Raw genomic sequence first — 54,995 nt, 5'->3', positions numbered from 1 at the left:
AAGAGCAGCGGCACGGAGAGGACGACGAGCCCGGCGGTGGCGGCGCGCCAGCGGGTGGCGAGCCCGATGCGGGCGGGCAGGGCGGCGAGGGAGAGGCCGACGGCGGCGCTCATCACGCCCATCGCCGCGTAGACGAGCCCCGCCTGGGCGGGCGCGCCGAGCTCCTCGGTGAGCGCGGTGATGCCGGCCTGGGAGGCGCCGAACATCGCGCCCTGGAGGACCATCGTGCCGCGCAGCGCGTACGCGGACCGGGGCAGCCGCGCCCGCTCGGCCGCGTCCGTACGGGTGGCCGTGCCGAGGGCCGTACGTGCTGTGGGGTGCAGGGCGAAGGCGGAGCCGCAGACGACGAGCAGGAGCGCGGCCACGAGGAGCGCGGCGGCGGGGTGGGCGAGGGCGGCGGCGAGGCCGACGAAGGCCGGGCCGAGGACGAAGGACACCTCGTCGAGGGTGCCCTCGAAGGAGAGCACCGCTCCGACGAGCCGGTCATCGGCGCCGGAGCGGCGGGCGAGGGCCACCGAGCGGGTCCGGGCGAGCGGCCCGATCTGGGGGACGGTGGCCCCGGCGAGCGCGCCGAGCAGCATCAGCCAGCCGGTGGCCGCGTGGGCGAGCGCGGCGAGGACGAGGGCGGTGACGGCGACCGCGTTGGCGAAGGAGGCGGCGAGGACGACGCCGCGCTGGCCGTGCCGGTCGGCGAGGCGGCCGATGACGGGTCCGGCGACGGTCTGTCCGGCCGCGAGCGCGCCGCCCGCGAGGCCGGCCGTGGCGAGCGAACCGCTGGTCTCGGCGACCAGGAGCAGGCTGCCGAGCTGACACATGGCGGTGGGCAGCCGGCCGAGGAAGGAGACGACCGGCAGGACCGGCCCGAGCAGCGAGAACGTGTCGCGATACATCCGGAGCATCACTGGAACGTAACGCGATGCACTCGAACGGGTGCATGGGGCGATGACACAGAAGCCCTCGCGCGGGGTACGTACGTTCGCATGACCTCCCTCCCGCCCTTTTCCTCCCGCACGGGCCCCTCCTCCTCGCCGACCGGTTCCGCCCTCCCGACCGCCACCTACCGGCTCCAGCTCCAGCCGGATTTCCCGTTCGCCGCAGCCGAGAGGGCCGTGCCGTACCTCGCCGGGCTCGGGGTCTCGCACCTCCACCTCTCCCCCGTCCTGGAGGCGGTGCCCGGCTCGACCCACGGCTACGACGTCACCGACCACCGGTCCGTACGGGCCGAGCTGGGCGGCGAGGAGGGGCTGCGGGCCCTCGCGGCGACCGCGCGGACCCACGGTCTCGGCCTCGTCGTGGATCTGGTCCCCAACCACATGGCGGCCTCCCCCCGGCACAACCACGCGCTGCGGTCGGTGCTCCGCGAGGGCCCGGACTCGCCGTACGCCCGCTGGTTCGACGTCGACCGGCACGCCGGGGACGGCCGGCTGCTGCTGCCGGTGCTGCCCGCGCGGCTTCCCGAGGTACGGGACCGGCTGCGGGTCTCGGGCGGGGCGCTGCACCTCGACGACCAGGAGTTCCCGCTCCGGGCCGGTACGGAGGGGCTGCCGCTCGACGAGCTGCTCGACGCCCAGTGGTACCGGCTCGGCTGGTGGAGGCTGGCCCGCACCGAGCTCAACTACCGTCGCTTCTTCACCATTTCGGAGCTCATCGGGGTGCGGGTGGAGGACCCCGAGGTGTTCGCGGCGACCCACGCGAAGATCGTGGAGCTGGTGGCGGACGGCGTGGTCGAGGGACTGCGCATCGACCACCCGGACGGGCTCGCGGACCCGCAGGGGTACCTGGAGGACCTGGCGGCGGCGACCGGCGGGCGCTGCTGGACGGTGGTGGAGAAGATCCTCACGGGGGCGGAGACCCTGCCCGCCGCCTGGCCCGTCGCGGGCACCACCGGCTACGACGCGCTGCGGCAGATCGAAGGGGTCCTCACCGATCCGATCGGATCCGACGAACTGGCCGACGTGTACCGGGAGTTCACCCGGTGCGCCGGGGACCGGGGCGGCGATTGGGAGGCGACCGCGCGGCGCGCCGCGTACGAGGTGGTGACGCACGACCTGGCCGCCGAGACGGCCGCGCTGACCCGGATCGCGGAGCGGATCTGCGCGGCCGACCCGGCGCTGCGGGACCACGCGCCCTGGGCACTGCGGACCGCGGTCCGTGAGCTGCTCGTCCGGGTGCCGGTCTACCGGACCTACCGGACGGGCGGCGAGGAGGTGCTGACCCCGGCGGCGGCGCGGGGCGCGAAGGCCGCGTTCGCCGTGCCGGAGGAGGCCTCGGCCGTCGATCTCGTACGGGAGTTGGCGCTCGGCTCGCGGGGCGACGGCCCGGAACACCGGGCGTTCCGGGCCCGGTTCGCGCAGACCTCCTCGGCGCTGCGGGCCAAGTCCGTGGAGGACACGGCGTTCTACCGGTACACGCCGCTGCTCTCGGCGAACGAGGTGGGCGGCGACGCGGGGCGTCCGGCGGTGCCGGCCGAGGAGTTCCACGCGTACTGCCTGCGGATCGCCCGGGACTGGCCGGCCACCGGGACCGTGCTGTCCACGCACGACACCAAGCGCAGTGCGGACGTGCGGGCCGCGATCGCGGTGCTCGCGCAGTGCCCGGACGTGTGGGCGGCGCTCCTGACCGAGGTCGCGGGGGTGCCCGCACCCGATCCGCACCTCGCGTGGACGGCCTGGCAGACGGCCTTCGGTTTCGGCGCGCCGGACGCGGACCGGATCGGGCCCGCGGTCCTCAAGTCCGTACGGGAGGCGGGCCTTCGGACCAGCTGGACCGAGCCGGACCCGGCGTACGAGCGGGCGGTGACCGAGTTCACGACGGCGGGACCCGGCCGGATCCCGCTGCGGTCGGCCTCGGAGGCCGCCTTCGCGCTGGAGCCGCACATCCGGGCCCACGCGCTCGGCGCGGCGCTCGTCCAGCTGACGATGCCGGGGGTGCCGGAGCTGTACCAGAACACGGAGCGGGAGTACCGGGCGCTCGTCGACCCGGACAACCGGGCCCCGTTCGCGATCGGCCCGGACGACGACCGGACGGCCCTGGTCCGGGCGGCGCTGCGGCTGCGACGGGAGCGACCGGAGGCCTTCGGTGCCGCGGGCACGTACCTCCCGCTGACCGCCGAAGGCCCGGCCGCCGCGCACTGCCTGGCCTTCGCCCGCTCCGGTGAGGTGATCACCGCCGTGACCCGGCTCTCGCTGCGCCTCGCGGAGGCGGGCGGCTGGCAGGACACCGAGCTGGTACTTCCGGACGGCCACTGGGCCGATGTCCTGGACGGCGTACGGGAGTTCACCGGCGGCCCGGCGACAGAGCTGAAGCTCGCGGAGCTCTTCGCGGACCGCCCGGTGGCACTGCTCGCACGGCTGGACGGCTAGGGCCTGTCCGGCCGGACCCGTCGTGAGCGCTCCCGCGGACCCGGGAGCGCTCGGTCGATCAGAAGCGGGAGGCGCGCGTGACCTCGCACTCGGTGTACTCGGAGCCGTCGCCGGTTCCGATGTACGGGGTGGACACCTCGGCGCTGGCGGAGGCGCCCGCCGCGACCGCGATGCCGGCCTTGATCGCGGTCGCCGGGAGGACACTGCCGCCCGCGGCGCCCTTGAACTTCATGGTGACGTTGTAGTCGTAGTCCATCGAGCCGTCGTTCTTGACGGTGATCCGGGCGACGAGCTTCTTGGTCGCCTGGTCGTACTTGCACTCGTCGATCGTCACGTCGCGGATCGCCTTGTCGGCGCTGGAGCCGCCGGGCAGGGAGCCGCCGGAGCTGCTGCCGTTGTCGTTGTGGTCGCTGCCGCCGGAGCTGCTGGAGCCGCCGCTGCTGCCGCTGCTGCTGTTGTCACAGCCGCCGCCGCCGGAACCGCGGGCTCCGGTCAGGGCGACGACCGCGACGGCGGCGACAGCGATGGCGCGGACATGACGCATCTTCATGTTTCAATCCCCGTTGAAAGTGGCAAGATAGAGGGGCTCTTTGACGAGCGCACGACACCCTAGCAGCGGTGGCGGGCCACTCGTCCAAGCCCCGGATCAGCCGCCCGGGCGGACGATCAGGCTGCGCGGGGCACGGGTGATGAGGCCGGTGGCGGCGGGACGGAAGCCGTCGGCGAGGCGCAGCCGGGGCATCGCCGTGAAGAGCGCGCGCAGGGCGTACTCGGCCTCCAGGCCCGCGAGCAGGACGGCGGGGCAGAAGCCGCTGCCGTACGTGAGCTGGCCCGGGTCGTCACGGAACGGGTCGAACCGCTCGGGCTCGCGGAAGCGCTCCGGGTCCCGGCCGGCGGAGCCGACGAGCAGGGCGACGGACGCGCCCGCCGGGATCAGGCCGCCGCTGACCCGGACCTCGGAGCGGGTACGGCGTACGGCGATCTGCACGGGCGGGTCGCGGCGCAGCGACTCGGCCCAGGCGCGGGCGGTGAGCCCGGCGGGGGCGTCGCGGAGGGCGGCGACCTGGTCGGGGTCGGCGAGGACGTTGCCGAGGAAGGAGGCGAGGGCCTTCTCCCGTACAGCGATCTGGCCGCCGCACTCACCGGCGAGCGCCCCGGCCGCCCGGCCGCGCACGAGCCGCATCATGTCGCGGTAGGGCACGCCGACGGCGGCGGCGACGGTCCCGGCGGGCAGCCAGTGGCAGAAGTCGGCGACGAGGTCGGCCTGCGGGCGTTCGGCGATGCGACGGGCGAGGACGTACGCCGTGCGTTCGGTGACGTCCCTCAACTCGGCCATGTCGACGTCGACATGAGCCTGGGCGCAGGGTGGGTCGCCCGGTCGGTGCCCGTGGGTGAAGCGGGTGTCGGTGAGGGCGGCGGCGACGTCCGCGTACCGGCTGAGGACCCAGGCGCGCAGCAGCGGGTCGTACGTGAGCGGGAACTGATCGCGCAGGGTCCGGTGGATCGCGTGCGGATCGTGGGTGGCGCCGGGGTCCAGGGGGCTCGGTGCGACGGTCCGGCCGGTGGGTGCGAAGGGTTCGGCGAGTCCGGCGGGACCCATGGGACCTGCGGCCGTCGGGTCGGCGACGGTCCGTACCCGGCCCGCGGTGCCGCCCCGCGCGGGGGTCGTGCCGGTCGTCACCGTCGGGATCGCGGCGGAGACCGCGCCCGCGGCCATGGACGGCAGCCTCGTCCAGGCGTCCTCGGACTCCTCGGGCCGGTCGTTCCGTGTGCCGCGGTTCGGTACGCCGCTGTTCGGTACGCCGCTGTTCGGTATGCCGCTGTTCGGCTCGTCGCTCATCGCGCCCCCTGTCGATCGGCGGTGGGTGCCGCGGCCGGAGAAACGTGGCGCGACGCGTCTCCCCACCCCATCACCGGGCGGCCCGCACGGCGCGTCACATACCGCCGAACGGGTGACGCCGAGCCGTGGGCGATTCAGCCGTGGGAGAGCCGGAACGTCATCTGGCCGAAGCCGACCACGTCCCCGGGCCGTACGACCACCGCGCCGGTGACCCGGCGCCCGTTGACGGTCGTCCCGTTCGTCGAGCCGAGGTCGCGCAGCACCCACATCCCGCTCTGCAGCGAGAGCTCGGCGTGCAGCCGGGACGCGGTCTCGTGGCTGAGCCGCAGGCCGTTGACCGGGTCGCGCCCGATCCGCAGCGGGTGCGGGCCGGGCAGCGGAAGCAGCAGCTTCGGCAGCCGCTCCGCGCGCCAGGCGCGCCCGAGCCGCACCGTGAACGCCGACATCCGCTCGACCGCGCCGACGACCCGCCGGGTCCAGGTGCCCTCGGTCCGCAGGTCGGCGACGAGCAGGTCGAGCTCGTCCGACCGGCGGGCCTGGAGCGCGCGCTCCATCCGGTAGACGAAGGTGTCGTGCGAGAGGCGTCCCTGAGCGGCGCCCTCACGGAGCAGCCCCAGCGCACGGTCCCGCTCGGCGTCGGTCAGCCGAGGGGTGTTCGCCGGAAGCTCGAAGGGGGTCGTCACACCTGTGATTGTCGGCCCGGCGGGCCCGAAGTGTCCAGAAGGGCCCCCGACCTGGGAACTCCGTACCGGCCTGACAAGATCGCTGCTACGGTCTGCGGTCTCCACACCAGAGATCCCCAGGGGGAAACACGACGTGACCGCGTCTTCTTCTCGCACCGCTTCCACCACTGCCGTTTCGCAGACCGCCGGCGTGGCGAACCTCGTCATACGTCCGCTCGCCGGGCCCGAGGAACTGGACCTGTTCCTCCGTCTCGCGTACTCGCTCGACCACGAGCTCGCCGACGACCTCGCCACCCGCCGCCGCGTCCCCGAGTGGATGTGGGTGGCGCTGGACGGCGACCGGCTCCTCGGCCGGATCGCCTGGTGGACGAACAAGGAGGGCGGCGAGCCGCTCGCGCTCGACTTCTTCGACCTCGCCCCGGAGCTGACGGAGGAGGAGCGCGCGGACGTCGGCCTGCGGCTCCTGGAGACCGCGATGGCCTCGGTCGTCCCGGCGGGCACGCAGCGCCCCGAGTTCGGCCGGTTCATGCCGGCGGACTGGCGCGAGGTCCCGGAGACCCGGTCCGTCCTGGAGTCCCTGTTCGCGGTACTGGAGCGGACGGGCGCCCGTCCGCTGGTCGAGCGCTTCCGGCTGGAGTGGCAGCCCGGCACGCCCGTACCGGAGCCGAAGGGCCGTCTGGAGTTCCGGCCGGTGCGGGACCGCGAGGACCTGATCGCGCTGATGACGCCCGTCATGGAGGGCACGCTCGACGCGCACGGCCAGGCCGACCTGGCGACCGGGCTCTCGGCCCGGGAGGCGGCGGAGCTGCACTACGACGAAGAGCTCGCGCACTACACCTCGCCTCAGGAGTGGTGGCAGGTCGCGCAGCTGCCGGAGAGCGGCGAGCCGGTCGGCTTCGTGATCCCCGCGCGGAACAACTACCACCACACCATCGCCTACATCGGCGTGCTGCCCGCCCACCGCGGGCACGGCTACATCGACGACATCCTGGCGGAGGGCACCCGGATCCTGGCCGCCCAGGACGTGCCCCGGATCAGGGCCGCGACGGACCTGGGGAACGTCCCGATGGCGGCGTCCTTCGCCCGGGCGGGCTACGTCAACTTCGAGCGCGCGATCAACTACGTGTGGGACGCGCCGGGCGCGTCGGGGTCCTGACTGCCAGGATGGACGGGGTAGTCAGTGGTTGAGTGGCTGGTCCGTCGACGAGGGGATTCCCGTGCTCTTCGAGGTGTGGGCGCCGAGCGCCCGTAACCGGGTGATGCTGGCGCTGAACGGCACCAACCACCCCTTGGAGAGGGACGCCGAACGGGACGGCTGGTGGACCGGTGTCGTACCCGCCGAGGACGGCGACCGGTACGGCTTCGCCCTCGACCACCGGCCCGTCCTGCCGGACCCGCGCTCCCGCCGGCTGCCCGACGGCCCCGAGGGCCTCAGCGCGGTCGTCGACCACTCCTCGTACGCCTGGCGGCACGAGTCCCCGCGGCTGCGGCTGCGCAGCGCGGTCCTGTACGAGCTGCACGTCGGCACCTTCACGCCCGAGGGCACGCTCGACGCGGCGACCGCCCGCCTCGGGGAGCTCGCGGGCCTCGGCATCACCCATGTGGAGCTGATGCCGCTGTGCTCGTTCCCCGGGGTGCGGGGCTGGGGGTACGACGGGGTGGCGCCGTGGGCGGTCCACGAGCCGTACGGGGGCCCGGAGGCCCTCAAGCGGTTCGTGGACGCCGCGCATGGTCTCGGCATGGGCGTGGTCCTGGACGTCGTCCACAACCACCTCGGCCCGTCCGGCAACCATCTCCCGTCCTTCGGCCCGTACTTCACGGACACGCACCACACACCGTGGGGTGCGGCGGTGAACCTGGACGCGCCGGGTTCGGACGAGGTCCGGGCGTACTTCCTGGGGAGCGCGCTGGCGTGGCTGCGGGACTACCGGATCGACGGGTTGCGGCTCGACGCGGTGCACGCGCTCGCCGACACCCGGGCGCTGACCTTCCTCGAAGAACTCTCGTCCGCTGTCGACGAGTTGGCGAAGGAGCAGGGCCGCCAGCACTTCCTGATCGCCGAGTCCGACCTCGCCGACCCGCGCACCACGACCCCGCGCACGCTCGGCGGCCTCGGCGTCCACGCCCAGTGGAACGACGACTTCCACCACTCCCTGCACACGGCGCTGACCGGTGAATCCCAGGGCTACTACGGCGACTTCGCGCGGGCCCCGATGGCGGCGCTCACCAAGACGCTCACGCACGTTTTCTTCCACGACGGGACGTACTCGACGTTCCGGGGCTGCCGCCACGGCCGCCCGGTGGACCGGGAGCGCACCCCCGCGCACCGCTTCCTGGGGTACGCCCAGAACCACGATCAGATCGGCAACAGGGCCCTGGGCGACCGCCTTTCGTCCTCCCTCTCCCCCGGCCTGCTCGCCTGCGCGGCGACCCTCGTCCTGACCGGCCCCTCCGTCCCCATGCTCTTCATGGGCGAGGAGTGGGGGGCGCTCACGCCCTGGCAGTACTTCACCGACCACACCGACCCGGAGCTCGCGGAGGCCGTACGGCGGGGCAGGCGGCGGGAGTTCGCGGAGCACGGCTGGTCCGAGCACGAGGTCCCCGACCCGCAGGACCCGGCCACGCGCGACCGCTCGGTGCTCGACCGCACCGAGCGCGAACGGGACCCCCACAAGCGTCTCCTCGCCTGGCACCGCCAGCTCATCGCCCTCCGCCGCACCCTGCCGGACCTGACGGACCCGGACCTGGCGGGCGTGAAGGTCGCCTTCGACGAGGAGTCCCGCTGGCTGGTCTTCCGCCGGGGCGACCTGCGGGTCGCGGTCAACATGGGCAAGGAGCCGGCGGTGATCCCCCTCGGCTCGAACGGCCGCGACCGGGTCCTCGCGGCCTGGGACCCGGCCGAGGCCCCGGGCGCGGACGGCGTCCTGCGTCTGCCGGGCGAGTCGGCGATCGTCCTGACGGACGGCTGACGACACCGACTCCGAGCGGCGGGCTCCTACTCGACGATCGCCATCTCGTGCGGGGTGCTGTTGAAGCGGTGGCCCGCGCCGTCCTCCGTCGCCGTCACGATGTCCTCGATGCGGACGCCGAAGCGGCCCGGGAGGTAGACGCCCGGTTCGATCGAGAAGCACATGCCGGGGACGATCGGGAGCTCCTCGCCCTCGATCATGTACGGGGGTTCGTGCGTCGTGACGCCGATGCCGTGGCCCGTGCGGTGGATGAAGTACTCGCCGTAGCCGGCGTCCGTGATGACCTTGCGGGCCGCGCGGTCGACCTCCTGGCAGGCCGCTCCCGGGCGGACCGCCTCGAAGCCGGCCTGCTGGGCCTCGCGGACGAGGTCGTGGACGCGCTGCTCCTCGTCGGTCGGTTCCCCGACGTGGACGGTACGGGTGGTGTCGGAGCCGTAGCCGTGCTTGAGGCCGCCGAAGTCGAGGACGACCATGTCGCCGCGTTCGATGGTCCGGTCGCCCGCCTCGTGGTGCGGGTTGGCGCCGTTGGGGCCGGAGCCGACGACGGTGAAGTCGACCTGGGAGTGGCCGAAGCGCATGAGGAGCGCGGCGAGGTCGGCGGCGACGTCGGTCTCCTTGCGGCCGGCGAAGCGGACCTTGAGGATCTCGCCGTACGCCTGGTCGGCGGCGGCTCCCGCTGCCGCGATCCGCGCGAGCTCGTGCGCGTCCTTGACGCCGCGGAGCATCGGCAGGGCCTCGGTGAGGGAGACGTACGACGTGCCGGGCAGGGCCTGCTGGAGGCCGAGCAGGTGCATGGCCCAGGCGTTGTCGCTGACGCCGAACCTGCCGTCGACGTCCAAGAGCGGCGCGGTGACCGCGTACGGGTCCTTGCCGTCCGTCCAGTCGCGCAGCGTGAGCGCCGCCGCCCCCGTCGCCTTCTCGGCGTCGGGCGCCTCCAGGGTCGGGACGACGAGGACCGGCTCCTGGCCGGCGGCGAGGACGAGGACGGTGAGCCGCTCGGTGATCGCGGTCGGCTGGTAGCCGGTGAGGTAGACGAGGTCGGGGCCGGGCGCGACGAGCACGCCCGCGAGCCCGGCGTCCGCCGCGGACTCGGCCGCCCGGGTCATCCGGGCCCGGTAGTCGTCCGCGGTGAAGGGCACGACCTCTTCGACGGATGCGGGGGGAGTGCTCGGCATGGGGTGCTCCTTCTCGGCGACGGTGGCGAGCGCGGCGGTGGAGGGCGCGGCGGCAGCGGCGGGCGCCCCTCGGCGCCGGCGCCGTACAGCATCCTGCCCCCGGGCGGGCCCCGACGCGACCGCTCAGCGGCGGTCCGGGCCCTGCGCGATGAGTCGCTCAAGGAGATCCTGGAAGTCGTCGCCGACGACGATCCGCAGGTCGCCGCGCTCCTCGTCGTGCTCGCTGAGCTGGGTGAGCGTGCCGCCGCGCCACCAGAAGACGTACGGGCTGATGGCGCCCGGCGTGTCCTCGTACCCGGAGGCGGCGAAGGAGGCCATCGCGCCGAGCGCCGGGATGATCGAGGTGTCCCGGATGGGATGGAAGGCGAGCTGGTGGCGGAAGGGCAGGGCGACGAGCGCGCCGTGCTCGCCGAGCGGAAGGCCGGTGACGCGCTGGGCGACGCCGTCCAGGTCGAGGACGCGGCTCGCGGTGTAGAAGGAGTCGCCGAGGATGATCTCGAAGCACATGCCGTCGGCGTCGCGGACGGTCTCGTGCTCCTCGACGGGCAGTCCGCGCAGATTGCGGAGCGCCCGGTCGCGGAGCTGCGCGTGGTCGCCGAGCCGTTCGAGCGCCTCGTCGGTGAGCATCATGACGCTCTCCGGCAGGTCGAGGGCGAGGACCTCGTAGAGCCCGGGGGCGACGGTCCTCGCGTAGCCGAAGGCACCGGCGTCGATGCCGTCGCCGCTGACGACGCGGGGGTAGAGCTGGGCGCGGATCTGCTCCGGCCGGAGGGTCTCCAGGGCGGACGGACCTTCCATCGCCCGCACGACCAGCTCGACATGACGGTAGATCAGCTGAGCCCAGACGCGGGTGCCGCGGCGGTCCTGGTGGCAGACGGCGGCGAGGTTGCCGAGGCCGAACCTGCGCCCCTTGTCGTCGACGACGTGGTCCGCGAAGACCGACACCTCCAGGCCCAGCTCGGCGAAGGTGGCGCGGACCCGGCCGCGGAAGAGCGCGGCCTCCCGCTCCGAGAAGTACGCGAACTCGGGATCCCTCGGCTCGTCCTCGCCGTCCCGCTTCGGTCCTCGCCGCAGCCAGCCCACGTCAGCCCGCCTTCCGTCGCCCCGTCGCCGTTGCGCACAGGGTAGCGAGTGCGTGTGTCAGCTCTTGAGACGTCGTGCGAACTCGGCCGCCGGACCGGCGGGTTCACCGGATTCGTCCCCGCCGGGACCCGGGAGGAGGAGTTCGGTGCGGTGGACGAGCCGGGGTGCGACCAGCGGGACGGCGGTGGCCCCCGGGACGCCGGCCGCCACGGGGAGCGGCAGGAGCGCGAGGCCGTGCCCGGCGGCGGCGAGGGCGGCGAGGGTACGGGTGTCGGTGCCCTCGTAGCGCAGGGCCGTACGGAAGCCCCGCCCGGCGGGACCGGCGTGGACGGCCCGCAGCTGCCCGAGAGGGACGCCGGCGGCGGGCGCGTCGAGCCAGCGGGCGTCCACGAGGTCGTCGAGCCGGAGCCCGGTGCGCCCGGCGAGGGGATGGCTCGCGGGCAGGACGACGGCGAGCGGCTCCTCGGCGACGCCGGTCGCGGAGAGCGGGGCGACGTCGGGCAGCCGCAGCGGGTCGCTGGGGGCGGCGATCCCGTCGACGAGTCCCGCGTCGGCCTCGCCGGTGGCGACGGCCTCGGGCACCCGCTCGCGGGGCAGGCCGCGCAGGGTGACCCCGGTGGCGGGAAGGGCGGCGAGGGTACGGGGGTGCAGGGCGAGCGGGGAGGCGGCGACGCTCAGGGTCGTGCGGGGCGCGGCGGCGAACCGGCCGAGGTCGGCGCGGGCGGCGTCGAGGCGGAGGAGCAGCGCCCCCGCGTGTTCGAGGAGCCGCTGCCCGGCGGGGGTGGGTGCGACGGGCCGCCGGGTGAGGAGGGGCAGCCCGAGGTCGGTCTCCAGGGCGGCGATGTGCTGGGAGACGGCGGACTGGGTGTAGCCCAGCTCGCGCGCGGCCTCCGAGAAGGAGGCGAGGCGGGCGACGGTGACGTACGTACGGAGGAGGTGCGGGTCCACGCGGGCCGCTCAGGAACCGTCGCGCGCGGTGAGCAGAGCACGGGCGTAGTGGGCGAGCGAGCGGTTGTAGCGGGGCAGCAGCGGCGCGAGGGCGCCGAGGGCGAGGGAGGCGGCCTCGCGGTCCCGGCCGGTGTCGGCGAGGGCGAGGGCGAGGAAGGCGTCGACGGCGCCGGAGAGAGCGAGCTCGTCGGCGTCGAGCCGGTCGGCGGGGATGTCGCGCTCGGCGGTGAGGAGTTCGACGCTGCGGTCGGGCCGGCCGAGGTTGCGGAGGCTGCTGGCGAGCTGGACGACGGCCCGGCGGCGGCGCAGCCCGGTGAGTCCGTGGTCGAGGGCGCGCTCGTAGAGGCGGACGGCTTCCACGGGCAGGCCGGTGGAGTCGTGGGCGGCGCCCAGCTCGAACAGGGCCGCGGCGTCGTCGTCGGGCCGCTCGGCGGCGAGTTCGGCGACGAGGGCGCGGAACGCGGCGGGCTCGTGGTCGTCGAGCCGCTCCCAGAGGGCGGCGACGCGGTGCTCCCAGTCCTGATCGGTGGAGGTCATACGGCCACCCTATCGACGGCTCCCCAGGCATCCATAAGCATGCGTGATGGAGAGTGCAGGAATCATCGTTGGACGTGAAGAGAGGCGGCCGACCAGCATGGTCGCCATGACCACGAACACCCCTCACCCCGCTCACCCCACGCCCCGCATCGCCCTGGTCGGCGACCGTTCCCCGCACGTCAGGTCCCATGTCCGCGTCCCCGTCCTCCTCGACGCGCTCGCCGAACGGGACGGGCTCGCGCTCGACGCGTACTGGATCCCGACGGGCGACGCGGAGGCGCCGGGCGCGGTGAAGGGCTTCGACGCGGTGTGGGTGCTGCCGGGCAGCCCGTACGCGAGCGAGGCGGGGGCGCTGGCCGCGATCCGTACGGCCCGCGAGGACGGCATCCCCTTCCTCGGCACCTGCGGCGGCTTCCAGCACGCCCTCCTCGAGTACGCGCGGAACGTCTGCGGCCTGACCCGCGCCGCGCACGCCGAGAACGACCCGGCGGCCGACTCCGGCGACCTGCTGATCGCGCCGCTCGCCTGCTCGCTCGTCGGCCACGAGGGCGTCGTCCGGGTCACCCCCGGCTCGCTCGCCGAGCGCGCACTCGGCGCGGAGCGGACCACCGAGCGCTACCACTGCGAGTACGGTCCGGACAGCCGTCACCTCGACACCCTGCGGGCCCACGGTCTGCGCTTCACGGGCGCGGACGAGGAGGGCGGGATCCGCGTCGCGGAACTCCCCGCGCACCCCTTCTTCCTGGCGACCCTCTTCCAGCCGGAGCTCGCGGGCGACGGCGCCCACCCGCACCCCCTGATCCGCGCCCTGGCGACGGCGGCGACACGGCACGCGGGGAAGCGGGACGTTTCGGCGGGGGCGGTGTCTTAGGTCCTCAGACGCGCGGCATGTGGCGGCTCACCACGTCGAGCAGCCGCTCCGCTTCTTCCGGCGAGCTGAGCCCACGCTTGGGCAGCACCTCGGCGAGCAGGATGTTCGGGTCGCGGCTGAGGAACACCACGTGGTCGCGGGTCTCGCGGTAGCCACGGAAGACCGACCAGCGCTGGAGGAGCGTCACGTGCTCGGATTCGGTCGTGATCCCCGTCCCGCTCACGGAGGCCCGGTACTCGCCCTGCCATTCGACCGTGCGCAGCGCGTGGTTCGCCTGGATGTGGGGCGTCGCCCAGATCAGGGCGGCGCAGAAGGCGGCCAGTGCGATCGGCACCGTGAAGCTTCGCTGTGCGGCCACGAGCAGCAGGGCGCTGCCGCCGAACAACAGCGTGAAGCCCCATCGGACGATGTGGAGGCGCCGAAGCCGCTCGCGCACGAGGACGGCCGTGAGGATGTCGGCGCGTGTCGGCCGGTACACCAGCTCGACCGCGTCCTGGACGCCGCTCTGCCCTGATTCCATGACCATGACACGCGATCGTACTGTCCCGCTAACTCATCCTCACGACCAGGTGGGCGCGGTTCCGACCCCGGGCCACCAGGCGGGCGTTGACCTCGTCCGAGTCGTGCACCCAGCGCTCGGCCCGGGCCCGTTCCTTGCCGAAGCGGACGTGTCGCTCGACGAGCCGGGGAACGCGGCGCCGGTCGTCCAGGTCCAGGTACCAGACCTCGTCGAGGAGGGGCAGGGTCGCGGCCCAGGGGCCCTCGTCGTGGAGGAGGTAATTGCCCTCGGTGACGACGAGCGGGACGTCGGGCGGTACGGGTATCGCCCCGGCGATCGGCTGCTCCAGCGAGCGGTCGAAGGCCGGGGCGTAGACGGTGGTGCCGGGCTCGGGGGCGCGGAGCCGGGCGAGGAGAGCCGTGTACCCGGCGGCGTCGAAGGTGTCGGGCGCGCCCTTCCTGCCGGCCCGGCCGAGGCGCTCCAGCTCGGCCTGCGCGAGATGGAAGCCGTCCATCGGGACGAGGACGGCGAGCCCGTCGAGGCGCGCGACGAGCCGCGCGGCCAGCGTGGACTTCCCGGCCCCGGGCGCGCCCGCGATGCCGAGTATCCGCCGGCGGCGCGGAGCGGACACCTGTTCCCGTTCTCGCCCCTGCTCCTGTTCCGCGAGGGCGCGCGCCCGGGCGGCGAGCCGGTCGAACTGCTGCGCGTCCATGCGCGGCATTCTCGCACCGGGCGAGCCGGTTGACGCGGGTAGATTCCTCCGTATTACTTTTGACCCCATGCCGTCCATCGCACTCGTCACCCTCGTCGTCCGTGAGTACGACGAGGCCATCGCCTTCTACACCGACGCCCTCGGCTTCGACCTCGTCGAGGACACCGACCGGGGCGACGGCAGTCGCTGGGTCGTCGTCCGCCCGCGCGGCGCGGCCGGGGTCGGCGGCCTCGGCAACGCGGGCCTGCTCCTGGCCCGTGCCAAGAACGAGGCCGAGGCGGCCTCGGTCGGCAACCAGACGGGCGGCCGGGTCGCGTTCTTCCTCCACACCGAGGACTTCGCGCGCGACCACGCCCGGATGACGGCGGCGGGGGTCACGTTCAAGGAGGAGCCGCGTCACGAGCCGTACGGCTCGGTCGCCGTCTTCGAGGACCTCTACGGCAACCGCTGGGACCTCCTCCAGCCGGCGGACGACGCCCCCTCCGCGTAACGACGCCTACGCCTGCCCGGGCAGCGGGTCGAGCCTGTCGAGCCGGTCTCGCTGGGCCGGTGTCAGACGAAGATCCGCCGCCGCGACGTTCTCCTCCAGGTGTCCCACGTGTCCGGTGCCCGGGATCGGGAGGACGACCGGCGAGCGGTCGAGGAGCCACGCGAGAGAGACCTGCGCGGGAGTGGCGTCGAGTTCGGAGGCGACGGCGCCGATCTCGGCCGACGCGCCGCCCGGCGCCCCTCCGGCGACGGGCCGCCACGGCAGGAACGCGATGCCCGCCGCCTCGCAGGCCGCGAGCACCGGCTCGTGTTCGCGGTCGACCAGGCTGTAGCGGTTCTGCACGCTCGCGATGTCGACGATCTCCCGCGCCCTGTCGAGTTCGGTGACGGTGACCTCGGACAGGCCGATCCGTCCGACCTTGCCCTCCGCCTGAAGCTCCCGCAGGGCCCCGAGCTGGTCCGCGAGGGGCGTCCCCGGATCGATGCGGTGCAGCTGGAGCAGCTCGATCCGCTCGACGCGCAGCCGCCGGAGAGCCTGTTCGACCTGGTCGCGCAGGGCGTCCGGCCGTGCGTCGTGCTTCCAGCCCTCCGCCGAGTCCGCTCGCACGATGCCGACCTTGGTGGCGATGAGCAGCCCGTCGGCGTACGGATGGAGGGCTTCGGCGAGGAGCTCCTCGTTGGCCCCCCAGCCGTACATGTGAGCCGTGTCGATCAGCGTGACGCCGAGCTCGACGGCTCGGCGGGCCACCTGGAGGGAGGCCTCGCGAGCGGGGCCCGCCGCGGCCGGCAGGCGCATGGCCCCGAATCCGAGCCTCCGCACGCTCAGGTCCCCGCCGATGCGAAACGTGGTCGCTGTCATCTCTCGTCTCCACCCCTAGGCCAAAGGGCAAGGCTAACAACGCGGTTGATCTCACCGGAGGACGAAAACCGCTGTCGCGCGGCCCGTCGCTCTCCCTACACTCACGTCTCGGCGCACCGGTCGGTGCGCCGCGAGCCGTCCGACCGAGGGGAGAAGACCGTGCGCAGCCACAGTGCCGTCGCCGTGTCCTCCTCCCGTGCCCGGTACGACGTGATCCTCGCCTCCTCGGCAGAGCGGTGGCGGCTGCGCGCCCGCCATCGCCGCCCGTGACGACGTCACACGCCTGACCTTCGTCCGGGAATCGCGCTGCCCTGTTCTCCACGCAGCAGCGAAAGGCACGACACCGTGCGTACGAACCTCACGCCCGTCATCCGCAACCTCGGCATCCTCGCCCACGTCGACGCGGGCAAGACCACCGTCACCGAGCGGATCCTCTTCCTCACCGGCGCCACCCACAAGCGCGGCGAGGTCCACGACGGCACGACCGTCACCGACTTCGACCCGCAGGAGCGGGACCGGGGCATCACGATCTTCGCCGCGGCCGTCAGCTGCGACTGGGCCGGCCACCGGATCAACCTGATCGACACACCGGGTCACGTCGACTTCTCCGACGAGGTCGAGCGCTCGCTGCGCGTCCTCGACGGCGCCGTCGCCGTCTTCGACGCCGTCGCGGGCGTCGAACCGCAGAGCGAGACGGTGTGGCGGCAGGCGGACCGGCACGGCGTCCCGCGCATCGCGTTCGTCAACAAGCTGGACCGCGCGGGCGCGGACCTCGACAGCGCGGTGGAGTCGATCCGTACGCGCCTCGGCACCGTCCCGCTCCCCGTCCAGCTGCCGATCGGGCGCGAGGACGGCTTCACCGGCGTCGTGGACCTGGTCCGGATGCGGGCGTACGTGTGGGCCGACGGCGCCGACACGTACACCGTCCTGCCGGTCCCGGACGGGCTCCGGGACGAGGCCCGGCACCGCAGGCGACGCCTGGAGGAGCAGGTGGCGGAGCTGCACCCGGCGGCCCTGGAGGAGTTCTGCGCGACGGACGCGCTCTCCGAGGGGACGCTGACGGGCGCGCTCCGCGACCTCACCCTCACCGGCGAGGCCGTGGTCGTCCTCTGCGGCTCGGCCTACCGCAACCGCGGCACCGAGCCGCTCCTCGACGCCGTCGTCGCGTACCTCCCGGCACCGTCCGACATGCCTCCGGTACGCGGCGAGACGCCGGCGGACCCGGCGGCGCCGTTCACGGCGCTCGCGTTCAAGGTGACCGCGACGGCCACCGGCCGCATGACCTACGTCCGCGTCTACGCGGGCACGCTCACGAAGGGAGACACCGTGCTCGACACCACCACCGGCCGCACCGAGCGGATCTCCCGCATCCTGCGCGTCCAGGCGGACCGCGCGACGGAGATGGACGCGGCGCGCGCCGGGGACATCGTCGCCGTCGTCGGCCCGAAGGCCGCCCGCCCGGGCGCGACGCTCTGCGCTCCGGACGCGCCGGTCGTCCTCGAACCGCCGACGACCGCCGACCCGGTGGTCTCGGTCGCCGTGGAGGCCCGCCGGAGCACGGACACGGGCCGTCTGGCGACGGCTCTCGCCCGGCTCTCCGAGGAGGACCCGTCGCTCGTCGTACGGTCCGACCCGGAGACGGGCCAGACGGTCCTGTCGGGCCTCGGCGAACTGCACCTGGAGGTCGCGGTGGAGAAGCTCCGGCGCGACCGGGGCCTTGAGGTGACGGTCGGCCGTCCGCAGGTGGCGTACCGGGAGACGGTGGCGAAGGGTGTCACCGGTCTGCTCTATCGTCACGTCAAACAGGACGGCGGCGCGGGCCAGTTCGCCCACGTGGTCGTCGACGTCGAACCGACGGGCTCGGACTCGGACGCGGAATTCACCTTCCGCTCCACGGTCACGGGCGGCCGCGTACCGCAGGAGTACGTCCGCGCGGTCGAGGCCGGCTGCCGGGACGCGCTCGTCGAGGGCCCCCTCGGCGGCCACCCGGTGACGGGTGTCCGGGTCACGCTCACGGACGGTGCCACGCATCCGAAGGACTCCTCGGAGATGGCGTTCCGCACGGCGGGCCGCTTCGCCCTGCGCGAGGCGCTCCGCGCCAGCGCGATGACGCTCCTGGAACCGGTGGCCGAGGTGACGGTCACGGTCCCGGCGGAGTCGGTCGGCGCGGTCCTCGGCGACCTCGCGGCCCGCCGGGGCCGGGTGACGGACCAGACGACCCGCTCCGGTACGGCGGTGGTGTCGGCGACGGTCCCGCTGGCCGAGCTCTTCGGCTACGCGTCCCGCCTCCGCGGCCGCACCCAGGGCCGGGGCACCTTCACCACCCGCCCCGCGGGGTACGCCCCGGCTCCGACCCCGTAGGACCGCCTGAACGTCGCCGTTCGGCCCGCACGAGCAGTGCGGGCCGAACGGGGACGGCGGCGCCGGCTCTACGGCGCGAGGGTGCGCAGGACGCAGAACTCGTTGCCCTCGGGGTCGGCCATGACCACCCGACTCCGGTCCGGCCCCTGGCCCACGTCCACCGGATCCGAGTTCTTCTCCAGGCGGTCGGCGACGTCCGTGCCGAGGCCGATGTGCTCTGCCACCACCCGCCGGAAATGGGCGCACCGGGTGGCGTCCTCGTGGTCGCAGCCGAGAGCGCATTCGATGAGTGCGAGGGACGCCTGAGCCGCCGCGATCCGCGAACGGAGCGCCTCGGCCTCCTCGCGCAGGATGCCCCTGCGCCGGGCGGGATCGGCGGTGGCGACCAGGGAGCGGATGGCGTCGAGGGAGAGCCCCGCCTCCTTGGCGCGCAGGATGACGGCGACGCGAGTGAGGTCGGCGGTCCCGTAGCGACGGCGGCCGGCGGCGTCGCGCGCGGGCGTGAGCAGCCCCATCGTCTCCCAGTGACGCAGGACGTGCGTGGCCAGGCCGAAACGTTCGGCGATTGCCCCGATGCTCATGGATTCGCACGCGCTTGACTTCATGCCGACATTAAGTCGCAGCCTGGCACTCATGACCAAGGAAACGGAGCATGACGGCCGTTCGACGGACGGTCTCATCGCGCGCCTGGACGCCGCTGACCGACTGCCCGGCGCCCACGAACTGCGTTCCCTCACCTACGACGTGCTCGGAGCCGGTCCAGGAAAATCCGTGGTGGACGTGGGCTGCGGCGCCGGACGAGCGGTGAGGGAGCTGGCCGAACGGGGCGTGCGAGCCGTCGGCGTGGATCCGAGCGAGCAGATGATCGCCGTCGCCCGAGGCCGGTGGCCCGAGGAGGATTTCCGGCTCGGGAGCGCGTACGAACTGCCGCTGACGGATGGCTCGGCGGACGGCTACCGGGCAGACAAGGTGTTCCACGAACTGGCGGAGCCGGAGCGGGCGTTGACGGAAGCCCGCCGAGTGCTCGCGCCCGGAGGGCGGATCGCCCTGATCGGCCAGGACTGGGACACCGTAGTCATCGACTCCGACGAGCCGGCCCTCACCCGCACCCTCATCCATGCCCGCGCCGACCGGACCACCGCCCCACGCGCTGCCCGCCGGTACCGCAACCTGCTGCTGGACGCCGGCTTCGACGACGTGGCGGTCGAGGTGCACACCGGCGTGTTCACCGGCCCGGCGATGCTGCCCTTGCTGATCGGGCTGACCGAAGGAGCCCGCTCGACCGGAGTCGTCACAGACGACCAGGCGGACACCTGGATCGCCGAACAGCGCGAGCGGGCCGAGACCGACCGGCTCTTCCTGGCCCTGCCGATGTTCATGGCCACGGCGACGGCACCACGGTGAGCAGGTGCCATTGAACGGAACCGTGCTTCAGCCCGTGGCGGGTGGTCCCGGGATGGTCTCCGACAAGAACGTGTGTTGCTCGACCGACGCCCACTCCGGAACCCCTGTCGACTCGGATCCGTCCGTTCAGTCTCCACTCACTCGGATCCGCTGCCACGTAGCGAACGCTTGCACCGCGGACGCGAGTTGGGGAGTGGTGCCGAGTGGGCTGAGTCTGCGCGTACGGATGCGGATGACGCCGCCACGGCCACTGCGGGCCCAGGTCGGGTGGTGGGAACCCGTGGGTAGCTGCCGCACCACGTCGAGGTGGACGGTCAGGTCCGTCCATCCGGTGCACCGCTTCAGTTCCAGGGCCTTGATCTCGTGCCAGGGCGTGACCACGAGGTTGTTCGGCGGGCCCACCCCGATACCGCGGCTGTTGAGGGTGAGGCCCTCCTTGGCGGTGCCGAGCAGCCCCAGGAGCCGTATGGCCAGCAAGAAGGCGGCGATCCCGGACGTCGCCGGCACCACGACGGGGAAGGCCTCCGTGCCGCTCAGCACCGCTCCGGCGACGAGTGCGGCCACACCGAGCACGTTGCGCAGGATCTGCAGGAACCAGACGCGCCTGCGAACGAGATACACGGCAAGGGGAGGTGAGGGGTTCTCCGCTGTCATTGTCGGTGGCTGCGACGGGGCGGTGTGAGGGGTCGGCGCGTCGTCGATCACCGTGTCGTCGTGCTTCGGCTCGGCCCCCGCGCTCGCCGTGCACAGGTCGAGCAGTTCGAGCGGGGTGGGGCGGCGGGAAGGCTCCTTGCGGAGGCAGGCGAGGACCAGGGGACGCAGGGATGGCGGCACCGTGGAGCCGTCCGGGTCCTCGTGCACCACCCGGTACATCAGTCCCGCGGGCGAGCCGTGGCCGAACGCGCTACCCCCGGACGCCGAGACGAGGACCGCACCAAGAGCGAACACGTCGCTCGCTCCCGTTACCGGACGTCCGAGAGCCTGTTCCGGCGAGTGGTACCCCGCGGTGCCGACCACCACGCCGTCGGTCGTCAGCCGGGACTCCTCCACGGCCCGGGCGATCCCGAAGTCCAGGACGCGGGGGCCGTCGGAGGCCAGCACGATGTTGGCGGGTTTCAGATCGCGGTGCACGAGACCATGGCTGTGGATCGCCCCGAGTGCCTCGGCCAGCACGGCGGCGAGCCGCCAGAGCTCCTGTTCGGAGAGCCGTCCGCGCCGGGCGACCTCCGCCTGCAGGGTCGGTCCTTCGATGTACGCACTGGCCATCCACGGCTGCGGGGCGTCCGGATCGGCGTCGACCACCGCCGCCGTATGGAAGCCCCCGACCTTGCGGGCAGCCTCGACCTCCTGGCGGAAGCGTTCCCTGAACCGGGGGTCGGCGGCGTACTCGGGCCGGATGACCTTGATCGCCACGAGCCTTCCGGACCGCGAGCGCGCCAGATGGACGGAGCCCATGCCTCCGCTGCCCAGCAGTCGAAGGACGGTGTAGTCGCCGATCCGTTTCACGGACGCCTAACCCCTACCCCATATCGCGCCGCACGAGCTCCGGCGGAACCACACCCGGCACGAGGACGCACCCGAGGGATCCCCCGTAGCGTCTCTACGTCCTGCGCCATGTTCGGGAGCCCCGCGCCATCTGTCGAGCCCTAATCCGGTCGAAGTCGTCGCAGCCGGCAAGAGCGTGCCGGAAGTGTGGGCGGTCGAATCCAGATGCACTGATCTCCGTAGCAGCCGCATACTCGCCGCATGTCTTCGTTCTCCGGTCGGTTCCGGGACCCGCGCAGCACCGAGTACGACTTCATCAGCTCGATCCTTGTGCGATGCCCCGGCTGCGCGAAGGCCGCCCGCGTCATTCCCGCGCCCGAAGCCTCCGATCCCGGAGGTCGGATTCTGTTCACGCCGCGACGCCTGGTCTGCCGTGGTTGCGGACTGTCACGGATGTGGAGCGGCCGTCGGGTCATGATCTCCCACGGCACAACCGAACCCGCGATGGATCCGTACTTCGGTATGCCGCTGTGGCTTCAGGTTGAGACCCGGCATGGCTGGTTGTGGGCGTACAACCTCGAACATCTCGACTTGATCCGCCGTTTCGTCCAAGCGTCGCTGCGGGAACGAGCGCCCTGGTACGACACAGGACGGAAGATGACGTTGGTGGCCAACCTTCCGGCATGGATCAAGCGAGCGAAGAACCGAGACGAGATCCTGCGTGCCGTCAGTCGGATCCACGGTTCATTGACCGCCGCCTGATCCCGCGATCCTGGACGCGACCCGTCTCGGTCCTGCCGGCTTCGTGGGCCGGGTCCGCTCCGACCACTTCATGCCGCCGGCCGCTCCAGGCCGGGGCAGATCGAGCTCCGCCCGTACGGTCTTCCCGACCGGTACGCGGTCGAGCACCGTCCACCGCGAGGCCAGCGCCTCGACGAGGAGCAGACCGCGCCCGCCTTCACCGTCGAGGGGCCGGGCGCGGTCCGGCGCCCCGCCGGGCGGCCGGCGCTCGCCCCTGGTGTCGGAGACAAGGACCCCACCGGTCCCCAACTCGCCCTCTCCCCCGCCACCTGGACGGAGTTCCTCTCCCGGGTCGGCTGAGACGGCGTTCGGCCGGAAGCATCACTTCCATGTCCTCCGTTCGTCACAAGCGAGACGGGAACGGATGACGGCCACGGCTCCGGTGCAGAATCGGATCGTCAGCCACATCGTTCAAGCCATGTGATGCACACGGGGGTTCACCATGGGCTCTGCCCGGAAGAGTTGGAAGACGTACGCCCTGGGAGCCGCGGCCGTCGCCGCGCTCCTCTCGTCCACGGCCTGTCAGCCGGGCGGCGGCTCGGACGACGGGGCGTCGGGCGCGACGCCCTCGGGTAGCGCGAGCGCGACGACCGGTTCCGAGCAGCCCACCACTCCGAGTGCGACCGAGACCACCGCGCCCAGCGAGTCGACCGCCCCACCCGTCGCGACCGACTCCGCCACGCCCGGCGACGGCGGCGGCGGGGACGGGGGCAGCACGGCGGCCGCCGAGGCCTGCGTCGACGACGACCTCTCGTACGACACGTCGTACTGGCCGAGGGACTCGGGCCAGCACCTCCTCCTCACGGCCACCAACAACTCCGACAAGCCCTGCACGCTCTACCACTACCCGTTCGTGTACTTCGGCCAGGAGACCGAGAACCCCCTCGGCCCGATGGAGTCGAAGCCGGCGGCCATCGCCACGATCGGGCCGAAGGAGAAGGCGTACGCGGGCATGAAGCTCTTCCTCGGGGGCGAGAAGACAGTCACCTACGAGTCGTTCGGCCTCGCTCTCGCGAACCCGAAGCAGGCCGAGCAGGGAGCGCCGCTCGACATCGCGGTGTCCGACGAGGTCAAGTTCGTCACGGTCGGCCCCAACCCTTCGGTCACGTTCTGGAACCGCGACCGCCGCGAGGTCGAGAAGTACGTCTTCAAGGCCAGGTGACCGTGCCGTCCGCCTGCCCCGCTCCTCGTCCCCCGGCTGCCGGGCAGCTGATGGGAAGGATCGTCGCCCTGCCGGCCGGTGGGTACCGGGTGGTGTTCACCCCCGAGCAGGGGCTCGCGGTCTACTCGGCCCTGGGCGCCCTCGCCCGCAGTTCCTTCACGGACACCGCGACCAGGGTGCGGACAGGCCTGGGCAAGCAGGAGCTGGACGAGTTGGCGGGCCGGATGCCGACCGATCCCGCTGATCCCGGGGCCGACGGGCTGGAGCTGAGCGAGGAGGAACTGCACGCGATTTCCACGCGGCCCTCATGGCCGTCGCCACCCTCTACCTGGTCAACTCGGCCTAATTCGCCAAGGAACCGTTCCAGATCGAGGTGGGCTACCTCCGCGAGCACATGGACGCCTTCGCGCTGGGCCTGACGAACGCGGTCTCCGAGGCGGACGAAGCACCCTACCCTCGGGCTTGCTCGGCTGCGGCGATGTCGGCCACTGTCGCCGTGGCCCTCCGGCCTGCCTGGACCTGCTGGAGTCGCTTGATCGTGGCAGCCAGCACGTCATGGGCGTCGGTGGGATCTCCGCCCGCCTCCTTGACGCGGACTCGGACGACGACGGTGCCGGACCGGCTGTAGCCGTAGACCGTGCCGCTCGATCCGGTGTACGCGAGGAAGACCGATTCCTCTCCGACCACCCGAGAGGGCACCTTGGCGGGAGCCGTCTCGTCCCGGTCCGACCACCGGTCGTACGCCGTCTTCGCGTGCGCGGCGTTGTCGAACTGGCAGACGTCCAGATCGATCTCCAGCGAGCGGCTGTCGTATTCGCCGCTGCCTGCCCGCTGCCAACCGGTCGGGGCGGGGGCATCCGAGGGAGCGCAGTCGTCGGGCTCCCCCGGCAGGCTCTTGTGCAGGTAGCCGGGGGCCACGTCCTCGGCGTCGGGGATTGCCTGGGTGAGCTCGCCCCGGCTGAGCTGCCTGGTCAGCGGTACGTCGGTGTCGTCCCTGAAGGGCTGCACCTCGCCGGTCCTGCCCGCGGACGGCTTTCCCGCGCCTGCCGGCGGCGCCCCTTCGGGAACCTCGTCCGCCGAGCAGGCGGAAAGCGTGAGACAGGTCAGAAGGGTTGTCGCTATGGCGAGGTGACTACGTGTCATGTGATCAAGATAGTCACGCCTCGGTCGCCCGGATCGGACGCGGTGCCCGGCCTGCCGGCCGCCTGACCGGGGCGCCCGACCCGCCGCCCGACCCGCCGCCCGACCCGCCGCCCGACCCGCCGCCCGACCCGCCGCCCGACCCGCCGCCCGACCCGCCGGCTGGCCGGCCGGCTGGCCGGCCACGATACTGGCCGCCATGACCAGCACACCCGACACCGCGACGGCCCCGTTCTCCCGGATCAAGATCCGAACCGCGGCCCTGGTGTTCTGCGGCGACGACGTCGCCCTCATCCGCCGCGACCGCGCCGACTCCACCCACTACACCCCGCCCGGCGGCAACGTCGAGCACGGCGAAGACCTCGGCCATGCCCTCGCCCGCGAACTCTCCGAAGAGCTCGACCTCGACATCGCCCTGGCCGAAGGCGGCGACCTGATGTGGGTCGTCGACCAGCGCGTCTCCCGCCCCGGACCCACCCCGCCCCCGCGCAAACTCCACCTGATCTACCGCCTCCACATCACCCCCGAACTCCGCGCCACCCTCGCCGAGGTCGAGCAGGACGAACTGCCCGACGGCAGCCACGAGACCGGCGTCGTCGAATGGATCGACTACCGCAAGACCGCCGAACTGCCCCTCTTCCCGCCCATCGGCCCCGCCCTCGCCGCCCTGCCCGACCCCCGCGCCACCGTCACCGATGCCGCCCTCCCCGCCGTCACCGACGCGAACTACACCTGGGTGTGACCGCCGGCCTGCCCAGCGTGGGGTGCCGCGCGGGGCGGCCCGGTCCGGCCGTCGATCGTGATGCGGGTCCGCTGCCCCCGAGGGCCCTGTGCCAGGATGCGGGGACCGGCCATCCACCGCACAAGGACGGGCCGGCGCCGTACGACGCGAGGAGCGCCACGATGGACACGAACCCCGCCCTCTACCTCTCCGGGCTGTTCTCGCTCGACGGGCGCACCGCGCTCGTCACCGGCGGCAGTTCGGGTATCGGCCGGGCCATCGCCGGGGCGCTGGCCCGGGCCGGGGCGCGTGTGGTCGTCCTGGCGCGCAAGGAGGGCGAGCTCGTCGCGACCGTGGACGAGCTGACGGCCGCCGGCTGCCGGGCCGGCTGGGTGAGTGCCGACCTGAGCACCCGCGAGGGCATCAGGGCCGGGGCGGAGGCGGCGGCGGCCGTCTTCGGCGAGCCGGACATCCTGGTGAACTCGGCCGGGATCAACCTCCGGCCGCCGCTGGGCGAGTTGGGTGACGAGGTCTGGGACACGACGATGACCGTGAACCTGGAGGCGCCGTTCCTCCTCGGTCAGCGCTTCGGTCCCGGGATGGCCGAGCGGGGCTTCGGCCGGATCGTCCACGTCACGTCCCAGCAGGCGCACCGCGCGTTCGTCCAGAGCGGGGCGTACGGGGTGTCCAAGGGCGCGCTGGAGTCGCTGGCCCGCTCGCAGGCGGAGGCCTGGTCCCCGTACGGCGTCACGGCCAACACCCTGGTGCCCGGCTTCGTGATGACCCCGCTCAACCGGCGGCTCTCCTCCGACCCGGAGAAGGTGAACGCGCTCGCCGCCCGGACCATGGTCGGCCGCAACGGCCTCGCCGAGGACTTCGCGGGCGCGGCCGTCTTCCTGGCGAGCGCCTCCTCCGCGTACGTCACGGGCCAGTCGCTCTTCGTGGACGGCGGCTTCTCCGTCCACTGAGCCGTCAGGGGCGGACCGGAACTCCCGACCAGGCGGCGAAGGCCTTGGCGCAGGTGCGCAGGATCTCTGCCGTGGGGGCGAGGGACGCGGCCGGAGCCGCCGAGAGGGTCAGTACGGGTCCCTCGGCCGGGTTTCCCACCGTCACGGCGCACTCCACCGTGGCCGACGGGCCGTCCGTGCCCGGCGGGGCGGTGACCGTCAGGGTCAGTTCGCAGCCGGCCGCGCGCACGCCCGAGGCGTCGAGGCGGCCGGTCATCGCCGCGATCAGCGGTTCGGTGCTGCTGTCGAGGGAGCCCGGGCCCAGCGGGAAGACCTCGTCCACGGCCACGACGCCGATGCCCCGCAGGGTCGTCGCCCGCAGACGCAGTGCCCGGGCGCCGTACACGCCGCTGCTGTGCAGGACGTAGACGGCGACGAGCGCGGCTCGTACGGCGGCGGCGAGGTCGGCGGAGTCGCCGCCCTCGCCGGGCAGCGGGAAACTCCGGCGGGGCGCGCGGATTCGTGCCGGTGCGATCCCCTCCGCGAGCGCGGTCAGGCCCTCGCGCACGGTCGATCCGAGGAGCCAGGCGCCGCCGGGGCCGAGGAGGACGAGGCGGCCTTCCTCGTCGACGGCGAGCGGCGCGTCCGTGTCCGTACGGCCCAGGGGGAAGAGCCGGACCCCCAGGTCGGCCGCGAGCCGGTCGAGCTGCGGGGCCGCGAAGCGGGCCTCGCGGGGGTCGACGACGCAGCCGGTGGCGGCGACCTCGCGCCCGCCGTCCGGGGCGGGCGGGACGCGCAGGCCGTGGAACTCGCGGACGGCCCGCTCGGCGGCGGGGAAGACGCTCCCCCCGCCGACCGTCACCGTCGTGAGGATCGCCAGCATGGCGGCGTCCCCCGCGTCCCGCCCCTGCCGCCAGCCGGCCTTCGTCAGTACGTCGTCCACGGGCAGGTCAGCCCTCGCCGTGGAGGACGTCGATGCCGAGCCGGTCGAGGAGCGCCGTGCACGAGCGGCAGACCTCGGCCTCCGTACCGTGCTCGGGGTCGCCGTGCGGGCGGATCTTCCGGGCGACGAGCGCGGCGCCCTCGAAGTGCGGGGCAGCCTCGTCCAGGGTGATCGTCCGGCCGTCGGCCCGCTGCCGGTCGAGACCGAAGAGCTCGTCGGAGACGAGCGCGGACTCGGCGCAGTAGCCGATGAACGGCTCGCGCAGGGACGGCGGGAGCCCGTCGAAGAACTCCCGGACGGCGGGGTGAAGGTGAGGCTCGCCGTCGCCGGCGAGGTTGGTGTGGCTGGTGATCGTGCCGTGCATGAGCAACGACGCGGCCGTGCCGGGAATCAGGTCAGACATGGAAATCCTCCGCGTCCTGCAGGGGCCACCGGAAGAGGCCGATCATGGCCTCGTGCTTGCCGGTGCCCAGGTAGTAGTTGCCGAAGCTGTTGATGGTGAAGAACCGGCTCTGCTCGTCCATGACGAACACTTCCCCTTCGCCGGATTCCCACCGGAAAACCAGCCGTACGCGGCGAACCAGGCGTCGACGTCCTCGGGGACACGGAGATGGGGCACAGGGCGCTCCTAACCCGCCGCCGTGTCGGGCGTCGGGTCAGACAAAGTAGTCCTCCGCGTCCTGCATCGGGGCGTGGGCGAGGCCGATCATCGCCTCGTGCTTGTCGGCACCCATGTAGTAGGCGCCGGTGTGGTGCAGGTAGAAGAACCTGCCCCGCTCGTCGACGAGCACCGGGGACGAGTCCGAGCTGTCGAGGCCGACCGGGAAGAGCCGGACGCCGAGGTCGCGGCTCAGCTCGGCGACGTCGGCCGGAGCCGACCGGTAGCCCAGGTACGGAGTGAAGTAGAGGTACTCCTCGCGGGGGGCGTCGATCGTCAGGCGCAGCCCCCCGTGTTCGGTGAGGAAGGCGGTCGCGGCCTCGAAGGGCTCCACGGGAGAGCCTGCTTCACGGTACTGCTCGGCGACCTCCCTCATCATCGCCGTCGCCTGGTCGGTCACGTCGCGGCCGGGGAACCATCCGTGTTCCCCGAACCAGGCGTCGACGTCCTCCCGGGTCTCCATTCGTGGCACGGGAACTCCTATCCGGTGTAGGCGGAGACACCCGCCATGTCCATTGCGATCTCGCACGACCGGCACGGCGCTTTGTACTCGCCGTGGCCGAGGGGGTGCGGTTTGACCTGCTCGCCGATCTGCACGCTGTAGACCTGCGATCCCTTCATGGCCTCGCGTACGTCGTCGGCCGACGTGATCGAGGTGCCGTCGGGGTCGAGACTCCGCAGCCGGTCCGAGACCAGGTTGGCCTCCGCGCATTTGCCGTGTCCCGCCCCCGGGTTCCTGCCTTCGCCTTCGATCTGCGCCTTGACGTCGTCGTAGATCGACTGCATGGCGGGGTGCAGGTCGGGCAGCTTCTGGCCGGCTCCCTTGGTGGAGCTGGAGTGGCTCGTGACGGTTCCGTCGTGCAGGAGGCTGCCGGAGCACGATCCGTCGAGGAGGTTCGTGCCGGGCGGGAAGTGGGTCTTGGCAAGGTCGATCTGGTGCTTGGGGTCGTTCGGGTTGTCGGGGTCGGCCTTGCGCGCCTGGTTCGCGAGGTCGCGGGCCTCCTGGACGAGCGCCGCTCGCTGCTGTTCGGGCGTCAGGTGCCTGACGTCGAGCGGGTCCGTCCGGTGGTGCCTCATGTTACCGGCGGAGCTGCCGTGCCACGGCGGGGCCGGTGAGATGCGGTTTCCGCCGGGGTTGTTGCCGCTGCCGCCGCCCGGGCCGTTGCCGCCACCGCCGCCGCCCCCACCGCCGCCGTTACCGCCGCCGCCCCCGCCGCCGTTGTTGTCGTGGTCGCCCTTGCGCTGGCGGGCGAAGCGGTCGCGGAGGTTGTCGTCGGTGGTCTTGTGGTCGACGGAGATCTGCTTGACGGCCTTGGGCAGCGTCTGGCCGACGTGGTCGCCCATGTTCTTCGCGGCCTTGGTGAGCGCTTCGAGGGCCTTGTCGGCGATCGGGTCGATCGCGTCGGCGATCGAGTCGCGGCCCCGCGTCCGGCCGTGCGCGGTCTTCGCCTTCGTAAGTTTGCCCGCGGTCTTGCCGTGGATGCCCGCGCTGACGGTGTTGAGCTGGGTGGAGGCGTGGGTGTGCTCGGCATGCTCGATGTGCAGGTTCTTCAGCCCCCCGCCCTTCGAGCCACCGCCACCACCTCCGCCGCCACCGCCGCCGGCCGAGGCCAGGCTCAGGGCCTCCTTGCCGGACTGGACGCCCTCCTTGAAGCCGTCCTGCCCGGCGTCCTTGGTCTGGTCGAGGTCGACCCCGTCCTGCAGACCGATCGCCACCGCGCCCAGCTGGACGACGAGATCGGCGGCCATGCCTTCGAGGGCCGCCACCGCCGGCTCGGTCATCGCGGCCACGACGTAACCGACGGCCTCCTCCACGCACTCCTTGATCAGCCGCTTGATGACCTCCTGCGTGGCCCGCATCGACGCCGCGCCGATCAGCGCCGACAGTCCGCCCGTCACCGGGATCAGCGAGATCGCGATACCGGCCTCGGCCGCGAGATAGCCGAGCTGGACGAGTGCGGCGAGCTTCATGCCCTCGATCGCGCCGGCCGCCGTGTCCAGACCACCCGCGACCGTCCGCGCCGCACCCGAGATGTCCTTCAGGTGCTTGGTCTTGATCTTCGCCCAGTGCTCGTTGAGCGCGTCGAGCGCCTCGCCCTCACCGGACGACAGCAGCCGCTCGAAGTGGTTGTTCGCGAGCTGACCGTCGTCCTCCAGGTCCTCCGCGAACTCCCTGAGCGCGTCCGCCATCTCGCGGTACGCGTCCTCGTCGACGTTCGGCCACGCCACCCCGATCAGGTCGAGAAGTGTGTCCGCCCAGTCCGGAACCGTGACTGCCACGTTCCCCCGCCCCCCGTTGAAGACTGTTTGCAATCCGCAATAGTCCTACCACAGGGGGCTGGTGACGAGGCGTCCGGGCGTCAGCCCTCGTCCGGCTCCAGGCGCAGCGAGATCGAGTTGATGCAGTACCGCTGGTCCGTCGGGGTGGGGTAGCCCTCGCCCTCGAAGACGTGGCCCAGGTGCGAGCCGCAGCGCGCGCAGCGGACCTCGGTGCGGACCATGCCGTGGGAGGCGTCGTCGATCAGCTCGACCGCCGCGGAGTCCTTGGGGTCGAAGAAGGAGGGCCAGCCGCAGTGCGACTCGAACTTCTCGTTCGACGTGAAGAGCTCCGCGCCGCAGGCCCGGCAGGAGTACACGCCCTTCGTCTTCGTGTCCGTGTACTCCCCGCGGAAGGCCGGCTCGGTGCCCGCCTGGCGGAGCACCTGGTACTCCGCAGGAGTGAGCTCCGCGCGCCACTGCTCGTCCGGCTTCTCGACCTCGTACGCGGTCATCGGATGCTCCTCAGTTCGACAGGTGGTCCAGGATGCGCGGTCCGAGGTCCGTGACATCGCCCGCGCCCATCGTCAGAACGAGATCGCCGGGCTTGGCCATTCCCGCGATGACGTCCGGGACGGTCGCCTTGTCGCCGACGGCCGTGACGTCGGCGCCGGCCCGCTGCGCGGCGGCGATGATCAGCTCGCTGGTGATGCCGGGGATCGGGTCCTCGCGGGCCGGGTAGATGTCGAGGACGACCGAGGCGTCGGCGAGGGCCAGCGCGTCGCCCATCTCCTTGCCGAGCTCCTGGGTGCGGGAGAACAGGTGGGGCTGGAAGACGACGAGCAGGCGCGAGCCACCGGCGGCGCCGCGCATGGCCTCCAGGTCGGCGGTCATCTCGGTGGGGTGGTGCGCGTACGAGTCGATGACCTGGACGCCCGCGGCCTCGCCCTTGAGCTGGAGGCGGCGGCCGACGCCGGTGTAGGCCGTGAGGGCCTGGGCCAGCTCGGCCGGGTCGATGCCGACGCGGGCGCCGGCGGCGAGGGCCGCGGCGGCGTTGTGGGCGTAGTGGCGACCGGGGACCGAGACGGTGAAGGTGTGCTCGACGCCGTCGAGGAGGACGACGACCTCGCTCTTCATGCCGTTCGGGGCGATCTTCAGGATCCGGGCGTCGGAGTCCTCGGACTCGCCGACCGTGACGATGTCCAGGCCGTCGCGGTCCGCGACCCGGCGGGCCAGCTCGCGGGCGCCGGCGTGTTCGCCGACGACCAGGGTGCCGCCCGGGCGGATCTTGGCGGTGAAGGCCTCGAAGGACTCGTAGATCTCGTCCATGGAGGCGTAGTTCGCGTGGTGGTCCAGCTCGACGTTGAGGACGATCGCGACCTCGGGGTCGTACTTCTGGAAGCTGCGGTCGCTCTCGTCGGCCTCGGCGACGAAGACGTCCCCGGAGCCGTGGCGGGCGTTGGTGCCGGGGCCGGCGAGGTCGCCGCCGATGGCGTACGAGGGGTCGAGGCCCAGCTCGGTCAGGGCGACGGCCAGCATCGACGTGGTCGTCGTCTTGCCGTGCGTACCGGCGACCGCGATCGCGCGCAGGTCGTCCATGAGGGAGGCGAGCGCGTCGGAGCGGTGCACGACGGGGATGCCGAGCTCGGCGGCGCGGGCCAGCTCGGGGTTGTCGGCGCGGATGGCGCTGGAGACGACGACGGCGGAGGCGTCGCCGGCGAGGTGCTCGGCGGCGTGGCCGATGTGCACGGTGGCGCCGAGGGCGCGCAGCGCCTCGGCGGTCGGGGACTCCTTGGCGTCGCTGCCGGCGACCTTGGCGCCGCGCTGGGCGAGGATCTTCGCGATGCCCGACATTCCGGCACCGCCGATGCCGATGAAGTGCGGCCGTTCCATGGCGGCAGGGATGGCGGGTGCCATGTGGATCTCTCCCCGGGTGCGTCTGGCTGTGTCGTACTGGAAGGACCAGCCTAGTGGCTCGCGCCGGGCGGCCCGGGGCACGGGGCTCGGCGGTCCGCAGTGTCCCCGGCCGGTGCGGGGCCGCCGTGTCCGCGCTCCGTGACAGGCCGCCGTGTCCCCGGCCCCGTGAGGGCCGCCGTGTCCGCGCCCCCTGCACGGGGCGCGGACACGGACCCTCGGTGTTCCTACTCCTCGCTGTGGGCGAAGAGCTTCAGTACGGGTACGCCCACCTTGTGGCGGGCCCGGGAGGCCCAGTCCCGGTGGAAGAACTCCTCCACGTAGTGCGGAGCGGTGAGAACGATCACCTCGTCCGCCTCCGACTCCTCGACCACCGCCTTCATCTTGGTGAGCGGGTGGTCCTCGACGACCTGGCCGACCGCTTCGCAGCCGGCGTCTCTCAGGGCCTGGAGCGAGTGCTCCAGGGCCAGCTCGGCGGGGACCCGGGCGGCCTTGCCCTCCGGTTCCCCGCCCTCGTGGGCGGCTTCCTTCAGTTCGCCCATGGCGACGTCGTCGATGGCACGCAACAGCACGTCGGCCTGGTCACCACGCGGCTGCATAAGGACGATGAAGGACACGCCCTCGTCGCCGTGCAGCGTGGTGACGAATTCCACGTCGACGGAGGTCAGGGGCTTCTCGATCATCAGAACGCTTGTGAACACCTCAGGAGCCCTTCTGCGGAAACCATCCTTCCCCGTGCCCGCACGGGGTCTGCGACATAAGTGTGCCCAGCGGACGGAAAGCGGAACGACAAATTCCGCCGATTGTCAGATCCGACGGTAGCGGGTGAAGAGGAAGCCGTCCTGCTCCAGCACGGAAGCCACGGCGAAGCGTGTCGGGACGGCCACCGAAGGGCCTCCGGCGATCCGCTGGGCGCCGCCCGCGGTCATCGTCGGCGAGATCGTCAGGCACAGCTCGTCGAGGACCTCCGCCGCCACGAACTGGCCCAGCAGCCGGGGCCCGCCCTCGGTCAGCTGGCGCCGCAGCCCGCGCTCCGCGAGGACCGCGACCGCGCGGGCCGGGTCCACCCCGGCCCCCTCGCCCGCGAAGAGCACCTCGGCACCCGCCTTCCGGGCGGCCTGTACGCGCTCGGCGGGCGCGGCGGCCCCCGTGAGGATCAGGGTCGGCACCAGCGGCTCCGTGAAGAGCGGCAGCGAGAAGTCAAGGTCGAGCGAGGCGGTGACCACGGCGATCACGGGTGCGGGACCCTGCCCGGCGGCGGCCCGGCGGGCGGCGAAGGCCTCCCGCGCCCTGGCCGGGCGGTACCCCTCCAGACGTACCGTTTCCGCGCCCACGACGATCACGTCGGCGAGCCCGCGCAGGGTGCCGAAGATCCGCATGTCCGTCTCGGAGGAGAGCGGCTGGGAGCGGCCGTCGTGCTGGCCCGCCCCGTCGAGGGACGAGACCATGTTGGCCCGCAGCCACACACGGTCACCCTGCGGGTACGCGTAGGCGTCGGCCAGCTCGTCGAGGGACCATTCCCGGCCACCGGCCGGGGCCTCCGCGGTGGTCCCCGCACCGGTCTCCGGGGCCTCCCCCGCGGCGGTGTCGTGGGCTGTCATGTCCGTCACAGGGAGCAGGCGTCGCATCCTCGCAGTCTGACATGGCGCTTACAGTGGGGAACTGTGTCGACCCACGCCCTCACCGAAGCGGCTTCCACCGAAGCGGCCCCGCTCTCGCTCTGCTCCCGAGAGCCCCACGTCCCCGCCGACCGTCTCGTCGCGGAGATGGTGCCGCCGCCGCGCTTCGACTCCGTACGTTTCGACACGTACCTGCCGGACCCGAACCAGCCGAGCCAGACGGACGCCGTCAAGGCGCTGAGCGGCTTCGCCGAGGGCCTCGGCGGGGCGCACGCCACCGGCGCGGGGAAGCGCCGCTGGTTCGCCAAGAAGCCGGCTGCCCCGAGCGGGCCGCGCGGGGTCTACCTGGACGGCGGGTACGGCGTCGGCAAGACCCACCTGCTGGCCTCCCTCTGGCACGCGACCCCCGCCGATCCGGCGCTGAAAGCTTTCGGCACCTTCGTCGAGCTGACCAACCTGGTCGGCGCGCTCGGCTTCCAGCAGACGGTGAAGACCCTCAGCGGGCACCGTCTCCTCTGCATCGACGAATTCGAACTGGACGACCCGGGCGACACCGTCCTCGTCTCCAGCCTCCTCGGCAAGCTCGTCGAGGCGGGCGTGGCCCTCGCCGCCACCTCCAACACGCTCCCCGGCAAGCTCGGCGAGGGCCGCTTCGCCGCCGCCGACTTCCTCCGCGAGATCCAGGGCCTCTCCGCGCACTTCATGCCGCTGCGGATCGACGGCGAGGACTTCCGCCACCGCGGCCTGCCCGAGGCCCCCGCCCCGTACTCCGACCAGGTCGTGACGGAGACCGCGTACGCGACGCCGGGCGCGTCCCTCGACGACTTCCCGCACCTGCTCGACCACCTGGCCAAGGTGCACCCGAGCCGGTACGGCGCGCTCACCGACGACCTCGCCGCGGTCTGCCTCACCGACGTCCAGCCGGTCCCCGACCAGTCGACGGCCCTCCGGCTCGTCGTCCTCGCGGACCGCCTCTACGACCGCGAGATACCCGTCCTCGCCTCCGGACTGCCCTTCGACCGGCTCTTCAGCGACGAGATGCTGAACGGCGGATACCGCAAGAAGTACTTCCGGGCCATCTCCCGGCTCACCGCGCTCGCGCGCGACGCGAAGGGGCTTGTGGCGCAGTAGCTTGGGGGCCGTACCCGATCGAAAGGGATCCACCATGGCCACCGTGCGTCACGCCCACACCGTCTGGCAGGGCGACCTCCTCAAGGGTTCCGGCGTCGTCACCCTCGACTCGTCCGGCCTCGGCTCGTACGACGTCTCCTGGCCGGCCCGGAAGGACGAACCGAACGGCAAGACGAGCCCCGAGGAGCTCATCGCCGCCGCGCACTCCTCCTGCTTCTCGATGGCCTTCTCCGGCGGTCTGGCCAAGGCCGGCAATCCGCCGACTCGCCTGGAGACCAAGGCGGACGTCACCTTCCAGCCGGGCGAGGGCATCACGGGCATCCACCTGACCGTGCGCGGCGAGGTCCCGGGTCTGGACGCCGACCAGTTCCAGGCGCTCGCCGAGGACGCGAAGAAGAACTGCCCCGTGAGCCAGGCGCTCACGGGCACGACGATCACGCTCACCGCCGAACTGATCTGACCCCAGGTCAGTTCCCGCGCCACATGAGGCTGTTGTGGCCCGCATGGTTCACGTGTCACCACAGTGCGTGATACACACATGCGGGTCACACGTCACAGCACACTCCACAGCGCACGTCACCGTGCACAGCACACGCCTGTCCGCCAACAGGAAAAGTGGGTTGCCTCATGTCCGCGACACGACGTCAGATCCTCTCCCGCACCGGCGCGTCCGTCGCCGGGATCGCCTTCACCGGCGCGCTCTCCGAACTCTTCGCCGGCAGCGCGGTCGCCGCGGGAGGAGCGGGGTACGGCCCTCTCCTCCCCGACCCCGCCGGACTCCTCGACCTCCCGGCCGGCTTCCGCTACAAGGTCCTCTCCCGGCAGGGCGATCCGCTCCGCTCCGGCGAGGGGCCCGTCCCCAGCAACCACGACGGCATGGGCGCCTTCGCCGGCCGGCGCGGACGCGTGCACCTCGTCCGCAACCACGAGAACCGGGTCACCGGACGCATCGGCGTCCCCACCGTCCCCGGCCTGACGTACGACCCGGCCGCGAAGGGCGGGTGCACGGCCCTCGAACTCGACGGCCGGAACAACGTCCTCGGCGAGCGCGTCGCCATCGCCGGGACCGCCGTCAACTGCGCGGGCGGGCACACTCCTTGGAACACCTGGCTGACCTGTGAGGAGACCGAGGACAAGGCCGGCACGAACGGCTACACCAAGGACCACGGCTTCATCTTCGAGGTCGACGGAGCCGACCCGCGCCGCACCGGAGCCGTCCCCCTCACCGCGATGGGCCGCTTCCAGCACGAGGCGATCGCCGTCGACCCGTCGAGCGGCATCGTGTACGAGACGGAGGACGCCTTCCAGCAGCCCTTCGGCCTCTTCTACCGCTTCCTCCCGCGCAAGCCGCTCGGCGGCACCGGCTCGCTGCGCGCGGGCGGCGCGCTGGAGGCGATGCGGGTGCCCGGCGTACCCGACCTGTCCGTGATCCAGGAGACCGGCGCGCGCTTCGAGGGCGTCGAGTGGGTCCCCGTACCGGATCCGCAGGCGGCCGAGACCCCCATCAGGCTCCAGGACTTCGGCCCGAAGGGCATCACGCACGCCCAGAAGCTGGAGGGCTGTTACTGGGGCGGGCGGGCCGTGTACTTCGTGTCCTCCTTCGCCCGCCTCACGGACGGCTCGGGCGCGACCCACTTCGGGCAGGTGTGGAAGTACGAGCCGCACCGGCGCCGCCTCACGCTCGTCGTCGTCTTCGGCCCGAGCACGGACATCCAGCTCCCCGGCGAGTCGCCGGACAACATCTGTCTGACGCCGAGCGGCGGCCTGATGGTCAGCGAGGACGGCGACGGGGCGCAGCACGTCTACGGGGTGAGCAGGAAGGGCGAGGTGTACCCGGTCGCCCGGGGCGCGCAGAACATCGGGACGCCCGAGGCCCCGGAGTGGGGCGAGTTCGCGGGCGTCACCTTCTCCCCGGACGGCTCCACGATGTACGTGAACTGCTACACGCCGGGGACGACGTTCGCGGTGACGGGCCCTTGGTGCTGAGCTGAGCTGACCTGAGCCGAGCCGAGCCGGTTCGCGGTCGCGGACGACCTGGTTCCGTCGCAGGATCGGGGAAGGACGAGTGGCGCGGCGGAAGGGTCACGCGGTGGCGAAGACGAAGGACGACCGGAAGCGGGCGGACCGGAAGCGGAAGGGGCTGTCGTATCCGCAGGACACGCCCCTGCGGGACGTGCTCCGCGTGCCCGAGGGCGAGCGGCTCGACCTCACCGCGTACGACGCCTCGGCGACCCCGGCCGGCCCCTCCGACAAGGCGGCCGGCCTGGCCGCCACCGCCGCCCTCGCGCCGCGCCTCGCGGACCTCCAGGAACGCCTGTACGCGGCGAGCACGGCGGGCGACCGGCGCCGGCTGCTCCTGGTCCTCCAGGGCATGGACACCAGCGGCAAGGGCGGCACGGTCAAGCACGTCATCGGCCTCTTCAACCCGTCCGGCTGCCGCATCCGCGCCTTCAAGGCCCCGACGCCGGAGGAACAGAACCATCCGTTCCTCTGGCGGATCATGAAGGCGCTCCCGCAGCCGGGCGAGATCGGCATCTTCGACCGCTCGCACTACGAGGACGTCCTCATCGCGCGCGTCCGCGACCTGGTCCCGCGCGCGCGGCTCGACCGCCGCTACGACCAGATCAACCGCTTCGAGAGCTCCCTCGCCGACGACGGGGTGACGGTCGTCAAGATCTTCCTGCACCTTTCGTACGAGGAGCAGCGCAACCGGCTCCTGGAGCGCCTGGACAACCCCGAGAAGCACTGGAAGTTCAACGCGGGCGACATCGAGGAGCGGGCGGTGTGGCCGGCGTACCGGGAGGCGTACGAGATCGCCCTCGACCGCTGCACGACGGACGAGGCCCCCTGGTACCTGGTCCCGGCGGACCGCAAGTGGTACCGGAACTGGGCGATCAGCAAGCTGCTGCTCGAACATCTGGAGGCGCTGGACCCGACGTACCCGCCGGCGGACTTCGACGTCGACGAGTGCCGGCGGCGGCTACTTCTGACGTGAGCGGCGCCATCGTCCTCCCTTTCCGTCGCGAGCGGGCCAGTCGCGAGCGTTAGTTACTTTGATCGGTTAACTTCCGATCGTGAACATTCCTGTACGAAAGATGGCGGCGTTCGTTCTCCTGGGCGCCGCTCTCGTCGGTTGCGGCGGGGGCGCCGCCGAGAAGCCGAGGGCGCCGAAGGCGAAGACCCCGACCGCGTCCCACAGCCCGTCGCCCCGGGCGAGCGCGGCCGCCGGCCCGAAGCCCGCGCGCGTGCCCGCCGCCCCTCCCACCATGGCGCCGGGGCCCGGGGGGCTCACCCCCGTCTACAGCCGCCGCGCGCAGGGCACCGAGAAGGTCGTCGCGCTCACCTTCGACGCCGACATGACGGCCGACCAGGGCCCCCGGGCGGCGGGCGGCGAGCGTTTCGACAATCCTCAGCTCATCGCGACGCTGCGCCGGCTCAAGGTGGACGCCACCGTCTTCATGACGGGCCGCTGGGCGGAGGAGTACCCGGACCAGGCCAAGTCCATCGGCGGCGACCCGCGCTTCGAGATCGCCAACCACTCGTACAGCCACTACGCCTTCGCGTCCCCCTGCTACGGCCTCCCGACCGTCGCGGGCCCCGACATGACGGCCGACGTGCAGCGGGCCTTCGACGCCTTCCGGGATGCCGGGGCCGTCAACGTCGTCCCGTACTTCCGCTTCCCCGGCGGCTGCTACGACGACGCGGCCCTGCGCGCGCTCGGTCCCGCCGGGGTGACGGCGGTCCAGTGGGACGTGGTCAGCGGCGACGCCTTCGCCAAGGACGCGGACGCCGTCGCCGAGCAGGTACTCGACGGCGTGAAGCCCGGTTCGCTCGTCGTCATGCACTGCACGCGCAGCGCCGCCCCCGTCACCGAGGAGGCGATCCGCCGGATCGTCCCGGAGCTGCGGGCGCGCGGCTACCGCTTCGTGAAGGTCTCGGAGCTGATGGGCGGCCGCTGAGCTTCTCGCTCCTCAGCCCGAGCAGGCCGTGCGCTGGGCTTCCTGCCACTCGCAGACCGGGCAGAGCGTGATCCCCTTGGTCGACTCGGGGTACTCGGTCGGCTCCTGGCACAGCACGCACGAGGCGAACGGTCCCTCGGCCGCCGGTTCGGGCTTCGGGCCGGTGGGCCCGGGGGTTCCGTCGCAGTACGACGTGGACTCGGTCATGCCTTCGAGCGTACTCACTCCGAGCCCGCTCACTCCAGGCGTGCCGTGGCCCGGCAGGCGAGGGTCGCCGTAGCCGCCGCGAGGAGCACGGCGCCGGCGCACGCGAGCCAGGGAAGGTGCGCGGTCGTCGTGCGGGAGCCGGTGACCAGCGCGGTCAGGGCGTGCTTCGCCGGGGAGCCGGTGGTGACGAGGGCCAGCAGCGAGCCGGACACCAGGGCCGTGACCGACCAGCCGGTGGCCTTGAGGAACGGGCGGGCGGCCAGCGCGCCGACGGCGGCGCCCGTCAGGACGCAGGCCGCCGTCGCGAGGAGCCCGGCGCCCGCGGCGGCGAGCGGGCCGATCCCGCGCCGGTCGCCGACCGCGGTGAGACCGAGGACGGCGGCCACGCCGAGGAGCCCCGGCAGCGCGGTCCCGGTGAGGAGCGCCGCGAGGTGGGCGCGGCTCCGGCCGGCGGCCGCGGCGACGACGTGCCGGGCGGCGGGCTGTTCCTGGGTCAGGCAGATCCGCACGCACCAGGCCGTCACCGGCACCAGCGGCGCCGCCGAGAATCCGAGGGCGCCGAGCACGGGTTCGCCGGCGCGGACGCCGACGGCGAGGAAGGCCGCGTACAGGAGGAGCGGTGCGAGCCAGCGCTGCGAGCGGAGCAGCAGACCCGTCTGGTAGCGCAGGAGCGCCGTCATACCCGGACGCCTTCGGAGTCGAGTCGGTGAATGTGCCAGGAGGCCGCGAGGAGCGCCCCGAGCAGGGCGTCGGAGTGTGCCGCGTCCACGGTGAGGACGAGGGGGCGGGCAGGGTCGGCCGGGTCCGGCGGCTCGGTGGCGGGGGCGCCGGGCAGGCCCTCCGGGAGGGACTTGCCGCCGGAGGCGGTGATCCGCACCCGGGGGCCCGGCGGTACGTCCCGCGCGGCGGGCGCCACGGCCCGTACCGCGCCCGACTCCACCTCGTACACCGCGTCCGCCTCCCCGGCCAGGCGGCGCGGGTCGTGGTCGACGAAGACGGCCGTGCCGCCCGCCGCGACCCGTTCCCGGACGGCGCGGTCGAGCGCGGTGCGGGCCGTGGCGTCGAGGCCGGTCCAGGCCTCGTCGAGGACGAGGAGGTCCGGGTCGGCGATGAGGGCCTGGGCGACGGCGACCTTCTGACCGGTGCCTTTGGAGAGTTCCGCCAGTTCGGTACGGGCGTGCTCCCCGGCCCCGAAGCGCTCCAGCCACTCCCCGGCCCGGGCCCGGGCCGCCGCCCGGCCGAGGCCCTGGACGCGGCCCAGGTGGACCAGGTAGTCGGCGGCCGTGAAGGGCAGGGCCGCGGGGAACCGCTCGGGGACGTACGCGGTGCGGGGCGGGCGGCCGGTGATCCGGCCCTCGCTCGGGGCGTCGATCCCGGCGATCAGCCGGAGCAGGGTCGACTTGCCGGTGCCGTTCGTGCCGGCGACCCGGACGAGGGTGGAGGCGGGCAGGTCGAGGACGGCCCCGCGCAGGACCCATGGCCCGCGCGGGCCGTACCGGCGCCCGACCCGCTCCAGTCTCAACTCGACGAGTTCTTCTGCGGGGTGTGCTCGCTCGGCCGGACGACGACGAAGCCCTGGCCCTCCAGCTTGAGCTGCACCGCCTCGCCCGAGCCGCCGCGGATCATCGAGCCGAGGGACTGCGAGCGGTGCAGCGAGGTGTGGAGCTGCTCGCTCCATCCGACGACGGCGTCGGTGTCGACGTACACGGGGGCCTGCGGGGAGACGGGGATGACGATGGGGCTGCCCTCGCAGATCAGCGCCACCTTCCCGTAGCCGGAGAAGACGGAGTTGAAGATGCCGCCGCCGGTGACCCCGGCGCCCTTCACGGTCTTGATCTCGTAGTGGAGGGTGGAGTCGAAGCAGAGGACGTTGCGGCCGTTGACCGAGAAGGCGTCGCCCTGCTCGATCTCGATGATGAAGCAGTTCTGCGCCTCGTGCGCTAACCAGGCCTCGCCCTGGCCGCGCACGGCCATCAGCGCCAGGCCCTCGCCGGTGACGGCCCGCTTGAGCAGGCCGCCGATGCCCTGGCCCTTGCGCTCGAAGTGGAGGTCGCCGCGGAAGGCGATCATCGATCCCTGGCGGGCGTGCATCTCGCCATTGACGGTGTACTTGACCGACTTCGCGTTCTGCAGGGTCATGCCCGGGAAGCCGGCCGCCTCGGCGAGGTGTTCGCCGGCGAAAAGATCACTCTTCATGCAGGGCATCCTGGCCCGGAAGCTCCGATTCCCACAAGATTGCCCCCGTCGTCCCGCCGTCGGGCGTGCGTCACGGCGGTGGCAGACTTGCCGGGTGAGCAGCGACGAGACCGACCTCCGCGATGAGAAGCCCCAGTTCGTCCTCCCCCTGGTGGTACGGATCGAGCGCGACGCGCCCCCGTCGCGTACCGACGCCCTGGAGACCGCCGCGCGGGCCGTCCTGGAGATCCTCACCGACGACCGCTCCCTCGGAGAGGGCGAGTGGGCGCAGCTCATGACGGACTGGCAGGACGCCCGGATCCGCAAGGTCGTGCGCCGGGCGCGCGGCGCGGAGTGGCGGAAGGCCGGAGCGCTCCCGGGGATCACCGTGACCGGCGCGGAGGCGGAGGTACGGGTCTTCCCGCCGGTGCCGCTCGACGGCTGGCCCAAGGAGCTGGCCAAGCTCCAGGTGTCGGGCACCGACCTCGACGACCCGGCCGCGCCCGGCCCCGTACCGGACGGGGCCGTGACGCTCTGGATCAACCCCGGGCTGGACATGTCGGCGGGCAAGACGATGGCGCAGGCCGGACACGGCGCGCAGCTGCTGTGGTGGGCGATGCCGGACGCGGACCGGAAGGCCTGGCAGGAGGCGGGCTTCCCGCTCGCGGTGCGCACCGCGACGCCCGGGCACTGGGTGGAGCTCGCGGCGAGCGGCAGCGGGCTGCCCGTGGTGCGGGACGCCGGCTTCACGGAGATCGCGCCCGGGAAGACGGTCGTGTCCGAGGGAAGCCGCCTCTTCGCTCCTCACCTGCGGCTGCCCCGGCCGTAGGACACTCGGGGCATGAGCCCACACTCAGGCCGCCGGGCGGGCCAGGCCGCGTCCCTGTTGCTTCTGTTCGTCCTGGTGGGGGTCGACGCCTGTACCCGCCGCCCCCGCAAAGGGAAGCTCCGGAGGATCGCCAGGTCGGACGAGGTCCGGCGGAAGCGGGAGCGCGCCGAGCGTGAACTGCGGGCGCGCGCCGAGGAGATCGGCAGGTCCGGGCCGTGGGGTCCGGCCCTGCGCACGACGCTGGTGGACGTGTGCGCCCGGGGTGGCGGCAGGAACTTCCTCGACCAGAACGCCCCGAAGCAGCCCGCGATGGACTGCATGATGCGGGTGCACCTGTACTTCGTCGTGGACGGTCCCGCACCCGACGCCCTCGGGGACCTGCGCTCCACGGGCGGTGAGCTCGTGACGTGGGACGCTCCCGGCGACGGTCCACGGGTGAAGCTCTCGGAACCGTGCTCGGTGCGGCACAGGGCGATCCTCCGCACCTGCGTGTCCGATCCCGCCGACATCACCCTCCGCGCGCTGCGGGATCGCCCGGGCACGCTCGTCGAGTGGACGCTGATCACGACCTACCACACGGTCCCGGGCACCAGGTGAACGGCAGCAGGTGAACTCCACCAGGTGAACCGCGCCCGTCAGTCCGCCTCCGGCCGGGTGCGGCGGGCGTAGGCGCGGGCGGCGCGGGCGCGGTCGCCGCAGCGGGTCGAGCACCAGTGGCGGCGGCCGTGGCGCAGCAGGTAGCGCCGGCAGGGGGTGGAGCCGCAGCGGGTGAGGCGCTCGCCGTCGGGGCCGGTGAGGAGGTCGGCCGCGTTGGCCGCGAGGGCCGCGAGGGCGCGGCCGAGGATCTGGTCGGTGGGGCAGGGCGCCGCGCGGTAGGGGCCGTTCTTCTCGTCCCAGTACAGCAGGGCGGCCGTGGGGGCCTTGCTCAGCGCGTCGTTGACGGCGGAGACCGCCATGGGCAGGGCGGGCAGCCCCGCGACGCGGGCGGCGCACAGCGAACCGATGTGTTCGCGCAGGGAGCGCAGCTGCGCCGCGCACATCTCCTGTACCCCGGCGTCGGCCGGCGCGAGGCCGTGGTCGGTGAGCCACCGGTTCGTGGCCTCGGGGGTGTTGAGGCCGTCCATGGAGTGTCCTCCGGGCAGCGCGACGGCGCTGTTCACGAAGGCGAGGGCGACGTACTCCTCCTCCCCCGGTGCGGGCGGCAGCACGGACTCGGCGGTCGGCGTCGGCGTCTCACTCATGGTTCTCATGGTACGGGTTGCGTTCATCCGTGAGGCATGGGCTATGGTTCTCACGGATGGATCGCCACTTATTCGTGAGGTTTTGATGACTGACATCAGCACGCCCACCCAGCACGAGCAGATCCCCGTCCGCGTCCTCGGCGGCCCGACCGCGCTCTTCGAGTACGGCGGCCTGCGCTTCCTCACCGACCCCACCTTCGACGCGCCCCGCGAGTACCCCGTGCCCGGCGGTCTGCTGACCAAGACGGCGCCCGCCTCCGCCACGCCGGCCGAACTCGGCCCGATCGACGTGGTGCTGCTCTCCCACGACGAGCACCCCGACAACCTCGACGCGTCCGGCCGGGCCCTGCTCGCGGACGTCCCGCTGACCCTGACCACGCCCGGCGGCGCACAGCGCCTGGGGACAGGGGCCAAGGGCCTCGCCGACTGGGAGTCGGTCGACCTGGACCGCCCCGGCGGCGGCACCGTCACCGTCACGGGCGTGCCCGCCCTGCACGGGCCCGGCACCCGCGACGAGGTCGAGCCGTTCACCGGCCAGGTCGTCGGATTCGTCCTGACCGGGCAGGACCTGCCCACGATCTACGTCAGTGGCGACAACGCCTCGCTCGGCCTGGTCGAGGAGATCGCCGAACGGTTCGGTCCGGTGGACACGGCCATCCTCTTCGCCGGGGCTCCGCGCTTCACCGAGCTCTTCGACGGCGCTGTGATCGTCCTCGACAGCGCACAGGCCGCCGAGGCCGCCGGGATCCTCGGTGCCCGCCGCGTGGTCCCCGTCCACTGCGACAGCTGGGCCCACTTCACCGAGAGCCGTGACGACGTGGTCGCCGCGTTCACGAAGGCCGGTCTCGCCGACCGGCTCGATCTGGGCGGAGCCGCCCTCCGGACGCCGGAACCTCAAATGTAGCTCTGAACGTCCCCCTCCCTGGGTTCGAACGTCTCCACCGGGGTCATCACGTGGATGACTGAGGACCGAAGGAGGGGGACGGGACATGGGGGACATGGCGGAACTCGGCATCGGCATCGGCTGGCGTCCCGAGATCGCGGAGGCGGTCGAGGCGCTGCCCGGCGTCGACTGGGTCGAGGTGGTCGCGGAGAACATCTGCGCCGACCACCTGCCCGACTCGCTGACCCGGCTGCGGGAGCGCGGCGTGACGGTCGTCCCGCACGGGGTGTCGCTGGGGCTCGGCGGCGCGGACCGGCCGGACCCGGCGCGGCTCGCGGCGCTCGGGGAGAAGGCGGTGGCGCTGGGGGCGCCGCTCGTCACGGAGCACATCGCGTTCGTACGGGCCGGGGGGCCGCTCACCGCGTCGCCGCTCCTGGAAGCGGGCCACCTGCTGCCCGTGCCCCGGACCCGGGACGCGCTCGACGTGCTCTGCGAGAACGTGCGCATCGCGCAGGACGCGCTGCCCGTGCCGCTCGCCCTGGAGAACATCGCGGCCCTGATCGCCTGGCCCGGGGAGGAGCTGACGGAGGGGCAGTTCCTGGCGGAGCTCGTGGAGCGTACGGGGGTACGGCTCCTCATCGACGTCGCCAACCTGCACACCAACCACGTCAACCACGGCGAGGACCCGGCGAAGGCCCTGTCCGAGCTGCCGGTGGAGGCCATCGCGTACGTGCACGTGGCGGGCGGCGTCGAACGCGACGGCGTCTGGCACGACACGCACGCGCATCCGGTGCCGGGTGCGGTGCTCGACGTTCTGGCGGATCTCACGTCGCGGGTCTCCCCGCCGGGGGTGCTGTTGGAGCGGGACGACGACTTCCCGCCGGCGGAGGAGCTGGCGGCGGAACTGACGGTGATCCGGGGGACGGTCGCCCGGCAGACGGTGGCCCCGCCGCTGCTCATCGGCGCGGGCGCCCGGGTGTCGGGCGGACCCATGCCGACGTCGATACCGCCGCGGACGAGAACCGCTGCCGCCGCTGCCGATGTCGTGACACCCGAGCAGCTGCCCGAGCCCCGCGCCACGGACGACGTGTCCGTGTCCTGCGACGCCGCCCGCCAGCGCCTCGGCCTCGCGCAGGCCGCACTGCTGTCCGCGCTCGTCGCCGGAACCCCCGCCCCCGAGGGCTTCGACAGCCGGCGCCTCGGGGTGCAGAGCCGGGCGCTCGCGGCCAAGCGGGCCGGTGTCGTCGCGAAGGTCGCCCCCGAGCTGCCGGAGATCCTCGGCAGGGGCTTCCGGCCCGCGTTCCTCGCGTACGCCAGGACCCGCCCCATGACCGGCGGCTACCGCCGTGACGCCCTCGACTTCGCCGAGCACCTGCTGCTCGCCGACCGCCCGGAGGACCCGGCGGCGCGACGGCGGCTCACGGAGTGGTGGCAGGACCGTTCCGGCAGCCGTCCCCCCGGCCGCGCCGTCCGGCTCGCCCGGGCCGCCCGCCACGCCCTTGTACGGAGGTGACCGTGAACACCCTGGTCGTCGTCTTCTACATGGCCGGCGCCGCCGGCATCGCGCTGCTCGTCACCCGGGTCGTCCGGTCGCGCGGCGGCTCCGGCGGGCCGGTCCACGACCGGTACGAGGCCGCCTTCCTGAACGGCGGCCCGGCGCGGGTCGTCGACACCGCCATCGCCGCCCTCCAGTACGACGGCCGGATCGCCATCGGCGGCCCCGGCATCGTCGCGGTCGTCCGGCCCGTCGCGTACGACCCGGTGGAACGCGCCGTGCTCCAGGAGCACGCGGCCGCCCCGCACGGGGCCCTGCACCACCTGCGGCTCGCCGTGATGCGGCACCCGGCGGTCCAGGAGATCGGCGACGGACTCGCGGGGCGCGGGCTGATCGTGGAACCGGCGCGGCGGAGCAGCACCCTCGGCTGGTGCCTCGCGCTCGGTCTCACGGCCTTCTTCCTCTTCCCCGTCTCGGTCGTCCTCACGGTCCTCGACCTGGCCACCGCGTCGGAGATGTCGGTGCCGTTCGTGGTGAAGGTGCTGCCCGCCCTCTTCGCCGCCGGGGTCACGGCCATCTCGTGCGGGGCGATCGCCTCGAAGCGGGTCACCTCGACCGGGCAGGCCGCCCTCACGGCGTACGGAAGGGCCCACGGGCACCTCGCGGACGCCGGTCACCTCGTGGCCCTGTACGGGCTGCGGGGGCTGCCCGACCCGGTGCTGCGGGAACAACTCCTCGCCGCCGCCCGGGTGTACGCGCCGCCGCGGGGGCGGGGGCGCGGAAGGCGGCCCGCGGCCGCACGGCACTCCACCGCGGACTACGCCGCCGGTGTGGCCGTCGCGTGGTGCGCGGAGAACAGCTTCTGCGGCGGGGGCGGCTCCTCGGGCGGAGACTCCGGTTCCTGCTCGTCCGGCTCGTGTTCCTCCGGTTCGTGCTCGGGTGGAGGGTCCAGCTGCGGCGGAGGAGGCGGCGGCAGTTCCTGTTCGAGCTCCAGCGGCAGTTCGTGCTCCAGCTCCAGTTCCAGCGGGAGTTCGTGCTCCAGTTCCAGCGGCTGATCACCCGTTCGAGTGGCGGGCCTGCCGGTCCTGTCGTAGAACTCGGACATGGTCTGGGTTCCGCTTCTCCTCGTGGCGTGCGTCGTGGCCGGCATCGGCTGCGCGCGGCTGTGCCGGGCCACCCTCGTGGCGGCCCTGCCCACCGCCCCGTCCCCCGCGGGGGACGACGCCGAGCTCACCGTCCTCGAAGCGGCCTACCTCGCCGGCGGTCCGCTCCGGGTCACCGATCTCACCCTCGTCGCCATGCACCGGGAGCGGCGGCTGCTGCTCGCCCACACCGGCTGGGCGACGGTCCTGGACTCCTCCACCGGCTCCCGCGACGAGTGGGAGAGCACCGTGCTCGGTGCCATCGGGCCCGGCGGGCAGTCCCCGATCCCCTCGGTCCGTCCGGCGGTGGCCGCCGCCGACCCGGTGCGGTCGCTCGGTCAGCGGCTCGTCGACCGGGGGCTCGCCGTGTCCGATGCGGGCCGCCGAGAGGTCGCGGCGGGTGTCCGCGCGGTGCGGGCCGCCTTCCTGCTGTCCCTGGCGCTCGGGACGGCGGCGGCGCTCCTCGTACCCGGCGCCGAACGGACCATGGTCGTCGCCGCGTTCGCGCTGCCGCTGCTCGCGTCCGGACTGTGCCTGCTGATCGGCCGCGTCGAGGTGTACCCGTACACCCGCTGGGCGTCCCCCGCCGGGCAGCGGCTGCTCTCCGGCCTCTCCCCCACCGATCCGCTCACCGCGCTCGCGACGCGCGGCACGGCCGTCCTGGAGCCCGAGCTCCGCGCGGCACTCCGGGGACACGCTCCCGTACGCCTGCCGTAGTTCCTTTACTTCGCTCCTCCCCCGCGCCGACGATCTCTTCGCCCCCGCGCGCGCCCCACGCGCACGCGGTCACGAAGGGAAGCACCACCGATGCCCTCTCCCGCGCTGTACGGAGCCCTCAGCGCCCTCCTGTTCACCTCCGTCCCCCTCACCCCCGCGCTCGACGCCCCGCCGTCCGAGACGCGCGGCACCGTGCTCGCCGCCCGCCGGGCCGCCGCCGAGGGGATCGCCTTCGGCTCCTGCCCGGCGGCCGAGAAGCTGCCGCCGTCCGTCGTCTGCGGCACGGTCCGCGTGCCGCTCGACTACGCGGACCCGGACGGGCCCCGTATCCCGCTGACCGTCAGCCGCGTCCGGGCCTCGGGGCCCGCCGCCGGCCGGCAGGGAGCGCTCCTCTTCAACCCCGGCGGCCCGGGCGCCTCCTCCACGTACTTCCCGCTGGCCGCCGACCTCCCGGAGTGGCGGCGGATCTCCGCCGCGTACGACCTGGTGGGCTACGCTCCGCGCGGGGTGGGCAGCTCGGCACCGGTCTCCTGCCAGGACCCGGCGGACCGGGTGACGGGCCCGACCCCGGCGCCCAACCGGCCGTCCGAGGTGTACAAGCGGGAGCGGATCGCGCGGGCGAAGACGTACGCGGAGGGCTGCGCCCGCCGGACGGGCCCGGCCCTGCGCCACTACCACTCGCTCAACAACGCCCGGGACCTGGAGGTGGTGCGGGCGGCGCTCGGCGAGCCGCGCCTCACCTACCTCGGAGCCTCGTACGGCACATACATCGGCGGCCTGTACGCGACCCTCTTCCCGCACCGGGTGCGCCGGATGGTCCTCGACGCGCCGGTGGACCCGACGCCGGGCCGCATCTGGTACCACAACAACCTCGCCCAGTCCGAGGCGTTCGAGCGGCGCTGGGCGGACTTCCGCACCTGGGCGGCGAAGCACGACGCGGTGTACGGGCTCGGGGGCACCGCGCGGGAGGTGGGCGCTAGCTACGACCGGGTCCGCGCCGAACTCGCGGCGCGCCCGGCGGGCGGCCGGGTCGGGCCCGGCCAGCTGCACGGGGCGATGCTGGCGGCCGGCTACGACGACCGGTTCTGGCCGCTGCGGGCGGGCGCCCTCGCCGCGTACCTGAAGGGCGATCCGAAGCCGCTGATCGCCCAGGCCGCGCCCCCGGAGACGGCGGGTCCCGACGCGGGCAACGGACGGGCGGTGTACACGGCGGTGGAGTGCAACGACGCGCCCTGGCCGGAGGAGTTCGCCGTCTGGGACCGGGACAACACGCTGCTCGCGGAGCGGGCCCCGTTCGAGACCTGGGACAACGCGTGGACGAACCTGCCCTGCGCGTACTGGAAGGCCCCCCGGCAACGGCCGCTGGACGTGCGGACGGATCCCGGGGCGCTGCCGCCCGTGCTGATCCTGGCGGCGGAGCGGGACGCGGCGGCCCCGTACGCGGGAGCCCTCGAACTGCAGCGCCGACTGTCGGGCGCGGCCCTCGTGACGGAGCGGGACGCGGGCACGCACGGTGTCGCGGGCGGGCCGAACGCCTGCGCGAACGGATACCTGGAGCGCTACCTGCTCACAGGAGCGGTGCCGGACGCCGAAAAGGGCCCGGAAATGACGCCGGTGCGGCGCGCGTCATGCGCGCCGCACCCGGAGCCGGACCCGGTGTCGCTGGACGGGAGGGCAACGAAGACGCCCGCCGTCTGATCTTCCGGGTCAAGGGGTGGCGCGCCCGGCCGGGAGCAGGGCCGCCACCAGGTTCGTACGGCCGTGTCAGGCCAGGCCCGCCACCAGGTCGGCGACGCTCTTGCGGCGACCGGTGTAGAACGGGACCTCCTCGCGGACGTGCATCCGCGCCTCGGAGGCACGCAGGTGGCGCATGAGGTCGACGATGCGGTGCAGCTCGTCGGCCTCGAAGGCGAGGAGCCACTCGTAGTCGCCGAGCGAGAAGGAGGCGACCGTGTTGGCACGGACGTCGGGGTAGCCGCGGGCCATCTTGCCGTGGTCGGCGAGCATCCGGCGGCGGTCCTCGTCCGGCAGCAGGTACCAGTCGTAGGAGCGCACGAAGGGGTAGACCGAGACGTAGTCGCGCGGGTTCTCGTCGGCCAGGAAGGCCGGGATGTGCGACTTGTTGAACTCGGCGGGGCGGTGCAGCGCCATGTTGGACCAGACCGGCTCCAGGGCGCGGCCCAGGCGGGTGCGGCGGAAGAGGTTGTACGCCTCCTGGAGCTCGTCGCTCGTCTCGGCGTGCCACCAGATCATGACGTCGGCGTCGGCGCGCAGACCGGACAGGTCGTACGAGCCGCGGACGGTGATGTCCTTGGCGGCGAGCTGGTCGAACAGCTCCTGGACCTCGTCGGCGTAACCGGCGCGGTCCTCGGGCAGAACGTCGCGCAGCTTGAACACAGACCACAGGGTGTAGCGGATGACCTCGTTGAGGTCCTTCGCCTTCTTACCGGCGTTCGGGATCTTTTCGGGCGCACTCATACGCCTATTCTCGCCCGTCACGAGGAGTGCCCCGCACCGGGGTCGGTCCTTTTCGACGTGGCGATGATCTCGTCGGCCGCTCGATGGGCCGAGGCGACGCACGCGGGGATGCCGACACCGTCGTACGCGGCGCCCGCGACACGCAGTCCGGGCAGGGCGGCGACGGCCTCGCGGACCCGGGCGACGCGGGCGAGATGGCCCAAGGGGTACTGGGGCAGGCCGCCGGTCCAGCGGGTGACGGTGGTGGCGACGGGGCGGGCCGCGAGCCCGGTGGCGGCGGCGAGGTCCTTGAGGGAGGCGGCGACGAGGTCGGTGTCCTCGCGGTGGACCTGCCCCTCCTCGCCGTGGCGGCCGACGGAGGTGCGCAGGACGAAGAGGTCGGGGGCGCCGTCGGCGACCCACCGCCACTTCTGACTGGAGAAGGTGGACGCCTTGATGGTGTGGCCGTCGACGGGCGGCACGAGGAAGCCCGAGCCGTGGAGGGCGGGCATGTCCGCGCGGCGGAAGGCGAGGGTGATCAGCGCCATGGAGGCGTACGCGATCTCCGCCAGTTCGGCGGAGGCGGCGGGCGCGTGGCCGGCGAGGAGCGCGGCGGCGGGCCCGGCGGGGGTGGCGAGGACCACGGCGTCGGCGGTCAGGACCCGGTCGCCCGCGTCTCCCACCACGACCTCCCAGCCGGCCGGCCCGGTGCGGCGCAGGGCGGTGACGGGGGTACGGGTGAGGATCTCGCCGCCGGCGGCGCGGATCGCGTCGGCGACGGCGCCGGGCAGGGTCCCCACACCGCCCTCGAGGCCGAGGAAGACGGAGCCGCCGAGGCCGGTGGCGGCGCCCGCCGCGTCGGCCGGGACGGCGGCTCCGGCCTGCTGGACGGCGTGGACGGCGGCGGTGAGCATGGGGTGGTGGCGGGCGGCCTCGAAGAGGGCGGGGACGGCGGCCTTCATCGAGATGCGGTAGGCGTCACCGGCGTAGACGCCGCCGAGGAGGGGCTCGACGAGCCGGTCGACGACCTCGTGGCCCATGCGCTCGGCGACGTACGCGCCGATGGCGATGTCGTCGCCGATGCCGGTCGGGGGCAGCTCGCGGTCGAGGCCGATCCGGCGCACGCCCTCCTCGGAGAGCAGCCCGTCGACGGCGCGGGCGTCGCCGGGGACGCCCATCACGTGCCCCTTGGGCATGGGGGTGAGCTCGCCGCGGGACCAGACGGACGCGGTGGTCGTGGCCGGTGCCTGGAGCCGGTCGCCGAGGCCGACGGCCCGGGCGAGGGCGACGGCCTCGGGGCGGCGGGCGAGCAGCGACTCGGCGCCGAGGTCCACGGGCGCTCCCGCGATCTCCCCGGCGAGGAGCTTGCCGCCGAGTCGGTCACCCGCTTCGAGGAGGGTCACCCGGTGGCCGGCGGTGGCGAGCCGGAGAGCGGCCGCGAGTCCGGCGATTCCGCCTCCGGCGACGACGACGTGGGGTCCCGTGGTGTCCGCGTTCATGGGACCACTCTCTCAAATCGCCCGCGCGCTCCCGTTCCGAGGCCGGAACGTGACCGCATCGCTACCGCCGGACGGCAACCCGCACCGGGGCCTCCCACGTCCAACGGGCACGACTCGCCACCATCCCTGGGGGGATCCATGAACAGAACACGAACGGTGTCACGGGCGGCCCGGACGACGACGGCCGCCGCGCTCCTGACGGCCTCGCTCGTCCTGACCGGCTGCGGCGCGGGCGGCTCGGCGGGCCACGGCGGCGACAGCAAGCGCGACCTGGGCGCGGCGACGCGCGCCGCCGGGGGCTCTCAGGCCGACGGCGCGGCCGCCCCCGCCTCGGGCGGCGAGCAGCAGTCCGCTGCGCCGGGCAAGGCCGTGCGGCAGCAGCAGCACGTCATCCGTACGGCCTCGCTGGCCGTGGAGGTCGAGGACGCGGCGAAGGCCTTGGTCACGGCCCGCAGGGTGGCGACGGGCGCCGGCGGTCTGGTGGAGAACGAGTCGACGGAGCGGTTCGACGACTCGTACGTCACCTCGCGCATCGTGCTGCGGGTGCCGCAGGAGCAGTACGACGCGGTCCTCATCGAGCTGGCGGGCACGGGCAAGCTCCTCGCCCGCAAGGCGGACGCCAAGGACGTCACCGAGCAGGTGGTGGACGTGGAGAGCCGGATCGCGACGCAGCGGGCGAGCGTGGCGCGGGTGCGGGCGCTGATGCAGCGGGCGGAGAAGCTGGCCGACGTGGTGACCCTGGAGGGCGAGCTGAGCCGCCGCCAGGCGGACCTGGAGTCGCTGCTCGCCCAGCAGTCCTCGCTGAAGGACAAGACGACGCTGGCGACGATCACCCTCGAACTGACCGAGAAGGAGAAGCCGGGCGCCGACAAGAAGGAGGACGAGGGCCGCCCCGGCTTCGGTGACGCCCTGTCCGGCGGGTGGAACGCGCTGGTGGGGGCGCTCGCCTGGATCGTGATCGTCCTGGCCGCGCTGGCCCCGTGGCTCATGGTGGCACTGGTCGCCTTCGTCGCCTGGCACCGCCTGCTCCGCCCGCGCCGCGCGGCACGGCAGGCCACGGCCCCGACCCCAGCCTCGGAGACCCGCCCCCTGCCGGAGCCGAACGCCGCCGGGGTCACGGCGGCTCCGGAGGAACCCGACACCCCCAGGACCGGCGAGTGAGCCGCAGGGGCGCGCCGGGGGAACAGCCCCGAGCGCGCGGAGCCTCCTGAGGAACGAAGGAGGCGAGCACGGTCGGGGCTGTGAGCCCGGCTTTGGCGCCCCGGAGGCGAACCGAGCCTGAAAATAGGGAGATGACTGAACGACTGATCGTGATCGGGGGCGACGCGGCGGGCATGTCCGCCGCGTCGCAGGCGCGCAGGCTCAAGTCCGCCGGGGAGCTGGAGATCGTCGCCTTCGAGCGCGGTCACTTCTCCTCGTACTCGGCCTGCGGCATCCCGTACTGGGTCGGCGGGGACGTCGCCGCGCGGGGCGAGTTGATCGCCCGCTCCCCGGAGGAGCACCGGGCGCGGGACATCGATCTGCGGATGCGGACCGAGGTGACCGCGATCGACGTGCCGGGCCGGCGGGTCCTCTCCCGGGACCTCGAAGCGGGTACGGAGGCGTGGACGGGCTTCGACAAGCTGGTGATCGCGACCGGGGCCCGGCCCATGCGTCCGCCGCTGCCGGGGATCGACGCGCCCGGAGTGCACGGCGTACAGACCCTCGACGACGGCCAGGCGCTGCTCGACTCGCTGGAGCGGACGCCGGGGCGGCGGGCGGTCGTGGTCGGCGCCGGCTACATCGGCGTGGAGATGGCGGAGGCGCTCCTCTCCCGGGGGTACGACGTGACGGTCCTGACCCGGGGCGAGCAGCCGATGGCGACGCTCGATCCGGACATGGGCCGGCTGGTGCACCGGGCGATGGACGGCCTCGGGATCACGACGGTCGTCTCCGCGGAGGTGACGAAGATCCTGACGGGTGCGGACGGCCGGGTGCGGGCGGTGGCGACGGCCGACGCCGAGTATCCGGCGGACGTGGTGGTCCTGGGGACGGGCGTCGTGCCGGAGACCTCGCTCGCCCGGGCGGCGGGGCTGCCGCTGGGCGCGTCCGGCGGGCTGCTCACCGACCTCGCGATGCGGGTGCGGGGCCACGAGGACATCTGGGCGGGCGGTGACTGCGTGGAGGTCCTGGACCTGGTCTCGGGCCGGGAGCGGTACGTGCCGCTGGGGACGCACGCGAACAAGCACGGCCAGGTCATCGGGGCGAACGTCGGCGGCGACTACGCGACCTTCCCGGGCGTGGTGGGCACGGCGGTGTCGAAGGTGTGCGACCTGGAGATCGCGCGGACGGGGCTGCGGGAGCGGGACGCCCGGGACGTGGGGCTGCGGTTCGTGACGGTGACGGTGGAGTCGACGAGCCGCGCGGGCTACTACCCGGGGGCCGCGCCGATGACGGTGAAGATGCTGGCGGAGCGGCGTACGGGACGGCTGCTCGGCGTGCAGATCGTGGGGCGGGAGGGCGCGGCCAAGCGCGTGGACATCGCGGCGGTCGCGCTGACGGCGGGGATGACCGTGGAGGCGATGACGGCCCTGGACCTGGGGTACGCGCCGCCGTTCTCGCCGGTGTGGGACCCGGTGCTGATCGCGGCCCGGAAGGCGACGGCGGCGGTCCGGGCGGCGGGCTGAGGAAAGGCGACGGCCGCCGGGGCGACCCGGCGGCCGTCGTCGCACTCCGTGCCCGTGGGTCAGACGGCCGTCCGCGTGTGCACGTAGTCGACGAGTCGGGTCAGGGCGTCGGGGTCCATGGACGGCATGACGCCGTGGCCCAGGTTGAAGACGTGCCCCTCCAGGTCCTTCGCGGCGGCGAGGATCTCGTCCGTCTTCGCCTCCACGACCTCGCGCGAGGCGAAGAGCACGGCGGGGTCCAGGTTGCCCTGGAGGGCCTTGCCGGGGCCGACGCGGCGGGCGGCCTCGTCGAGCGGGACGCGCCAGTCGACGCCGACGACGTCCGCGCCCGCCTCGCCCATGAGGCCGAGCAGCTCGCCCGTACCCACGCCGAAGTGGATGCGCGGGACGCCGTAGCCGGCGACCGCGTCGAAGACCTTCACGGAGGCCGGCATCACCGAGCGGCGGTAGTCGGCCGGGGCGAGGGCACCGACCCAGGAGTCGAAGAGCTGGACGGCGGAGGCGCCGGCCTCGATCTGCACCTTGAGGAAGGCCGAGGTGATCTCGGCGAGGCGGTCGAGCAGGTCGGCCCAGAGCTGCGGGTCGCCGTACATCATCGCCTTGGTGCGCTCGTGGCTGCGCGACGGGCCGCCCTCGACGAGGTAGCTCGCGAGGGTGAAAGGCGCGCCCGCGAAGCCGATGAGCGGGGTCTCGCCCAGCTCGGCGGTGAGCATCCCGATGGCCTCGGTGACGTAGTGGACGTCCTCGGGGGTCAGGTCGCGCAGCCGGGCCAGGTCGGCGCGGGTGCGGATCGGCTCGGCGACGACCGGGCCGACGCCGGGCTTGATGTCGAGGTCGAGGCCGATGGCCTTGAGCGGGACGACGATGTCGCTGAAGTAGATGGCGGCGTCGACCTTGTGCCGGCGGACCGGCTGGAGCGTGATCTCGGTGACCAGCTCGGGCCGCATGCACGACTCGAGCATGGGGATGCCCTCGCGGACCTTCAGGTACTCGGGGAGGGAGCGCCCGGCCTGCCGCATGAACCAGACGGGGGTGTGCGGCACGGGCTCGCGCCGGCATGCCTTGAGGAACGCGGAGTCGTGCGTCCGCGACTGCTGCTTCGTCTGCTGGCCCTGCGGGCGTTCGTTGGCACTCACGCCCAGAATCTTCGCATGTG

55 protein-coding genes and 2 pseudogenes (1 of these 57 only partly in view) are annotated in these 54,995 nt (G+C 73.2%); 25 read left to right on the top strand and 32 right to left on the bottom strand.

The window, feature by feature from the left end:
• On the bottom strand, positions 1-890 hold the 5' portion of the coding sequence (locus tag ACIBG6_RS27620) for an MFS transporter (protein ID WP_399225401.1). Its footprint begins 328 nt before the window's first position; 890 of the gene's 1,218 nt are visible here — the first part of the coding sequence; the start codon lies at positions 888-890; its stop codon lies off the left edge, out of view.
• A gap of 90 nt (positions 891-980) precedes the next feature.
• Between ACIBG6_RS27620 and treY the strand changes: the two genes are divergently transcribed.
• A complete protein-coding gene (gene treY / locus ACIBG6_RS27615; RefSeq protein ID WP_399225315.1) occupies positions 981-3,362 on the top strand; it encodes a malto-oligosyltrehalose synthase in 2,382 nt (793 codons plus the stop codon).
• Positions 3,363-3,420: 58 nt separating this feature from the next.
• Here treY and ACIBG6_RS27610 read toward each other — a convergent pair whose 3' ends face one another.
• From ACIBG6_RS27610 to ACIBG6_RS27600, 3 genes are all read right to left on the bottom strand, one after another.
• Positions 3,421-3,912: a hypothetical protein gene (locus ACIBG6_RS27610; protein WP_399225313.1), complete on the bottom strand. Its 492-nt coding sequence runs from the start codon at positions 3,910-3,912 to the stop codon at positions 3,421-3,423.
• Between the two features lie 96 nt (positions 3,913-4,008).
• Positions 4,009-5,202 carry a cytochrome P450 gene (locus ACIBG6_RS27605; protein WP_399225311.1) on the bottom strand — a complete coding sequence of 398 codons (1,194 nt, stop codon included), beginning with the start codon at positions 5,200-5,202 and terminating at the stop codon, positions 4,009-4,011.
• 134 nt (positions 5,203-5,336) lie between these two features.
• Entirely contained in the window at positions 5,337-5,885 is a 549-nt protein-coding gene (locus ACIBG6_RS27600) for an FHA domain-containing protein (protein WP_399225310.1), read from the bottom strand.
• A gap of 190 nt (positions 5,886-6,075) precedes the next feature.
• On the opposite strand from ACIBG6_RS27600, the gene ACIBG6_RS27595 reads away from it, so the two are divergent.
• Together ACIBG6_RS27595 and treZ are read left to right on the top strand one after the other, a co-directional pair.
• Complete coding sequence (locus tag ACIBG6_RS27595; protein ID WP_399225309.1) at positions 6,076-7,041, top strand: GNAT family N-acetyltransferase; 966 nt, start codon at positions 6,076-6,078, stop codon at positions 7,039-7,041.
• Between the two features lie 61 nt (positions 7,042-7,102).
• Positions 7,103-8,854, top strand: coding sequence for a malto-oligosyltrehalose trehalohydrolase (gene treZ, locus ACIBG6_RS27590; RefSeq protein WP_399225308.1), 1,752 nt, complete (start codon positions 7,103-7,105; stop codon positions 8,852-8,854).
• A 26-nt stretch (positions 8,855-8,880) separates the two neighbouring features.
• Here treZ and ACIBG6_RS27585 read toward each other — a convergent pair whose 3' ends face one another.
• From ACIBG6_RS27585 to ACIBG6_RS27570, 4 genes are all read right to left on the bottom strand, one after another.
• Complete coding sequence (locus tag ACIBG6_RS27585; RefSeq protein ID WP_399225307.1) at positions 8,881-10,029, bottom strand: aminopeptidase P family protein; 1,149 nt, start codon at positions 10,027-10,029, stop codon at positions 8,881-8,883.
• Between the two features lie 123 nt (positions 10,030-10,152).
• Positions 10,153-11,112 carry a hypothetical protein gene (locus ACIBG6_RS27580; RefSeq protein WP_399225306.1) on the bottom strand — a complete coding sequence of 320 codons (960 nt, stop codon included), beginning with the start codon at positions 11,110-11,112 and terminating at the stop codon, positions 10,153-10,155.
• A gap of 57 nt (positions 11,113-11,169) precedes the next feature.
• A complete protein-coding gene (locus tag ACIBG6_RS27575; protein WP_399225305.1) occupies positions 11,170-12,060 on the bottom strand; it encodes a LysR family transcriptional regulator in 891 nt (296 codons plus the stop codon).
• Between the two features lie 9 nt (positions 12,061-12,069).
• The gene (locus ACIBG6_RS27570) at positions 12,070-12,597 is read right to left on the bottom strand and encodes a tetratricopeptide repeat protein (protein WP_399225304.1); all 528 of its coding nucleotides are present in this window, start codon (positions 12,595-12,597) and stop codon (positions 12,070-12,072) included.
• A gap of 106 nt (positions 12,598-12,703) precedes the next feature.
• Here ACIBG6_RS27570 and ACIBG6_RS27565 point away from each other — a divergent pair, with 106 nt between their 5' ends.
• A complete protein-coding gene (locus ACIBG6_RS27565; protein WP_399225303.1) occupies positions 12,704-13,468 on the top strand; it encodes a hypothetical protein in 765 nt (254 codons plus the stop codon).
• Positions 13,469-13,472: 4 nt separating this feature from the next.
• Here ACIBG6_RS27565 and ACIBG6_RS27560 read toward each other — a convergent pair whose 3' ends face one another.
• A complete protein-coding gene (locus ACIBG6_RS27560; RefSeq protein WP_399225302.1) occupies positions 13,473-13,994 on the bottom strand; it encodes a YcxB family protein in 522 nt (173 codons plus the stop codon).
• A gap of 22 nt (positions 13,995-14,016) precedes the next feature.
• Positions 14,017-14,688, bottom strand: a complete 672-nt coding sequence (locus tag ACIBG6_RS27555) for a nucleoside/nucleotide kinase family protein (protein WP_399225301.1) — start codon at positions 14,686-14,688, stop codon at positions 14,017-14,019.
• A 58-nt stretch (positions 14,689-14,746) separates the two neighbouring features.
• On the opposite strand from ACIBG6_RS27555, the gene ACIBG6_RS27550 reads away from it, so the two are divergent.
• Entirely contained in the window at positions 14,747-15,169 is a 423-nt protein-coding gene (locus tag ACIBG6_RS27550; protein ID WP_399225300.1) for a VOC family protein, read from the top strand.
• A 6-nt stretch (positions 15,170-15,175) separates the two neighbouring features.
• Here ACIBG6_RS27550 and ACIBG6_RS27545 read toward each other — a convergent pair whose 3' ends face one another.
• Positions 15,176-16,027 carry an aldo/keto reductase gene (locus ACIBG6_RS27545; protein WP_399225299.1) on the bottom strand — a complete coding sequence of 284 codons (852 nt, stop codon included), beginning with the start codon at positions 16,025-16,027 and terminating at the stop codon, positions 15,176-15,178.
• 345 nt (positions 16,028-16,372) lie between these two features.
• Between ACIBG6_RS27545 and fusA the strand changes: the two genes are divergently transcribed.
• Positions 16,373-18,388, top strand: coding sequence for an elongation factor G (gene fusA / locus ACIBG6_RS27540; protein WP_399225298.1), 2,016 nt, complete (start codon positions 16,373-16,375; stop codon positions 18,386-18,388).
• A gap of 68 nt (positions 18,389-18,456) precedes the next feature.
• Here the strand turns inward: fusA and ACIBG6_RS27535 are convergent, their stop codons facing one another.
• Complete coding sequence (locus tag ACIBG6_RS27535) at positions 18,457-18,969, bottom strand: MerR family transcriptional regulator (protein ID WP_399225297.1); 513 nt, start codon at positions 18,967-18,969, stop codon at positions 18,457-18,459.
• A 52-nt stretch (positions 18,970-19,021) separates the two neighbouring features.
• Here ACIBG6_RS27535 and ACIBG6_RS27530 point away from each other — a divergent pair, with 52 nt between their 5' ends.
• Positions 19,022-19,792, top strand: a complete 771-nt coding sequence (locus ACIBG6_RS27530) for a methyltransferase domain-containing protein (RefSeq protein ID WP_399225296.1) — start codon at positions 19,022-19,024, stop codon at positions 19,790-19,792.
• Between the two features lie 126 nt (positions 19,793-19,918).
• Here ACIBG6_RS27530 and ACIBG6_RS27525 read toward each other — a convergent pair whose 3' ends face one another.
• Positions 19,919-21,298 (bottom strand): serine/threonine-protein kinase, encoded by a 1,380-nt coding sequence (locus ACIBG6_RS27525; RefSeq protein WP_399225295.1) that lies wholly within the window; start codon positions 21,296-21,298, stop codon positions 19,919-19,921.
• Between the two features lie 240 nt (positions 21,299-21,538).
• Between ACIBG6_RS27525 and ACIBG6_RS27520 the strand changes: the two genes are divergently transcribed.
• Positions 21,539-22,039: a hypothetical protein gene (locus ACIBG6_RS27520; RefSeq protein WP_399225294.1), complete on the top strand. Its 501-nt coding sequence runs from the start codon at positions 21,539-21,541 to the stop codon at positions 22,037-22,039.
• Here ACIBG6_RS27520 and ACIBG6_RS27515 read toward each other — a convergent pair.
• Positions 22,022-22,306: pseudogene (locus ACIBG6_RS27515) on the bottom strand (ATP-binding protein); the annotation flags it as partial. The gene ACIBG6_RS27520 and the pseudogene ACIBG6_RS27515 overlap by 18 nt on opposite strands.
• A gap of 214 nt (positions 22,307-22,520) precedes the next feature.
• On the opposite strand from ACIBG6_RS27515, the gene ACIBG6_RS27510 reads away from it, so the two are divergent.
• Positions 22,521-23,240, top strand: coding sequence for a DUF4232 domain-containing protein (locus tag ACIBG6_RS27510; RefSeq protein ID WP_399225292.1), 720 nt, complete (start codon positions 22,521-22,523; stop codon positions 23,238-23,240).
• A gap of 450 nt (positions 23,241-23,690) precedes the next feature.
• Here ACIBG6_RS27510 and ACIBG6_RS27505 read toward each other — a convergent pair whose 3' ends face one another.
• Positions 23,691-24,383, bottom strand: coding sequence for a hypothetical protein (locus ACIBG6_RS27505; protein WP_399225291.1), 693 nt, complete (start codon positions 24,381-24,383; stop codon positions 23,691-23,693).
• Between the two features lie 196 nt (positions 24,384-24,579).
• Here ACIBG6_RS27505 and ACIBG6_RS27500 point away from each other — a divergent pair, with 196 nt between their 5' ends.
• Together ACIBG6_RS27500 and ACIBG6_RS27495 are read left to right on the top strand one after the other, a co-directional pair.
• Positions 24,580-25,122 carry an NUDIX domain-containing protein gene (locus tag ACIBG6_RS27500; RefSeq protein WP_399225289.1) on the top strand — a complete coding sequence of 181 codons (543 nt, stop codon included), beginning with the start codon at positions 24,580-24,582 and terminating at the stop codon, positions 25,120-25,122.
• Positions 25,123-25,283: 161 nt separating this feature from the next.
• The gene (locus ACIBG6_RS27495; protein ID WP_399225288.1) at positions 25,284-26,069 is read left to right on the top strand and encodes an SDR family NAD(P)-dependent oxidoreductase; all 786 of its coding nucleotides are present in this window, start codon (positions 25,284-25,286) and stop codon (positions 26,067-26,069) included.
• A gap of 4 nt (positions 26,070-26,073) precedes the next feature.
• Here the strand turns inward: ACIBG6_RS27495 and ACIBG6_RS27490 are convergent, their stop codons facing one another.
• From ACIBG6_RS27490 to ACIBG6_RS27450, 9 genes and pseudogenes are all read right to left on the bottom strand, one after another.
• A complete protein-coding gene (locus ACIBG6_RS27490) occupies positions 26,074-26,991 on the bottom strand; it encodes an SUKH-3 domain-containing protein (RefSeq protein WP_399225286.1) in 918 nt (305 codons plus the stop codon).
• Between the two features lie 7 nt (positions 26,992-26,998).
• The gene (locus ACIBG6_RS27485; RefSeq protein WP_399225285.1) at positions 26,999-27,394 is read right to left on the bottom strand and encodes a YwqJ-related putative deaminase; all 396 of its coding nucleotides are present in this window, start codon (positions 27,392-27,394) and stop codon (positions 26,999-27,001) included.
• A complete protein-coding gene (locus ACIBG6_RS27480; protein ID WP_399225284.1) occupies positions 27,387-27,515 on the bottom strand; it encodes a hypothetical protein in 129 nt (42 codons plus the stop codon). The genes ACIBG6_RS27485 and ACIBG6_RS27480 overlap by 8 nt, the downstream gene beginning before the upstream one ends.
• 132 nt (positions 27,516-27,647) lie before the next feature.
• Positions 27,648-28,112 carry an SUKH-3 domain-containing protein gene (locus tag ACIBG6_RS27475; protein WP_399225400.1) on the bottom strand — a complete coding sequence of 155 codons (465 nt, stop codon included), beginning with the start codon at positions 28,110-28,112 and terminating at the stop codon, positions 27,648-27,650.
• Positions 28,113-28,183: 71 nt separating this feature from the next.
• Positions 28,184-29,929 (bottom strand): annotated as a pseudogene (locus tag ACIBG6_RS27470) (YwqJ-related putative deaminase); the annotation flags it as partial.
• Between the two features lie 80 nt (positions 29,930-30,009).
• Positions 30,010-30,420 (bottom strand): peptide-methionine (R)-S-oxide reductase MsrB, encoded by a 411-nt coding sequence (msrB, locus tag ACIBG6_RS27465; protein WP_399225283.1) that lies wholly within the window; start codon positions 30,418-30,420, stop codon positions 30,010-30,012.
• A 10-nt stretch (positions 30,421-30,430) separates the two neighbouring features.
• Positions 30,431-31,822, bottom strand: a complete 1,392-nt coding sequence (gene murC, locus ACIBG6_RS27460) for a UDP-N-acetylmuramate--L-alanine ligase (protein WP_399225282.1) — start codon at positions 31,820-31,822, stop codon at positions 30,431-30,433.
• Positions 31,823-32,046: 224 nt separating this feature from the next.
• A complete protein-coding gene (locus tag ACIBG6_RS27455) occupies positions 32,047-32,520 on the bottom strand; it encodes an indole-3-glycerol phosphate synthase (RefSeq protein ID WP_329620658.1) in 474 nt (157 codons plus the stop codon).
• Between the two features lie 105 nt (positions 32,521-32,625).
• Positions 32,626-33,447 carry a pyrimidine reductase family protein gene (locus ACIBG6_RS27450; RefSeq protein ID WP_399225281.1) on the bottom strand — a complete coding sequence of 274 codons (822 nt, stop codon included), beginning with the start codon at positions 33,445-33,447 and terminating at the stop codon, positions 32,626-32,628.
• A gap of 36 nt (positions 33,448-33,483) precedes the next feature.
• Here ACIBG6_RS27450 and zapE point away from each other — a divergent pair, with 36 nt between their 5' ends.
• The 5 genes from zapE (at position 33,484) to ACIBG6_RS27425 (ending at position 38,528) form a co-directional block, all read left to right on the top strand.
• On the top strand, positions 33,484-34,569 hold the full coding sequence (gene zapE / locus ACIBG6_RS27445; protein ID WP_399225280.1) for a cell division protein ZapE: 1,086 nt from the start codon (positions 33,484-33,486) through the stop codon (positions 34,567-34,569).
• A gap of 34 nt (positions 34,570-34,603) precedes the next feature.
• Complete coding sequence (locus ACIBG6_RS27440) at positions 34,604-35,029, top strand: OsmC family protein (RefSeq protein ID WP_399225279.1); 426 nt, start codon at positions 34,604-34,606, stop codon at positions 35,027-35,029.
• Between the two features lie 167 nt (positions 35,030-35,196).
• Positions 35,197-36,555, top strand: a complete 1,359-nt coding sequence (locus ACIBG6_RS27435; protein WP_399225278.1) for an alkaline phosphatase PhoX — start codon at positions 35,197-35,199, stop codon at positions 36,553-36,555.
• Between the two features lie 154 nt (positions 36,556-36,709).
• The gene (locus ACIBG6_RS27430; RefSeq protein ID WP_399225398.1) at positions 36,710-37,564 is read left to right on the top strand and encodes a PPK2 family polyphosphate kinase; all 855 of its coding nucleotides are present in this window, start codon (positions 36,710-36,712) and stop codon (positions 37,562-37,564) included.
• A 100-nt stretch (positions 37,565-37,664) separates the two neighbouring features.
• Positions 37,665-38,528, top strand: a complete 864-nt coding sequence (locus ACIBG6_RS27425) for a polysaccharide deacetylase family protein (protein WP_399225396.1) — start codon at positions 37,665-37,667, stop codon at positions 38,526-38,528.
• Between the two features lie 12 nt (positions 38,529-38,540).
• On the opposite strand, the gene ACIBG6_RS27420 is transcribed toward ACIBG6_RS27425, so the two are convergent.
• The 4 genes from ACIBG6_RS27420 to ACIBG6_RS27405 are packed head-to-tail and all read right to left on the bottom strand — an operon-like array spanning position 38,541 to position 40,931.
• On the bottom strand, positions 38,541-38,735 hold the full coding sequence (locus tag ACIBG6_RS27420; protein WP_317600142.1) for a hypothetical protein: 195 nt from the start codon (positions 38,733-38,735) through the stop codon (positions 38,541-38,543).
• Positions 38,736-38,764: 29 nt separating this feature from the next.
• Positions 38,765-39,415 carry an ABC transporter gene (locus tag ACIBG6_RS27415; protein WP_399225277.1) on the bottom strand — a complete coding sequence of 217 codons (651 nt, stop codon included), beginning with the start codon at positions 39,413-39,415 and terminating at the stop codon, positions 38,765-38,767.
• Entirely contained in the window at positions 39,412-40,257 is an 846-nt protein-coding gene (locus ACIBG6_RS27410) for an ATP-binding cassette domain-containing protein (protein ID WP_399225276.1), read from the bottom strand. Before ACIBG6_RS27410 ends, ACIBG6_RS27415 begins: the two co-directional genes overlap by 4 nt.
• The gene (locus ACIBG6_RS27405) at positions 40,254-40,931 is read right to left on the bottom strand and encodes an AIM24 family protein (protein WP_399225275.1); all 678 of its coding nucleotides are present in this window, start codon (positions 40,929-40,931) and stop codon (positions 40,254-40,256) included. Before ACIBG6_RS27405 ends, ACIBG6_RS27410 begins: the two co-directional genes overlap by 4 nt.
• A 94-nt stretch (positions 40,932-41,025) precedes the next feature.
• Between ACIBG6_RS27405 and ACIBG6_RS27400 the strand changes: the two genes are divergently transcribed.
• A complete protein-coding gene (locus ACIBG6_RS27400) occupies positions 41,026-41,739 on the top strand; it encodes a peptidyl-tRNA hydrolase (protein WP_399225274.1) in 714 nt (237 codons plus the stop codon).
• 12 nt (positions 41,740-41,751) lie between these two features.
• The gene (locus tag ACIBG6_RS27395) at positions 41,752-42,336 is read left to right on the top strand and encodes a hypothetical protein (protein ID WP_399225273.1); all 585 of its coding nucleotides are present in this window, start codon (positions 41,752-41,754) and stop codon (positions 42,334-42,336) included.
• Positions 42,337-42,374: 38 nt separating this feature from the next.
• Here the strand turns inward: ACIBG6_RS27395 and ACIBG6_RS27390 are convergent, their stop codons facing one another.
• Complete coding sequence (locus ACIBG6_RS27390; RefSeq protein ID WP_399225272.1) at positions 42,375-42,989, bottom strand: CGNR zinc finger domain-containing protein; 615 nt, start codon at positions 42,987-42,989, stop codon at positions 42,375-42,377.
• A 76-nt stretch (positions 42,990-43,065) separates the two neighbouring features.
• Here ACIBG6_RS27390 and ACIBG6_RS27385 point away from each other — a divergent pair, with 76 nt between their 5' ends.
• The 5 genes from ACIBG6_RS27385 to ACIBG6_RS27365 all read left to right on the top strand — a co-directional run bounded on the left by ACIBG6_RS27385 (position 43,066) and on the right by ACIBG6_RS27365 (position 48,915).
• A complete protein-coding gene (locus ACIBG6_RS27385) occupies positions 43,066-43,884 on the top strand; it encodes an MBL fold metallo-hydrolase (protein WP_399225271.1) in 819 nt (272 codons plus the stop codon).
• Positions 43,885-43,969: 85 nt separating this feature from the next.
• The gene (locus ACIBG6_RS27380; RefSeq protein ID WP_399225270.1) at positions 43,970-45,376 is read left to right on the top strand and encodes a DUF692 domain-containing protein; all 1,407 of its coding nucleotides are present in this window, start codon (positions 43,970-43,972) and stop codon (positions 45,374-45,376) included.
• A gap of 2 nt (positions 45,377-45,378) precedes the next feature.
• On the top strand, positions 45,379-46,413 hold the full coding sequence (locus tag ACIBG6_RS27375; protein ID WP_399225269.1) for a TIGR04222 domain-containing membrane protein: 1,035 nt from the start codon (positions 45,379-45,381) through the stop codon (positions 46,411-46,413).
• A 48-nt stretch (positions 46,414-46,461) separates the two neighbouring features.
• Positions 46,462-47,217, top strand: a complete 756-nt coding sequence (locus ACIBG6_RS27370) for a TIGR04222 domain-containing membrane protein (RefSeq protein WP_399225268.1) — start codon at positions 46,462-46,464, stop codon at positions 47,215-47,217.
• A gap of 90 nt (positions 47,218-47,307) precedes the next feature.
• Positions 47,308-48,915, top strand: a complete 1,608-nt coding sequence (locus ACIBG6_RS27365; protein WP_399225267.1) for an alpha/beta hydrolase — start codon at positions 47,308-47,310, stop codon at positions 48,913-48,915.
• Between the two features lie 66 nt (positions 48,916-48,981).
• On the opposite strand, the gene hemQ is transcribed toward ACIBG6_RS27365, so the two are convergent.
• Together hemQ and hemG are read right to left on the bottom strand one after the other, a co-directional pair.
• Positions 48,982-49,695 (bottom strand): hydrogen peroxide-dependent heme synthase, encoded by a 714-nt coding sequence (gene hemQ, locus ACIBG6_RS27360; RefSeq protein ID WP_399225266.1) that lies wholly within the window; start codon positions 49,693-49,695, stop codon positions 48,982-48,984.
• Positions 49,696-49,712: 17 nt separating this feature from the next.
• Positions 49,713-51,173: a protoporphyrinogen oxidase gene (gene hemG, locus ACIBG6_RS27355; RefSeq protein ID WP_399225265.1), complete on the bottom strand. Its 1,461-nt coding sequence runs from the start codon at positions 51,171-51,173 to the stop codon at positions 49,713-49,715.
• A gap of 138 nt (positions 51,174-51,311) precedes the next feature.
• Between hemG and ACIBG6_RS27350 the strand changes: the two genes are divergently transcribed.
• Complete coding sequence (locus ACIBG6_RS27350; protein ID WP_399225263.1) at positions 51,312-52,334, top strand: DUF4349 domain-containing protein; 1,023 nt, start codon at positions 51,312-51,314, stop codon at positions 52,332-52,334.
• 131 nt (positions 52,335-52,465) lie between these two features.
• Positions 52,466-53,839, top strand: coding sequence for an FAD-dependent oxidoreductase (locus tag ACIBG6_RS27345; RefSeq protein WP_399225261.1), 1,374 nt, complete (start codon positions 52,466-52,468; stop codon positions 53,837-53,839).
• Between the two features lie 59 nt (positions 53,840-53,898).
• Here ACIBG6_RS27345 and hemE read toward each other — a convergent pair whose 3' ends face one another.
• A complete protein-coding gene (hemE, locus tag ACIBG6_RS27340) occupies positions 53,899-54,975 on the bottom strand; it encodes a uroporphyrinogen decarboxylase (RefSeq protein WP_399225259.1) in 1,077 nt (358 codons plus the stop codon).
• Between the last annotated feature and the right edge of the window lie 20 nt (positions 54,976-54,995).

The organism is Streptomyces sp. NPDC050842 (genome assembly GCF_044456565.1).
GTDB lineage: Bacteria > Actinomycetota > Actinomycetes > Streptomycetales > Streptomycetaceae > Streptomyces.
Note: the sequence above shows the minus strand (reverse complement) of the source record. Positions and strands in the feature narration are given on the sequence as shown.

Bases quoted from the DNA above. Each gene is read 5' to 3' on its own strand.
- treY (WP_399225315.1), top strand. From the start codon at position 981: ATGACCTCCCTCCCGCCCTTTTCCTCCCGCACGGGCCCCTCCTCCTCG.
- ACIBG6_RS27610 (WP_399225313.1), bottom strand. From the start codon at position 3,912: ATGAAGATGCGTCATGTCCGCGCCATCGCTGTCGCCGCCGTCGCGGTC.
- ACIBG6_RS27605 (WP_399225311.1), bottom strand. From the start codon at position 5,202: ATGAGCGACGAGCCGAACAGCGGCATACCGAACAGCGGCGTACCGAAC.
- ACIBG6_RS27585 (WP_399225307.1), bottom strand. From the start codon at position 10,029: ATGCCGAGCACTCCCCCCGCATCCGTCGAAGAGGTCGTGCCCTTCACC.
- ACIBG6_RS27570 (WP_399225304.1), bottom strand. From the start codon at position 12,597: ATGACCTCCACCGATCAGGACTGGGAGCACCGCGTCGCCGCCCTCTGG.
- ACIBG6_RS27565 (WP_399225303.1), top strand. From the start codon at position 12,704: ATGACCACGAACACCCCTCACCCCGCTCACCCCACGCCCCGCATCGCC.
- ACIBG6_RS27560 (WP_399225302.1), bottom strand. From the start codon at position 13,994: ATGGTCATGGAATCAGGGCAGAGCGGCGTCCAGGACGCGGTCGAGCTG.
- ACIBG6_RS27555 (WP_399225301.1), bottom strand. From the start codon at position 14,688: ATGCCGCGCATGGACGCGCAGCAGTTCGACCGGCTCGCCGCCCGGGCG.
- ACIBG6_RS27550 (WP_399225300.1), top strand. From the start codon at position 14,747: ATGCCGTCCATCGCACTCGTCACCCTCGTCGTCCGTGAGTACGACGAG.
- ACIBG6_RS27545 (WP_399225299.1), bottom strand. From the start codon at position 16,027: ATGACAGCGACCACGTTTCGCATCGGCGGGGACCTGAGCGTGCGGAGG.
- ACIBG6_RS27535 (WP_399225297.1), bottom strand. From the start codon at position 18,969: ATGAGCATCGGGGCAATCGCCGAACGTTTCGGCCTGGCCACGCACGTC.
- ACIBG6_RS27530 (WP_399225296.1), top strand. From the start codon at position 19,022: ATGACCAAGGAAACGGAGCATGACGGCCGTTCGACGGACGGTCTCATC.
- ACIBG6_RS27520 (WP_399225294.1), top strand. From the start codon at position 21,539: ATGTCTTCGTTCTCCGGTCGGTTCCGGGACCCGCGCAGCACCGAGTAC.
- ACIBG6_RS27510 (WP_399225292.1), top strand. From the start codon at position 22,521: ATGGGCTCTGCCCGGAAGAGTTGGAAGACGTACGCCCTGGGAGCCGCG.
- ACIBG6_RS27505 (WP_399225291.1), bottom strand. From the start codon at position 24,383: ATGACACGTAGTCACCTCGCCATAGCGACAACCCTTCTGACCTGTCTC.
- ACIBG6_RS27500 (WP_399225289.1), top strand. From the start codon at position 24,580: ATGACCAGCACACCCGACACCGCGACGGCCCCGTTCTCCCGGATCAAG.
- ACIBG6_RS27495 (WP_399225288.1), top strand. From the start codon at position 25,284: ATGGACACGAACCCCGCCCTCTACCTCTCCGGGCTGTTCTCGCTCGAC.
- ACIBG6_RS27485 (WP_399225285.1), bottom strand. From the start codon at position 27,394: ATGTCTGACCTGATTCCCGGCACGGCCGCGTCGTTGCTCATGCACGGC.
- ACIBG6_RS27480 (WP_399225284.1), bottom strand. From the start codon at position 27,515: ATGGACGAGCAGAGCCGGTTCTTCACCATCAACAGCTTCGGCAACTAC.
- ACIBG6_RS27475 (WP_399225400.1), bottom strand. From the start codon at position 28,112: ATGGAGACCCGGGAGGACGTCGACGCCTGGTTCGGGGAACACGGATGG.
- msrB (WP_399225283.1), bottom strand. From the start codon at position 30,420: ATGACCGCGTACGAGGTCGAGAAGCCGGACGAGCAGTGGCGCGCGGAG.
- murC (WP_399225282.1), bottom strand. From the start codon at position 31,822: ATGGCACCCGCCATCCCTGCCGCCATGGAACGGCCGCACTTCATCGGC.
- ACIBG6_RS27450 (WP_399225281.1), bottom strand. From the start codon at position 33,447: ATGCGACGCCTGCTCCCTGTGACGGACATGACAGCCCACGACACCGCC.
- ACIBG6_RS27440 (WP_399225279.1), top strand. From the start codon at position 34,604: ATGGCCACCGTGCGTCACGCCCACACCGTCTGGCAGGGCGACCTCCTC.
- ACIBG6_RS27435 (WP_399225278.1), top strand. From the start codon at position 35,197: ATGTCCGCGACACGACGTCAGATCCTCTCCCGCACCGGCGCGTCCGTC.
- ACIBG6_RS27425 (WP_399225396.1), top strand. From the start codon at position 37,665: ATGGCGGCGTTCGTTCTCCTGGGCGCCGCTCTCGTCGGTTGCGGCGGG.
- ACIBG6_RS27420 (WP_317600142.1), bottom strand. From the start codon at position 38,735: ATGACCGAGTCCACGTCGTACTGCGACGGAACCCCCGGGCCCACCGGC.
- ACIBG6_RS27415 (WP_399225277.1), bottom strand. From the start codon at position 39,415: ATGACGGCGCTCCTGCGCTACCAGACGGGTCTGCTGCTCCGCTCGCAG.
- ACIBG6_RS27405 (WP_399225275.1), bottom strand. From the start codon at position 40,931: ATGAAGAGTGATCTTTTCGCCGGCGAACACCTCGCCGAGGCGGCCGGC.
- ACIBG6_RS27395 (WP_399225273.1), top strand. From the start codon at position 41,752: ATGAGCCCACACTCAGGCCGCCGGGCGGGCCAGGCCGCGTCCCTGTTG.
- ACIBG6_RS27390 (WP_399225272.1), bottom strand. From the start codon at position 42,989: ATGAGAACCATGAGTGAGACGCCGACGCCGACCGCCGAGTCCGTGCTG.
- ACIBG6_RS27385 (WP_399225271.1), top strand. From the start codon at position 43,066: ATGACTGACATCAGCACGCCCACCCAGCACGAGCAGATCCCCGTCCGC.
- ACIBG6_RS27380 (WP_399225270.1), top strand. From the start codon at position 43,970: ATGGGGGACATGGCGGAACTCGGCATCGGCATCGGCTGGCGTCCCGAG.
- ACIBG6_RS27370 (WP_399225268.1), top strand. From the start codon at position 46,462: ATGGTCTGGGTTCCGCTTCTCCTCGTGGCGTGCGTCGTGGCCGGCATC.
- ACIBG6_RS27365 (WP_399225267.1), top strand. From the start codon at position 47,308: ATGCCCTCTCCCGCGCTGTACGGAGCCCTCAGCGCCCTCCTGTTCACC.
- hemQ (WP_399225266.1), bottom strand. From the start codon at position 49,695: ATGAGTGCGCCCGAAAAGATCCCGAACGCCGGTAAGAAGGCGAAGGAC.
- hemG (WP_399225265.1), bottom strand. From the start codon at position 51,173: ATGAACGCGGACACCACGGGACCCCACGTCGTCGTCGCCGGAGGCGGA.
- ACIBG6_RS27350 (WP_399225263.1), top strand. From the start codon at position 51,312: ATGAACAGAACACGAACGGTGTCACGGGCGGCCCGGACGACGACGGCC.
- ACIBG6_RS27345 (WP_399225261.1), top strand. From the start codon at position 52,466: ATGACTGAACGACTGATCGTGATCGGGGGCGACGCGGCGGGCATGTCC.